Here is a 54708-nt window from a genome sequence, read left to right on the forward strand (position 1 = left end):
CCATCGGCATAGGTGGTCTTGACGTCCAGCTGGACCGCCATCTCCACGCCACCCACCAGAGCCTTGAGACCAGACCCGGCGGGCAATTCCCCCTGGGAAAAAACTTGGCCGAAGGTAGTCACGCCGCTTTCCAATGTAGCGGCGCCGGCATTCTCAAGAGAGAGCGTAATTTTCATATTTCTCACAATAACTACGCGAGATACAGAAGGTCCAAATCAACCTAGAGCACTGCATCTCGCTGTCTTCGACTCCATCCCGAAACAAAAGATTCCAGGACGACTCGGCTAATTCCCCTCTTTCACTCCACTTCGTGGGGGTTTCGATCCCACAGATCAAATAGAATTGCAAATCTAAGTTCGAACGACATGAGGTGTGAAGCCATTATTACCCGGGGCAAAAGCACAAGCTTCGCCATCGCATTGCAGCTTCGCAACAAAGCATCGCCTGCTCTGTTTGCCCCTCGATGAGACCGGCAGGAGGCATGCGGAATGCAGATGAAGGAGATCGTGGTCGTAGGGGGCGGCGCTGGCGGACTGCATCTGGCAACCAAGCTGGGGCGGCTGGTACGGCGCAGGGGCCTGGCCCGCATCACCCTCATCGACCGCTCTTACAGCCACGTCTGGAAGCCACTGCTGCACGAGGTCGCCGCCGGCACGCTGGACACGGGCGTGGAGCAGGTCGGATTCGTGCCGCAGGCCAGCCGCAACGGCTTCCGCTACTGGCCAGGCGACATGACCGGGCTGGACCGGGCCGCCAAACGCATCCGCCTCGCCCCGCTGCTGGACCGCCAGGGGCAGGAAATCCTGCCGGAGCGGGACGTGCCGTATGATATTTTGGTCATGGTTGTGGGCAGCACCGCCAATGACTTCGGCATCCCCGGCGTGCTGGAACATGCCCGCTTCATCGACAGCAGGGCGCAGGCCGAGGCTTTCAACGCGGCGTTGCGGGCCGAGGTGATCCGCTGCATTGCGGGGCCGGAGAACGCAACGCTGGACATCGCCATCGTCGGGGCCGGCGCCACGGGCGTGGAGCTTTCGGCCGAGTTGAACACGGCCCTGGACCTCGCCACCGGCTATGGCCTGCCGAACCTCCGCAAGCGCCTGCGGCTGACGCTGGTGGAAACCGCGCCGCGAATCCTGGGCGCCCTGCCGGAACGCGTCTCCGCCTCATCTCAGGCGGTGCTGGAGCGGGAGGGCGTGACGGTGCTGACCAATGCCCAGGTTTCCGCGGTGGAGGCGGACGCACTGGTGCTGAAGGATGGCCGCCGCATCCCAGCGGTGCTGAAGGTCTGGGCCGCCGGCATCAAGGCCCCCGCCTTCCTGCGGGAGCTGGATGGGCTGGAAGTGGCGCGCAACAACCAGCTCATCGTCCGCCCAACGCTGCAGACCACCCTGGACGATTCGATCTACGCCCTGGGCGACTGCGCCTCCATGACCCCGCCCGGCGCCGAGCGGCCGCTGCCCGCCACCGCCCAGGTGGCGCATCAGGAAGCGCCGCACCTGGCCAAGAGCCTCGCCGGGGTGCTGGAAGGGCGCGAGCCCCTGCCCTTCACCTACCGCGACCAGGGCGCCCTGGTGGCGCTGGGCCGCTACGACGCCTTTGGCAGCCTGGGCCGGCGCGGGCTGCTGGGGAAGCAGGGCGGGCTCTTCATCGAGGGCTGGTTCGCGCATCTCAGCTATGCCTCGCTCTACCGCCGCCACCAGTTGCGGCTGTTCGGCTTCTGGCGCTCGCTGCTCTACTGGATGGCGGACCTGCTGCGCCGGGCCAGCCGCCCCGGCGTGCGGCTGGAGTGACCCGCCGGCGGCTTCCACATTGGCACCAATCCGTCTAGCGTGACCGCCTCCCGCTGCGAGGCTCCGCCCCCATGCGCCTTCCCGCCCTGCTGCTCGCCGGCCTGCTGGCCAGCACCGCGCTGACATCCGCCCGCGCCCAGCCGCGCGAGGAAGCGCGGGTGGGGCTGCAGACCGAGACGTCCTCCATCGACCCGCATTTCGCGCTGGTCGGTGCCAACCAGACGGTGGCGCAACATCTCTTCGACCCCATGCTGGGCTCCGACCGCAACCTGCGCCCGGTGCCCGGCCTGACCAGCTTCACCAACCCCGAGCCGGATCTCTGGGAATTCCGGGTGCGGGAGGGCGCGCGCTTCCAGGACGGCACGCCCGTCACGGCGCGGGACATCCTCTTCTCCCTGCAACGCATGCCCAAGGTGCCGAACAGCCCGGCACCCTTCATCCGCATGGCCGGCGCGGTGGTGGAGATGCAGGTGGTGGACGACAGCACCATCCGGCTGCGCTCGCGTGGGCCGGACCCCTCCGTCATCCTGAATGCCATGACGGCCTATGTGGTGCCGGAGCATGTGGCGAAGGACGCCACCACCGCCGATTTCAACGCCGGCCGCGCCGCCATCGGCTCCGGCCCCTGGCGCTTCCGCGAATGGCAGCCGGGCAGCCGCATCGCCCTGGAGCGCAACGACGATTACTGGGGCGAGAAGCCGGCCTTCGCCCGCGCCAGCCTGCGCCCGGTGGCCAATGACGCCGCGCGGCTGGCGGCGCTGCTGGCCGGGGACCTGGACCTGATCGACGCGGTGCCGCCGGGCGAGATCGTGCGGCTGCGCGGCAACAAGGCGGTGGGCATCTCCTCCGCCTCCTCCTCCCGCATGATCTATCTGGCGCTGGACCAGTCCGGCGACAGCACGCCCTTTGTCACTGGCAAGGATGGCAAGCCACTGCCACAGAACCCGCTGCGCGACGCGCGGGTGCGCCGGGCGCTGTCCATGGGCATCAACCGGCAGGCGATCGTGGAGCGCGTGCTCTCCGGCGCTTCCCGCCCCGCCGGGCAATTGGCGGTGGAAGGGCAGATCGGCTATGCGCCGGACCTCGCCGCGCCCGCCTTTGATGCCGAGGCCGCGAAGCGCCTGCTGGCCGAGGCCGGCTATCCGGACGGATTCCGCATCACGCTGCACTCGCCCAACAACCGCTACATCGAGGATGACAAGACATCCCAGGCCGTGGCGCAGTTCTGGACGCGCATCGGCATCGAGACACGGGTGGAGGTGATGCCCTCAAACGTCTTCTTCACCCGTGCCGGCAAGCGGGAATTCTCCGCCTTTCTGATCGGCTTCGGCCATACCACGGGCGATTCCTGGCTTGGGCTGTCCCAGGTGCTGCACAGCTTCGATCAGGCGAAGGGCCTGGGTGGCCTCAATCGCGGCCGCTATTCCAGTCCGCGCTTCGACAGGATGATCGACGAGGCCCGCACCGTGGCAGACCTCGACCAGCGCGGCGCCCTGCTGCGGCAGGCGCAGGAGGTCGCCTTCCGGGAGGAAGCCGGCATCATCCCGCTGCACGTGCCCAACAACACCTGGGCGCATCGCGCCGGCCTGTCCTACGAGGCCGGGCTGGATGAGAACACGCTGACGCAGCATCTTCGCCTCGCGCCATGAGCGAGCCGGCGATCCGCCTGCTATCGCCTACCGATGCCGCCGAATTCCGCAGGATCCGCCTGGAGGCTTTGCTGCGGCACCCCGAGGCCTTCGGCGCCAGCCATGCTGAGATGGTGCAGCGCGACGAAGCCTGTTTCGCCGCCATGCTGGCTGACAACACCATCTTCGGCGCGGAACTGGACGGCCGGCTGGTCGGCACCGCCGCCTTCTCTCTCCAACAGGGGGAAAAGGCGCGGCACAAGGCCGTCATGTGGGCCGTCTATGTCGAGGAGAGCCAGCGCGGGCAGCACCTGGGAGAGCGCCTGGTACAGGCGGTGATCGACCATGCCCGCCGCCATGCGCGCGTGCTGCAATGCGCCGTGGCGACGGAGAACCATCATGCCCGCAACATCTATCTCAGCCTCGGCTTCCGCCACTACGGCATTGAACGCCGCGCGCTGCGGGTCGGCGGCCGCTTTCTGGATGAGGACCTGCTGGACATCATGATCGACGACGCCGAAACCACGAAGGCCGCGCCATGAACCGCACCGAATACATGGTCCCTTGCCGCGATGGCGTACGGCTGGCCACCGATGTCTATCTGCCGGAAGGCGAAGGCCCCTTCCCCGTCATCCTGGAACGCACGCCCTACGGCAAGCGGGAGGCCTCACGCTCCGAACGCACGGCCGCCGACCCGCAGCCGGCGAAGCGCGAGACCGTCGCGGCATACTTCACCGCGCATGGCTATGCCGTGGTCTATCAGGATTGCCGCGGCCGCTGGGGCAGCGAGGGCGAATTCGTGAAGTACCTCGCGGATGGCGAGGACGGCTACGACTGCTGCGCCTGGATCGTGGCGCAGCCCTGGTGCGACGGCGGCATCGGCACCATGGGGCTGAGCTATGCCGCGCATACCCAGGCCAGCCTGGGTTGCCTCAACCCGCCGGGCCTGAAGGCGCAGGTGCTGGATTCCGGCGGCTTTTCCGATGCCTGGCAGGGCGGTATCCGGCGCGGCGGCGCCTTCGAGCTGAAGCAGGCCACCTGGGCCTTCAACCAGGGCCGGCTGGCGCCGGAAACCGTGGCCGACCCCATCCGCGCCGCCGCCTTCGCGGGGGAGGACCTGCATGCCTGGTTCGCCCGCTGGCCCTGGAAGCCCGGCCATTCCCCCGTGCGCCACGCGCCGGATTACGAGGACTACCTGTTCGAGCAATGGACCGAGGGCGCCTTTGGACCCTTCTGGCAGAAGCTGGGGATCTACGCGAAGGGCTGGCACGACCGCTATGCCGATGTGCCGATGGTCCACATGTCCTCCTGGTACGATCCCTATCCGCGCACGGCGGTGGAGAATTACACCGGGCTGCGCGATGCCGGGCGCGGGCGGCCTTCGCTGATCCTCGGCCCCTGGACGCATGGCAACCGCAGCCAGACCGATTTCGGCGAAGTGGATTTCGGCCCGGATGCGACGGTGGATTCCTGGGCCGGCGACTGGCGCGCCTTCCGCCTGCGCTTCTTCGACCGCTGGCTGCGTGGGGTCGAGAACGGCGCCGAGGATGACCCACGCGTGCGCGTCTTCGTCATGGGCGGTGGCTCCGGCCGCCGCAATGCCGCCGGCAAGCTGGAACATGGTGGCCACTGGCGCACGGCACCGGATTGGCCACTGCCCGGCACCCGCTTCCAGGATTTCCACCTGCATGGCGACGGCGCGCTGCGGCAGGCCACGCCACCGGCCGATGCGGTGCCGATCTCCTGGCTCTCCGACCCCGCGCATCCGGTGCCGACGGTGGGTGGCGCTATCACCTCCATGGAACCGCTGATCTCCGGCGGCCCCTATGACCAGCGGGAGCGCGAAGGCATGTTCGCCCATGCCGCGCCCTATCTGCCCCTGGCTTCCCGTCCCGATGTGGTGGTCTTCCAGACCGAACCGCTGGCGGAGGATGTCACCGTCATCGGCCCGGTGGTGGCGCATCTCTGGGTGGCCAGTGACGCGCCGGATACCGACATCACCGCCAAGCTGGTGGATGTCTATCCGCCCAGCACGGATGACCCGCATGGCTTCGTGATGAATGTCACCGAAGGCATCCTGCGCCTGCGCTACCGCGACGACCCGTCGCGCCCGAAGCTGCTGGAACCCGGCGTGCCGGTGCGGGTGACGGTGGAGCTGTTCCCCACCGCCAACCTCTTCAAGGCCGGCCACCGCCTCCGGCTGGACATCGCTTCCTCCGAATTTCCGCATTACGACATCAACCCGCAGACCGGGGAGCCCGAGGGCGCCTGGCGGCGGATGCGGGTGGCGGAGAACACGGTCTTCGTGGATGCGGCGCGGCCTTCGCGGCTGGTGCTGCCGCTGGCCGGTTAAGGCGGTAAGACTTCGGTCCCACAGCATCGGAACAGCCAGACATGCCGGATTTCGCCTTTCAGCAGGTGGATGTCTTTTCCTCCCGCCCCCTCAAGGGCAATCCGGTCGCGGTGGTGATCGGCGCCGATGGGCTGTCGGACGCCCAGATGGCTGCCTTCGCCAACTGGACCAACCTGAGCGAAACCACCTTCCTGCTGCGGCCGACCTCGCCAGAGGCCGATTACCGCCTGCGCATCTTCACGCCACAGAGCGAGCTGCCCTTCGCCGGCCACCCGACGCTCGGCAGTTGCCACGCCTGGCTGGCAGCCGGCGGCACGCCGCGTAGCGAGGAAATCGTGCAGGAATGCGCCGTCGGGCTGGTGCGCCTGCGGCGGGATGGCAGCCGCCTCGCTTTCCAGGCACCGCCGCTGCGCCGCTCCGGCCCGGTGGAACCGGCCCTGGTGGCGCGCATCGCCAGCGGCATCGGCGTGGCGCCGGAGCGGATCACGGCCTCCAACTGGGTGGATAACGGGCCCGGCTGGGTGGCGGTGATGCTGGGCTCGCGCGCCGAGGTGCTGGCGCTGCGGCCGGACTACCCGGCGCTGTCCGGCCTTCAGCTTGGCGTGGTGGCACCCTGGAACGCGGCCCAGGATGGCACCGGCGCGCAGTTCGAGGTGCGCGCCTTCTGCCCCGAGCTGGGCGTGCCGGAAGATCCCGTGACCGGCAGCCTCAATGCCGGGCTGGCGCAGTGGATGATTGGCAGCGGCCTTGCGCCCGCCTCTTACGTCGCCAGCCAGGGCACCGCGCTGGGGCGGGAGGGCCGCGTCCATGTCGAGCAGCGCGGCGACGGGATCTGGGTGGGTGGCGAGGCCGTCACCTGCATCGCCGGCCGCGTCACCCTCTGAGGTTCAGAACACCACGGTCTTGTTGCCGTTCAGGATGACGCGGTCATCCAGGAACAGGCCGATGGCCCGCGCCAGCACGCGCCGCTCGATGTCGCGGCCCTTGCGGATCAGGTCGTCGGGCGTGTCGGCATGGGTGATGCGCTCCACGTCCTGCTCGATGATCGGGCCTTCATCGAGGTCGGCGGTGACGAAATGCGCCGTGGCGCCGATCAGCTTCACGCCGCGCGCATGCGCCTGGTGATAGGGACGCGCGCCCTTGAAGCCCGGCAGGAAGGAATGGTGGATGTTGATGCAGCGGCCCGGCAACTTGGCCGCCAGCCCATCTGACAGCACCTGCATGTAGCGCGCCAGCACCATCAGGTCGGCGCCGCTCTGCTGGAACAGGCGCCACATCTCGGCCTCCTGCTCCATCTTGGTGGCGCGCGTCACCGGCAGGTGGTGGAAGGGGATGTCGTCGAAATCGAGATGCGCGTAGGTCTCGCGCGGGTGGTTGGCGATGATGCCGGCGATCTCCATCGGCATCTCGCCGGTGCGCCAGCGATAGAGCAGGTCCGCCAGGCAATGGTCGAACTTGGAGACCAGCAGCATGACGCGCCGCTTCACCGCGCGGTCCCGCAGAGTCCAGCCCATGCCGAAGCGCTCCGCCACGGCGCCGATCGCCTCGCGCAGCGCCTCTTCCGTCGTGGCGGGCACCATGTCGAAGACCACGCGCATGAAGAAGCGGTTGGTCGCGGCATCGTCGAACTGCTGCGCCTCGCGGATATCGCCGCCGGCCTCGAACAGCGCGCCGGCCACGGCGGCGACGATGCCGGGGCGGTTGGCGCAGTTCAGGGTCAGGACATAGGAGGCGTGCAGGGCTTCGGTCATCTCGCGTCTCGGCTCACTTGGCCGCCGGGGGTAGGCCCTGGCGGCAGCCATGCCAAGGCGCCAAATTCCGTAATCTGGTATTCCGGGGCATAAGGAGCCGGTGCAAACCGAACCTTCCTTCGCCGCCGTGCTCGGCGCCGGCCCCGCCGGGCTGATGGCGGCCGAGACCATCGCCGCCGCCGGCCACCCCGTGCGCGTCTTCGACCGCATGCCCTCCCCCGCCCGCAAGTTCCTGATGGCCGGGCGCGGCGGGCTGAACCTGACGCATTCCGAGCCGCTGGACGCCTTCCTGGCGCGCTATGCCGAGGCAGCCCCCCGGCTCGCCCCCGCCATCCGCGCCTTTCCGCCCGAGGCGCTGATCGCCTGGGCGGAGGAACTGGGGCAGGAGATGTTCACCGGCTCCTCCGGCCGGGTGTTTCCCCGCGCGCTGAAGGCCTCGCCGCTGCTGCGCGCCTGGCTGGCGCGGCTGGCCACTCAGGGCGTGACACTGCTGCCCCAGCATGAATGGCGGGGCTTCACCCCGGATGGCGCGCTGCGCCTGGGCACGCCGGGTGGCGAGGTGGCGCTGCGCCCGGCGGCGACGGTGCTGGCGCTGGGCGGTGCCTCCTGGCCGCGCCTCGGCGCCGATGGAAGCTGGGCGGGATTTCTGCCGGGGGTCGCGGTGGCGCCCTTCCGCCCATCCAACATGGGCTTCCGCATCCACTGGTCGGCGGTGTTCCGGGAGAAGTTCGAGGGCACGCCTCTCAAGCGCATCGCCCTGTCCTTCGCGGGACGCACGGTGCGGGGGGAAGCGGTGGTGACGGCGCGTGGCATCGAGGGCGGCGCGGTCTATGCCCTCTCGGCGCCGTTGCGGGAGGCCATCGCGCGCGATGGTGCCGCCACGCTGCTGCTGGACCTGCGGCCGGACCTGGATGCCACGACCCTGGCGCGGAAGCTGGACGAGCCCCGGCGGGGGCAGTCGCTCTCCACCTTTCTGCGGAAGGCGGCGGCCCTGCCGCCGGTGGCCATCGGGCTGGTGCAGGAGGCGCTGCATGCCGGCGCCACCGCCCCGCTTTCCGAACTGGTCAAAGCCCTGCCCCTGCGGCTGGAGGCGCCGGAGGGGCTGGAGCGCGCCATCTCCTCCGCCGGCGGCATCCGGCTGGAGGAGGTGGACGAGCAGTTCATGCTGCGCGCCCACCCTGGCCTCTTCGCCGCCGGCGAGATGCTGGACTGGGAGGCCCCCACCGGCGGCTATCTGCTGCAGGCCTGCTTCGCCACCGGCCGCGCCGCCGGTCTGGGCGTGGCGCGGTGGCTCGCGGGGCGCTGATCAGGCGCCGATATCGGCCTCCATCTCCTTCAGCGCGGGCGGCGGCGGCAGCACCAGGGAGGGACGCGGCGGGGTCAGCGGGATGCCTTCCTGGTCGAAGCGCTGCTTCAGCCGCAGGTTGAAGGCACGGCCCACGCCCCACTGCTTCAGCGCCCGCGTCTTCAGCCCACCCATGATGGTGATGCCATCCGGGGTGAACTGGTCCACACCCCAGATCTCCAGGCCCGTCAGCATGTCGGAGGAGAACTGCGGGTCTTCGCGTAGGCTCTGGCCGACCTCCTTCATCACCTCCATCACCCGGTCCAGGTTGGCGTCGTAGCCCACCACGACCTTGACCGTGTAGACACCGAGCCCGCGCGAGCGGTTCTTCAGCGCCTTGATCTGGCTGAAGGGGATGGTGTGCAGCGCGCCGTCGCCGTCGCGGATGCGCACGGTACGGATGGTCAGGCTTTCGACCGTGCCGTTGCGGTCGCCGGTGTCGATGGTGTCACCGATGGCGATCGTATCCTCGAACAGCATGAACAGGCCGGTGATCACGTCCTGCACCAGTTGCTGTGAGCCAAAGCCGAGGGCGACACCGAAGATCGACACACCACCCAGCAGCAGCGCGACATTGACGCCGAGATTGCTGAGGATGGAGATGACCGTCAGCACCACCAGCACCACGAAGGCGAAGTTGCGCAGCAGCGGCAGCAGCGTGCGCACGCGGGTGGAATGGTCCCGCGCCCGGGTGGTGTTCTCGCGCGGCAGCAGGGCGAAATCGACCGCCGTATCCACCGTGGCCCAGACCAGCCAGGCCACCAGCAGCACGGCGGCGATGGAGAGTATCGGCCGGACGATGGCCAGCCCGATGCCGCCACTGACCCAGGCCACGGCATCGACGCCCCAGATGCGCAGCCCCACCACCATGATCAGCAGCGTGGCGAGCACGCGCACCGCCTGCCGCGCCAGCCCGAGGTAGCGCCAGACCAGCCGCCGGGGCAGGCCGCCCTTGCCGTTGTGCAGCACCCCCGCCAGCCGCGCCAAGCCGCCGGAAACGGCATAGGCAATGGCCGAGATGACGACGAGGGCCCCGACCGTCAGCATCGCCCGGCCGATAAAGGAACCGCCGCCCACGCCGATGAGGCGGGAGATCAGATGGCCACCGACGATCAACAGGCCCAGCAGGTGCCAGTTGGCGGCCAGCCGCTCCACGATCAGCTTGTGCAGCTTGGTCTTCTCTTCCGCGTGCGCGGTATGCCGGCGGCTCAGCAGCCGCTGCACGCCACGGCGGCGGTAGAGGATGAAGAGGACCGCCACGACGCCCAGCGTCAGGTCGATCAGGAAGGTCAGGACAGCCGCGACGTCCCAGCCCAGGGTCCAGCGCAGTTCCGGCGCCCGCAGCATGGTGCTGGTGACGGAGAGCGTGGCCAGGGCACCGATCCAGGGCATGATGCGCCGCTCGGCATAGGCCACCATGTGCCAGCCGCGCAGCGGGCCCAGCAGAAAGAGCAGCGGCCCGCCCAGGCGCAACACCAGGCTGCCCACCAGGAAGGGCACCGCCACCGCCAGGAAGAGCCGGGCGCTGTCGCCCGAGCGCGGCAGGATGGCAGGCCAGGCCAGCATCAGCACCGCGGCCGGCACCCAGGGTACGAGGCGGCGGGCGGCATCCAGCCCGGCATTGCGCCAGAGCCGCTGCCGCCGGTCCGCCCGGAAGCGGGCCCCCTGCGGCAGCGGCCGCAGCCAGGGCAGCATGCGCAGGCCATAGAGCAGCACCAGACCCAGGCCCCAGCCCGTGCTGGCCCAGAGCAGGAAGCCCAGGGCATTGCCGGAGGTGAAAGCATTGCTCAGCCGCGTCTCGGCCTGACCGGCGGCGGCGCTGATGCGTGCGGGGATCGAGCCATCGGTGACCTGCTCCCGCACGGTCTTGCCGACATCCGTCAGCCCGACCGCCACCGCGCCCAGCAGGCCGCCCTCGGGCGGCACTTCCTCGACCGGCTTGGCATCGGCATCGGCCTTGCCCGGGGTGGTGGTGGTGGTGGTGCCGGCGGTATCCGGCGGCGTGGCCGCGGGGGCGGTGCCGCCGCTGGCGGCTGCGCCGCGCGCCGCGAGGCTGGAGCGCAGTTTCTCCAGGTCAGCCACAAAGGCGGCACGGCTGGTATCGTTCCGCAGCGTCGCCAGGATGCCGTCCAGTGCCGCTACCGGGTCCGGCGCGGCGGGTGGGGGCGTTGTCTCAGGCGCCGGGGCGGCCGCACCGGCTGGTGCCGTCTGCGCCAGGGCGGGCGCGGGGCTGACCAGTCCACCAGCCAGCGATAACAGCAGCAACCAGGACGCAATCAACAAGGAACGGGCGTGACCGGGCACGAGGCCTCCTTCTGCAATGCCGGAGCGGCTTTTATCACATCCTGCGGCAGGCATGGATAAGCGAGGCCCAACCCTCCCCCGCGCCTGGGTGGCAGCTCAGAGGACCCTTTCGGCCGCACCGGCGCGCCGCAACTCCATTCCCTCGCCGGGCCGGCTGTCCAGCTGGCTGTCGATCTCGGCGCGGCCGCGCGGCAGGGCCCAAGGGTATTCGGCCTGCAGGAAGGCGATCATCTTCTCCCGCACCTCGCAGCGAAGGTCGAAGGTGCGGCCGGCATTGCTGGCGCTGACCAGCATGCGGATCTCCATGGTGTCCGGGCGCAGGTTCGTCACCTGCATATTGACCACCCGGCGGTCCCAGAGGGGCGAGGCGCGCGCGATCTCCTCCAGCTTCGCCCGCATGGCGGTGACGGGGGCGGTGTAGTCCACATAGATCAGCGCGGTGCCGATCAGGCTGGCGCCCTCGCGCGTCCAGTTCTGGAAGGGCTTCTCGATGAAGTAGCTGAGCGGCAGCACCATGCGGCGCCAGTCCCACAGCCGCACCACCACATAGGTGGAGGTGATCTCCTCCACATTGCCCCACTCGCCTTCCACAATCACCGCATCTTCCAGCCTAATGGGCTGAGTGACGGCGAGCTGCACGCCGGCGACGAGGTTCTTCAGCACCGGCTGCAAGGCAAGGCCGAGCACGATACCGGCGGCGCCGGCCGAGGCCAGCAGCGAGACGCCGTATTGCCGCACCCCATCGAAGGTCATCAAAGCGGCGGAAGCGGTGATCAGCACGATCAGGATGCCAGCCACCCGCTGCAGGATGCGCGACTGCGTGGTGTGCTTGCGGGCGAGGAGGTTGTCCTCGGAATCCAGCTTGAAGCGGCGCAGGTAGATGGTGGTCCAGATATGCAGCACCGTCAGCGCCACCCAGCCCACCAGGGCGATGAAGCAGACCTGCAGCACGTGACGGATCACCTCCGCCTGGCCCAACGTGAGCGGCGAGATGGCGGCGCCGAAGCCCAGGCAGACAATGATCAGCGCCAGCCGGATCGGCCCTTCCGTGCGCTGCACCAGGGAGCGCCAGAAGAGGTCGCGGCTGCTGACCACGCGCGTGGCCAGGCGGAACAGGAAACGATGGGCCATGATGGCCACGCCGATGGCGGCCGCCACTACCAGCAGGCTGACCACCCAGTCCGGCAGCCAGTAGAGCGATGTGACCGCCCGGCGCGCGGCAATGGCAATATTGTCCATGGCTTTTCCCCCTCTGTTTGCCTGGCACCTCCCGTTGCGGGGGTTAATGCGTCAGGCATGGGGATGTTGCACGGCAAGATGCCAGTTATCTTGAAGAAATATTCACGACAAGCCTAGCGGTTCAGCAATAACTCTCTCGTGTAAGATTTAATTATCTTTGCTTCGTGGGGACAGGATTGAGACCAAAGAAAAACATCGGCCTGATACACTATCTTACAATAAACGAATTCTCTGTCTCATCTATGGGTGCATTTACGTGGGCTGCTCCAGCAACGGCAGAACCGGCCTCATGGCCCCTGTTCGCAGCCATCCCCATGAGAAAGGCCTTCTCCCGGCGCTTCAGCCAGTACCGCCATGGCACCAGTGGAAACGGCCAGGAAGATCCTGGAGAACGCTGCCGCATCAGCACTCCCTTGCTACCGGCCACGGCTGCGAGCAGCAAACCGCCTCCGGTAAGCAGCCACGCTTCGCGGGGTGGCGCGGGAGGCATGGCGAGTGGCCTTCGGCATCCGTGGCCTGCCCCAGCAGCGGCAACCGTGGGTCGCCGCATCGCATTGGGTCAGGAAGACATTCATGGAGGCCTGCCGTGCTGAATCCCCTCGCCCAGATGCCGATCCCGCCTGATCGCCCGCCGGAGCCGATGCCCCCGATCCCGCCGGCGCCGCCGGGTCCCGACCTGCCTGATATCCCGGTGGACGACCCGCCGGGTCCGCTCGGGCCCAACCCGGACGAGAACGACACCCCGCCCATCGGCGAGCCGCCGGCGGAGCCCCCGATGCGGATGTAACGGGCTACGAGGGCGGCCTGGCCGCCCGTACGCAATTTGTTCTTGTTCGTCCTTTGTTCATGTCTGTATAAACGGCGGGTCATGTCATCCGCCGTCCTCGCCTTGCCCTGGGAGAGCCTGCTGGAGACCAGCCTGTCCAGGCTCCTGGGACGAGGCGTGGCCGCGCGCTGCCAGGATCTCTCCTGCTCCCCCCGCCGGCTCATCCCGGCGCAGGCGATCCTTCTGGTGCAGGGCGATGTGCCGCTGGCGCGCAGCTTTCCCCGGCTGCGCGGCTCTGCCTGCGGCGACATGGCGGGCAAGACAGTGCCGCAACACGCCCCGCCGGGCGGCACTGTCTTGCGCCTGCCCACCCGACCATCCCTTCCCCCGGTCTTCCCCCAGGATTTGCCATGAACGAGAGCATGACCCTCCGGCCCGTGCTCGGCCGGCCCATCATGGTTGATGCGAGCCAGGCCGCCCTGGCCCGCATCGCGGAACTGATCGGCGGCGGCGGCTCGCCGGAGCGTGTGGCGCGCGAGGTCGAGACCATCATCACCGCCTGGCGAATGGAAGCGATCCGCGCGCCGGAGGAGGTGCGGGAGCGGCTGGCCGCCTGCTGCGACCACCTTGGCGCCGGAGTGGCCTCGGCCCGCCGGCAGGTGGAGAGCAGCGACGCCCATGATGGCGCCGCGCTGCGCCACCAGGCACGCTCCCTCGCGGCTATGATCGCGGCGCGGGACACCATGAGCAGCGCCTACGACGTCATCTGACGCGGCACCGCCACCAGGGCTTTCGTTCATTCAGTCTGCGCCACGGCCACGAGTGGAAGGTTACCGAAGGCAATCCTGTGTCGCGCAGCGGAACCACATCCCCGGCCTCGTGTTGTTCAGGTGCAGCACGGAAAGGAAGCAGGATGGACGATCAGAAGAACACGCCCGACAAGGGCGAGAAGAACCAGCCGGCGGAGAAGCCCGTCGACCAGAAGACGCAAGAGGAAGCCGCGAAGGAGCGGAAGGAGACAGGCGGGTACCAATAGCCGGCAGCGAAACGGCCGGGCCGCACCATGGCGGCCCGGCCAACTGGCCTGCGGATCAAGACCGATGTGCCGGCCCTTGGTTCAGGCTTTGCCCATGGCAGGAGGCAGCGGCTTCTCAGCCGCCGGAAGTGCCCCCGGCCTGTCCGCTGGAATTGCCGCTGCCCTGCGCGCCGGCGGCGCCGCCGCCCTGACCGCCGGAGCCGCCCGTTCCCTGCCCGCCGGAACCAGATCCACCCTGCCCTGTCTGCCCGCCCCGGCCTTCGCCGCTGCCCTGGGTCCGGCCCGGAGAGGCAGGAGCGGCGTTGCTGTAGTTCGGGCTGTTGGAGGGCGAAGAAATGCTCGGCGTCGGTGAGGACGCCGACATCGACGTTCCATCGGCGCAAGCCGAAAGCGCCAGCGCCGACAGAATGGCGGTCGCGTAAATGCCCTTCATGGTGCCGTTATTCCTTCCGTGGATGTGGTAGCCCTTGGCTAACATCCCGAAACAGAGCGGAGTTGCCGTACACGGCAACAAACAGCCTGGACAAGGCTTCGACATCAGAAGCCCATCCTCGCCGGCACGGCTTGGCATGCCGTGCGGGCCAATGTCACCGGTAGCATAGGTGGTCTAATCCCTCGTCATAGCGCCCGTGATTTCCGTGCATATCCGGTACTGTCCAGGCCGTTGAAAGCAGGCACATCAGAACGTAAGAAGAACATTGACTCTTTAAGACACAGTGCGTGACTTGACGGGCACCGCCCCGAATATGCCATATTCGCCGCTCACTAATTTGCGAGTTAGTTCATGGACGTGGAATTCTGGGTCCGTATGTGGCGTGGTCAGGCTGCCAGCCTTCTGCATTACGAAGGTGAGACGGCGATCGTGTATGTGGCAGGAGAGGAACTTACTCTCCCGAAGGACACCTGGATGTCTCTGCCGCTCTACGAGAACAACTGGGCCGCAGCGGCGTAACGGCCGAACAAGACATTCCTCGCCGGCGATAGTAAGCACTTCCGGAGCCTTCCAGGAGCCCGGGGATGACGAATTGGTTGCCTGCTCATCCCTGCGTGGTGTTGTTGAATAAGCCATGGGCGCGCCGAGGCTTTAAAGCAAACGGCGTGACCCAGGGATAGGACGCAGCCGGCCAGCACTCATCGCCCTGAAAGCGCGCCGATTACGCGGTGCAGTCTTCCTATTCCCATCCTCGCCGCCTTGTTCATAGCCCTGCGCCACTCGCATTCGGCAGGACGCTCAAATTCATCACGCTGCCAGCGGGGGCTCATCCCTCTCTGCTCCCGCTGACAGCGACCATGGCCAACCTCCGAACATACTCATAAGCAAGCCTCTAAAGGCAGTGGCGCTTACAGACAGCGGCCTTGCTACGCGCTGCTCCGCGCCTATGACTCCGGTTCAGCGCAGATTCAGCATCATGGAAAAGGCTTTGTGCGTCACGAGAAGGTCGCCGTGGCTGACTTGATTGTTCGCCATCAAAGTCCAATCGGATGAAGCGCACTAACGAAGTCAATTCAGAAGCTGCTCGAAGGAGCACCCGCAATATCATCCTGGGTTCGCTCAACGCTGTTACCGCTCAACACAGCACCACATGACGATGAAGGCCGGCATCGATCTGCTGTCGGGTAAGCATAGCCATCTAAGTGTTTCACTCGCTCCTCGCGTAAAAGTTTCTTCCTGCACGGTCGCGGTACACGTCAAAGTTGCGAAGTCGCAACAGATGCTTATCATCAGTCATGCAAAACGTAGATCTTGATGCAGTACAGAAGCTGCTGACCGGCCGAACGTCGCGAGAGATCGCGATGATCATGACGACCTTCGAAGCGGACGTGATCAGGCTGGTTCGGGAGATGGCATACGCCACCACGGCAAAGGATGAACTCCGCTATCGCAGAGCCGCCCGTGCTTTGACTGCCGTCGCGGGCAACCTGGGCGCCACGCATCTGGAGATGCTGATCCAGCACTCCGAGGATATTCCCTATGGCGAAATCATGGGTCGGATAAGAGCTGTCGCACAGATCACGATCAGCGAACTCAAGCTGTTCTCGGGCGGCGCGCTGGCGAGATACTGAGCCGGAACCTGATGCAGAGGTGGGAGCAGAGCGCATCAGAACGACTGGCGACCACTGCCCAGCTATGAGCGGCGATCCAGCAACAAAACCGGCAGAATAAGTGCTTCTGGGAGACTACCAGGCCGGCGTTGCCGAACCCAATCAAGGCTCGACAACCGACCATCCGGCCTGCTCAACGACCTTCCCTCCGGAAGGTGGCATCCCCAACGGGATTCGAACCCGTGTTACCAACGTGAAAGGCTGGTGTCCTAGGCCTCTAGACGATGGGGACAAGGCCGGTGCCCACTCTTGCGTGGGCGGCGGGTTACTAACCTGCCGAGCCGCCTTCGTCTAGCCCCTGCGTAGCCAGTTTTTCATGCCGCTCGCGCGGCATCCTGCACATGCAGGCTTGCTGAGACGTCGCCGTTCCAGCGCTCGGCCCGCAGGGCACCACAGAGATGCACGGGGGCGCCGCCGCTGTTCAGCAACAGCTCCGCCAGCGGTCCTTCCTTGGCGCGGAAGCAGATGGCCTTCATGCGCCCGCCGCCCTCGCCTTGGACAAAGGCGCGCACGGTGCCACCTTCCCGCCCCACCCGGTCCGCGCGCGAGATCCGCACGCGCGGGAAGACGAAAGCGGGTTCCTCGTTGCCAGGGCCGAAGGGGCCGAGGCGCCCCACCTGCTCGGCCAGATCCGGCGTCGCGGCGGCCACCATCAAGGTGGCGTCCAGCACCAGGTCGGCGGCGCCGGGCAATGCGGAAGCATGGGACAGGCGCTCGGCCAGGAAGGCCTGCACCTCGGCCTGCCGCTCGATGCGGAAGGAGAAGCCGGCGGCCATGGCATGTCCACCGCCGGTCTCCAGCAGCCCGGACTGACGCGCGGCGATCACGGCGCTGCCCAGGTCCACCCCAGGCACCGAACGGCCGGAGCCCTTGGCCAAGCCATCCGCCACGCCCGCGACGCAGGCGGGGCGGTTGAAGCGTTCCTTGACGCGCCCCGCCACGATGCCCACCACGCCAGGGTGCCAGCCCTCGCCCGCGATCAGCAGCACCGGGTGGCCCTCCGCATGCTGCCGCTCGGCCTCGGCGAAGGCAGAGGCCAGGACCTCGCTTTCCACCTCCTGGCGGCGGCGGTTCACGGCATCCAGGCGCTCGGCCATCTCGCGCGCCTCGATCGGGTCGTCGCAGGTCAGCAGGCGGACGCCCAGGTCCGGCTCGCCAATGCGGCCGGAAGCATTGATGCGCGGCCCCAGCAGGAAGCCCAGCGTATAGGCGGAAGGCGCGTCCTTGGCCTGCGCCACTTCCAGCAGGGCGGCGATGCCGGCACGGTCGCCCCGCGCCATGATCTTCAGCCCCTGCGCCACGAAGGCGCGGTTGAGCCCGGTCAGCGGCATCACGTCGCAGACGGTGGCCAGCGCCACCAGGTCCAGCAGCTCCCTCAGGTCGGGCTCCTTGCTGGCGGCGAAATGGCCGGATTTGCGCAGGGTGCGCAGCGTGGCCACGGCGGCCATGAAGGCCACGGCGGCGGCGCAGAGATGCCGCAGGCCGGAGCCGCAATCGAGCCGATTGGGATTCACGGCGGCGGCCACCACCGGCACCGCGCCCTCGGCCTTGTGGTGGTCCAGCACCACCACGTCGGCGCGGCCCTGGGCGGCTTCCAGCGCCGCATGGGCGGCGATGCCGCAATCGACGCAGACGATCAGCGTCGCGCCCTCGGCGCAAAGCGCCGCGATGGCGGTGGGGTTGGGGCCGTAGCCTTCCTTCAGGCGGTCCGGCACATAGGCCCGCACCTTGCAGCCCAGCCCACGCAGGAAGCGCAGCATCAGGGCGGCGGAACAGGCGCCATCCACGTCATAGTCGCCGAAGACCGCCACCTGCTCCCCGGTGCGGATGGCATGGGCCAGCCGGTCGGCGGCGGCGTCCATGTCCACCAGGGTGGAGGGGTCGGGCATCAGCGCCCGCAGGGTGGGTTCCAGGAAGTCCTGCGCCTGCTCGATACCGACGCCGCGCGCGGAAAGGAGCTGCCCCAGCAGTTCCGGCAAGGCCAGGCGCTGGGCAATGGCCAAGCCGACGCGCTGGTCCGCCTGCCGCCAGACCCAGCGCCGCCCGGTGACGCTGCGGTCGACGCCGAGAACCGGCGCCGCCGCATCGGGCGTGAGGAAATCAGCCGACAAAGGCGCTCGGCTTCAGGGCGAAGTTGTGGTGCGCCTCGATGTAGCGCACCGTCCCGGTCTTGCTGCGCATGATGATGGAATGGGTATAGGCCGCCTGGGCGGTGCGGCGAACACCCTTCAGCATCGGGCCGGTGGTGACGCCGGTGGCGGCGAACATCACGTCGCCCCTGGCCATGTCCTCCACCGAGAAGATCTTGTTGGGGTCGGTGATGCCCATCTCGCGCGCGCGGGCGATCTGGCTGTCATCCTCATACATCAGCCGGCCCTGCATCTGGCCGCCGATGCAGCGCAGCGCGGCGGCCGCCAGCACGCCTTCCGGCGCACCGCCGGAGCCAAGGTAAAGATCCACGCCCGCTTCCGGCTGCGACACAGCGATGACGCCGGCCACGTCGCCATCCGGGATCAGCATGATGCGGGCGCCGGCGGCGCGGCAGGCCTCGATGATCTGCTTGTGGCGGTCGCGGCCCAGGGTGCAGACCACCAGGTCGTTGATCTCGCACTTCTTGGCCCGCGCCAGTTCCCGCAGGTTCTCGGCCGGGCTGGCATCCAGGTGCACCAGGCCCGCCGGCAGGCCGGGGCCCACCGCGATCTTGTCCATGTAGATGTCGGGCGCGTGCAGGAAGCCGCCATGCTCGGCCACCGCCAGCGTTGCGATGCTGTTCGGCCCGCCGGTGGCGCAGATATTGGTGCCTTCCAGCGGGTCCACGGCGATATCGACCTTGGGGCCGCCGAGGCCGATCTTCTCGCCGATATAGAGCATCGGCGCCTCGTCCATCTCGCCCTCGCCGATCACCACCGTGCCTTCGATGTCGATGGTGTCGAAAGCCTTGCGCATGGCATCCACGGCGGCGCCGTCGGCGGCATTCTTGTCCCCGCGCCCGATCCAGCGGCTGGCGGCCAGGGCCGCGGCCTCCGTCACGCGCACGAGTTCGAGGGCAAGGTTGCGGTCGACGGGGACGGGATCACGCATGGAAAGGCTCCTGTTCAGGCTTGAGCGTGGCTAACGGTGGTCAGAGCGATTCGATGCGAATCAGCGCCGGAGGTTCCAGCACCGAATCGAGCGCCGCGATGCGCGCCAGCGCACCACGCATCGAAGCCTCCTGGCAATCATGGGTCGTCAGCACGATCGGCACTGCCTCGCCCGGCGAACGGCCGCGCTGGATCATGGATTCCAGACTGATGCTGTGGTCGCGCAGCACGCCGGTGATCTCGGCCACCACGCCCGGGCGGTCCAGCACCATCAGGCGCAGGTAATAGGCGCCGGTATGCTGGTCCATCGGCACGGCGGGGGTGTTGGACAGCGCGGCGGCGCTGGCGCCCCAGACCGGCGTGGCGCGGTTGCGCGCGATGTCGATCAGGTCCGCCACTACGGCGCTGGCGGTGGGGCCGGCGCCGGCGCCGCGCCCTTCCAGCACCACGCGGCCGACGAAATCGCCTTCCGCCACCACAGCGTTGTAGACGCCATCCACCACCGCGATGGGATGGCTCACCGGCACCATACAGGGATGCACGCGGGTGGAGATGCCGCCATCCACCGCCTGGGCGATGCCCAGCAGCTTGATGCGGTAGCCCAGTTCCTCGGCCAGCTTGATGTCGAGCGCGGTGACGTTGCGGATGCCCTCCACATGCACGGCGGAGAAATCCACTGGCCGGCCGAAGGCGAGCGCCGCCAGGATGGCCAGCTTATGCGCGGCATCGACGCCGTCGATGTCGAAGGAAGGGTCGGCCTCGGCGTAGCCCAGCTTCTGGGCCTCGGCCAGCACATCGGCGAATTCGCGGCCCTGGTCCCGCATGCAGGTCAGGATGTAGTTGCAGGTGCCGTTCAGGATGCCGGTGACGCGGGCGATGTTGTTGGCCGCCAGCCCTTCCCGCAGCCCCTTGATGGCGGGGATGCCGCCGGCCACGGCGGCCTCGAAGGCCAGGGTGACGCCAGCGGTATCGGCCTTCTCGGCCAGGGCGCCGCCATGCAGCGCCAGCAGCGCCTTGTTGGCGGTGACCACCGGCTTGCCAGCGGCCAGCGCCGCTTCCACCAGCCCCTTGGCGGGGCCGTCGGAACCGCCGATCAGTTCCACCACCACATCGACCTTGTCGTCACCGGCCAGGGCGACGGGGTCCTCGTACCAGCGCAGCCCGTCCAGCGGCACGCCACGGTCGCGGGAGCGGTCGCGCGCCGCCACCGCCGTCACGGCGATGGGGCGGCCCGCGCGGGCGGCGATGATCCCGGCATTGTCACGCAGCAGCTTCAACACGCCCGCGCCGACCGTACCCAGGCCGGCAACACCAATAGCAAGCGGACGCGTCATGCTTTCACTCCCTCGGCGGCCTCGATGGCGGGGCCGGCATTGTCACCTTGCAGAAAACCACGGATGCCGCGCAGCGCCTGGCGGATGCGCTGCGTGTTCTCCACCATGGCGATGCGCACATGCGTGTCGCCGTGCTCGCCGAAGCCAAGGCCCGGCGCCACCGCCACCTTGGCGCGCGCCAGCAGCAGCTTGGAGAATTCGACGCTGCCGAGGCCCCGGAAGCGCTCCGGGATCTCGGCCCAGACGAACATGCCGGCTTCCGGCACCGGCACGTCCCAGCCGGCCTGCTTCAGGCCCTTGACCAGCACGTCGCGGCGCTCGCGGTACAGCTTGCGCATCTCCTCGATGCAGTCCTGCGGCCCGTTCAGCGCGGCGACGGAGGCCACCTGGATCGGCGTGAAGGCGCCGTAGTCCAGGTAGGACTTCACCCGCGTCAGCGCCGCGATCAGCTTCGGGTTGCCGGCAGCGAAGCCCATGCGCCAGCCCGCCATGTTGTAGGTCTTGGACATGGAGGTGAATTCCACCGCCACGTCCTTGGCCCCCGGTACCTGCAGGATCGAGGGCGGCACGCGGTCGCCGTAATACAACTCGGCATAAGCGAGGTCGGAGAGGATGTAGATCTCGTGCTTCTTCGCGAAGGCGACCAGCTCGCGGTAGAAGTCGAGGTCGGCCATCAGGCCCGTCGGGTTGGACGGGAAGTTCACGATCAGCGCGGTGGGCTTGGGCACCGAATGGCGCACGGCGCGGTCCAGCGCCTCCAGCATCGCCTCATCCGGCGTATGCGGGATGGAACGCACCGAAGCGCCCGCGATGATGAAGCCGAACTGGTGGATGGGGTAGCTGGGGTTCGGCACCAGGATGGTGTCGCCCGGCGAGGAAATGGCCGAGGCCAGATTGGCCAGCCCTTCCTTGGAGCCGAGGGTGGCGACCACCTCATTCTCCGGGTTCAGCTCTACGCCGAAACGACGCTGGTAATAGCCCGCCAGCGCCCGCCGGAGCCCGGGAATGCCCTTGGAGGCGGAATAGCCATGGGTATCCGGGTTCTGCACCGCCTCGATCAGCTTGGCCACGATATGCGGCGGCGTCGGGCTGTCCGGGTTGCCCATGCCGAGGTCCACGATGTCCTCGGCAGCCGCCCGCGCCTTGGCCTTGGCCTGGTTCACCTCCGCGAAGACGTAAGGCGGCAGGCGGCGGATGCGGTGGAATTCCTCAGTCATGGCACGGCGGTCCAGAGATCTCGTTATGCAAAGGGGCGTAGAGCAGATCGCGGCGCGAGGAAACCGGCGCTTTGGCCGGAGTCCCGCGCTTCTTGCGCCCCAGCTTTACGCCCTGGCGGCTAGAGGCTCGGCGCCGGGGGCGGCGGGGCCAGCATTTCCGCCGGTGGCGGCGCCGGGGCCTGGCCGGGGTCGGCCGGCACGGCATTGGGCGCAGCGGGCTCGCCCGGAGTCTCGCGCCCCGGGGCCGGCAGCGGCAGCTCGGTGCCCGGGGCAATGCGCGGCGCGGCGGCCAGGCGCGGCGGCGGCGGCGGATTGGCCGGGACGGAACTGTCGGCGCCGGCGGGCAGCGGCGGCACCGGGGCGCCGGGCGTCGCCGGCGTCTCGGACTGCTCGCGCAGGTCGGCCAGGGCGCGGGTCAGTTCCTCGCGCGCCGAGGCGGCGCCGCGTGCCGGGGCCGGCGGCACCGTGGCGAGATTGGGATAGCCATCGGAATCCAGCCCCGGCGGCCGGGTCCGGCCTTCCAGCGGATCGTTGGTGATGGCGCTGAAGAATTCGAGCGGCCCCTCGCCCGAGCCGATGCAGCCGGAGAGCGGCAGGACAAGCGATCCTGCCATGAGCAGGCGCAGGGCGGCTTGATACCCCCTGCCCCGGCCACTACCGTTCAATCCGCTGTTGTCCCGTCCCGCGTACCGGCCCATGGACCACCTCTCCCGACCTGAGGCAGAGGGTTACCCCGAAATCCGGTCCGGGCGAAAGACCGGCAGCACGGCCAGGGGGCATCCCCTGCCGCGACCAAGACAGGGAAGAGCGTCCGCGGCCCCTGGCCTGCGGCCGAATGAGACAGCGCGGCACGCGCGGAAGGCAGGAGAACCATGGCCAAGGACGCGAAGACGCCGCAGAAGCCCGGCAGCCCCGAGGCCTTCCGCCTGCCGGACCCGGAGGTGGTGTCCCGCACCATGGCCGATGTGGCGGAGCGTGGGCACCGCATCGTCACCGAATTCCTGAACCGCCAGACCCTTTCGGCCAGCCAGGATGGCGCGCCGGGGCCGGACCCGCTGCACCTGGGCTCCGCCTTCCTGGACATGACGGCGCGGCTGATGGCCAACCCGGCGCGGCTGATGCAGGCGCAGCTCGGTTTCTGGCAGGACTACCTGACGCTGTGGCAGAACACCGCCCGGCGGATGTGGGGCGAGGAGGTGCAGCCCGTCATCGCCGAGGACAGCAAGGACCGCCGCTTCAAGGACGAGGCCTGGCGGGACAACGAGGTCTTCGACTTCATCAAGCAGTCCTACCTGCTCTCCGCCCGCTACTTCACCAATGTCGTCCATGCGGCGGAGGACCTGGAGCCCAAGACAGCGCAGAAGGTGGATTTCTATACGCGCCAGTTCGTGGACGCGATGAGCCCGTCGAACTTCCTGATGACCAATCCGGAAGTGCTGCGCAAGACCGCCGAGACGGGTGGCGAGAACCTGCTGCGCGGCTTGCAGAACCTGCTGTCGGACCTGGAGCGCGGCAAGGGCAAGCTGAAGATCCGCATGACGGACGACAGCAAGTTCACCATCGGGGAGAATATCGCCGTCTCCCCCGGCAAGGTGGTGTTCCAGAACGACCTGATGCAGCTGATCCAGTACAGCCCGGCGACGGAGCAGGTTCTGAAGCGGCCGCTGCTGATCGTCCCGCCCTGGATCAACAAGTTCTACATCCTGGACCTGCGCCCCAAGAACAGCTTCGTCCGCTGGGCGGTGGCGCAGGGGCACACGGTCTTCATGATCTCCTGGGTCAATCCGGACGAGGCGCTGGCCGAGAAGTCCTTCGAGGACTACATGCTCGAAGGCCCCTATGCCGCCCTGGAGGCGATCGAGAAGGCGACGGGCGAGAAATCCGTCAATGCCATCGGCTATTGCCTCGGCGGCACGCTGCTCGCGGCCACGCTGGCGCGGATGGCGGCAAGGCGCGAGAACCGCATCAAATCCGCCACCTTCTTCACCACCATGGTGGATTTCGAGGAAGCCGGCGAGCTCAGCGTCTTCATCGACGAGGAGCAGCTGCGTGCCCTGGAAGGTCGCATGAGCAAGCGCGGCTTCCTGGAAGGCCGCGAGATGGCCACCACCTTCAACATGCTGCGGGCCAATGACCTGATCTGGTCCTTCGTGGTGCAGAACTACCTGCTGGGGCAGGAAGCCTTCCCCTTCGACCTGCTCTACTGGAACGACGACAGCACCCGCATGCCGGCGGCCATGCACAGCTTCTACCTGCGCCGCATGTACCAGCAGAACGACCTGGTGAAGCCCGGCGCCATCGAGCTGGGCGGCACGGCCCTGGACCTGCGCAAGATCAAGGTGCCGACCTACATCCTCTCGACGCGCGAGGATCACATCGCGCCCTGGAAGAGCACCTACCGCGCCACGCAGATCTATGGCGGCCCCATCCGCTTCGTGCTGGCGGCCTCCGGCCATATCGCGGGGGTGGCGAACCCGCCGGAATCCGGCAAGTACAGCCACTGGGTCGCGGAAAGCCTGCCGCCCTCCCCCGAGGAGTGGTTTGCCAGCGCCACGGAACTCGCCGGCTCCTGGTGGCCGGACTGGCACCGCTGGGTCTCGGCGCTGGACAAGGCCAAGGTGCCGGCGCGCGAGCCCGGCGCGGGTGGGCTGCCGGCCATCGAGGACGCGCCGGGCAGCTACGTGAAGGTCATGGCCAGCGACTAAGGCCGCTACCCACCCCAGGCGTGCTGCGGCATGCTTCCCTGGCAAACAACAAGAATCGCCGGAGGAAAAGCCATGATCCGACGCCGTGGGCTGCTGGGCGGCCTGCTCGCCCTGCCATCTGCTGCCGCCCTTGCCCAGGGCAGCGGCTGGCCGGACCGGCCGGTCCGCCTGATCGTCCCCTTCCCGCCCGCCGGCTCCACCGACGTGCTCAGCCGCATCCTGGCGGAAGGGCTGCAACGCAGGCTGGGCCAGCCGATCGTGGTGGAGAACCGGCCGGGCGCCGGGGGCAATATCGGCATGGATGCCGTCGCCAAGGCCGCGCCGGATGGCTACACCTTCGGCTCCGCCACCATCGGCCAGTTCTCCATCAACCAGTTCCTCTACAGCAGCATGCCCTGGGAGATGGACCGGGACTTCGCGCCGGTGTCCCTGACCTGGGACCTGCCGAATGCCGTGGTGATACCGGCGCAACTGCCGGTGCGGGACCTCGCCGGCTTCATCGCCTGGGCCAAGGCCAAGCGGGGCGGCATCTCCTTCGGCTCCCCCGGCGTCGGCACCACGCCGCATCTCTCGGGCGAGATCTTCCGCAGCCGCCTGGGGCTGGAAGCGCAGCACGTGCCCTTCCGCGGCGCGGCCCAGACCATCCCGGCCATGCTGTCGGGGGATGTGGACGTGGCCATCGACAACCTGCCTTCCTACGCCTCCATCATCCAGGCGGGGCAGTTGCGGGCGCTGGCGGTGACCAGCGCCACCCGCTGGCCCACCATGCCCGACGTGCCGACCATGGCCGAGGCGGGGGTGCCGGATTTCGTCATCACCTCCTGGGGCGGCTTTGTCGCGCCGAAGGGGACGCCACGGGCGGCGGTGGAGGGCATGAATGCCGCGCTGCGGGCGGTGACGCAGGATGAGGCGGTGCAGCAGCGCTTCCTGCAAGCCGGCGCCAAGGCCCTGTGGTCCACGCCCGAGGCGCTGACGGAGCGCAGCCACAAGGAACGCCCGATGTGGCAGGAGGCCGTGCGGATCTCCGGCGCCCGGGCCGACTGAGCCGGCCATGAAAAAAGGCCGGGGATCGCTCCCCGGCCTTTCCTGCGTTCAGCTTGCGCCGGGCTCAGCGCCCGTCGCGGAAGTCGCTCTCGCGCCAGGCGCGGTCCTTGCGCTGGCCCTCGGCACCGCCACGGGCGGCACGCGGCGGAGCGCCACGGCCGGCGCCATTGCCGCCACGCGGGGCGCCCTGGCGGGGCGCACCCTGGCCACCGCCACCCGGGCGGCCACCACGGCCGCGCTGCGGCTGCGGCTTCGGCTGGGCGGCGGCGGCCTCGGCGCGGCCGGCATCGCTGCGGCGGTCCTCGGACGGGATCTTCATGGCGATCAGCTTCTCGACCGCCTTCAGCTTCACCACCTCGTCCGGCGCGCAGAAGGTCACGGCCTCGCCGCTGGCGCCCGCACGCGCGGTACGGCCGATACGGTGGACATAAGCCTCGGGCGTGTCCGGCAGGTCGAACTGGAAGACATGCGTCACGCCATCGACATCGATGCCGCGGCTGGCGATATCGGTCGCCACCAGGATCGAGGCGCGGCCGGAGCGGAAGTCGGCCAGCGCGCGCTCACGCTGCCCCTGGCTGCGGTCGCCGTGGATGGCATGGGCATTGATGCCGTCGGCATTCAGGTTCTTGGCCACGCGGTCGGCGCCATGCTTGGTGCGGGCGAAGACCAGCGCGCGGCCGACACCCTGCTCACGCAGCATCTCGGACAGCACGACGCGCTTCATGCTGGCGTCGAGGTGGATCAGCTTCTGCTCCACCCGCTCGGCCGTGGAGGACACGGGCGTGACGGAGACCTTGGCCGGGTCCTTCAGCATCTCGCCGGCGATCTTGGCGATCTCGGTGGGCATGGTGGCGGAGAAGAACAGCGTCTGGCGGTTCTTGCTCATCACCGAGGAGAGGCGCTTCACCGCCGGCCAGAAGCCGCGGTCCAGCATCTGGTCGGCCTCGTCCAGCACCAGCACCTCGGTGCCCTGCAGCTTGGCGGCGCCGGTCTGCACATGGTCCTGCAGGCGGCCCGGGGTCGCCACCAGGATATCCACGCCACGGCGCAGCGCGTCAACCTGCGGACGGGCGCCCACGCCGCCGAAGATCACGGCGGTGCTGAGGCCGAGGAAGCGGCCATAGGACTTGATGTTGTCGTGGATCTGCGAAGCCAGCTCACGCGTCGGCGACAGGATCAGCACGCGGCAGCCGCCGCGCGGCGCCGGGGCCTTGCGGTCCGCCAGGTGGTGCAGGAGCGGCAGCGCGAAGGCGGCGGTCTTGCCAGTGCCCGTCTGGGCGATGCCCAGCAGGTCGCGGCCCGCCAGCACATGCGGGATGGCCTGGGCCTGAATCGGGGTCGGGGTGGTGTAACCCTCCTGCGTCAGGGCGCGGAGGATAGGCTCGGCGAGGCCGAGGGAAGCGAAATCGGTCATGCATCATCCAGGGCCGATGCGCGCCATGACGGCCGCACCGGAGGGTAGCGGGTCAGGACGCCCCGCGTGGATGGGTCGTACCGGGAAAAAGGAAGTCCGGGCGTCTGTGACATGCCCGAAGGTCCTGGCCATGGCTGCCGCAGCTGCGGCACCTTTCACGCGACCAGGACGCGGCCGGATCGTCCGGCTGGGCGTCATATGGGCGCGGCGGCTCCATAACGCAAGTGCGAAGAAGCCTCCGCCCCTTGCGGCACCCAGCCAGGAGCGGGAAGCTGCCCCGTCCCCACCGCAAAGGAGAGCCGGATGAGCCTGCGCCAGCACCTGGAAGCCCTGACCCCCGAGATGACTGCCTGGCGCCGCGATTTCCACGCGCATCCGGAACTGGGCTACGAGGAGCACCGCACCAGCGCCATCGTGGCCGAGAAGCTGCGGGAATGGGGCATCGAGGTGCATACCGGCCTGGGCGGCACCGGCGTGGTGGGCGTGCTGCGCGGCAAGCGCGGTGGCAACCGGGCCATCGGGTTGCGGGCGGACATGGATGCGCTGCCGATGACGGAAGCCACCGGCCTGCCCCATGCCAGCACCACGCCGGGCCGCATGCATGCCTGCGGCCATGACGGGCATACCTCCATGCTGCTGGGCGCCGCCAAGTATCTGGCCGAGACGCGCGACTTCTCCGGCACCGTGCACCTGATCTTCCAGCCCGCCGAGGAATCCCTGGCCGGCGCCAAGGCCATGATCGACGACGGGCTGTTCGAGCGCTTCCCCTGCGATGCCGTCTATGGCCTGCACAACGAGCCCGGCCTGCCGCTGGGCAAGGTTTCCGTCCATGCCGGCACCATGCTGGCGGCGATCGACTATTTCTCCGTGACCGTGCGCGGCAAGGCGACGCATGGCGCGCGGCCGCATCTGGGCGTGGATGCGGTGGTGGCGGCGTCACAGGTGGTGGGCGCCTTGCAGACGGTGGTGTCCCGCAACATCGACCCGCTGGAGACGGCGGTGATCTCCATCGGCCAGATCCATGGCGGAACCTCCGACATCGTCATCCCGGATGCGGTGGAGCTGCGCGGCTCCGTCCGCACCCTGAAGCCGGAGATCCGGGACGCGATGGAGCCCGCCTTCCGCCGCGTGGTGGAGAACACCGTCGCCGCCTTCGGCGCCACCGCCGATATCGAATACCGCCGCGCCTATCCGCCCACCATCAACACGCCGCTGGAGACGGAACGCGCCGCGCTCGCCGCCGCCACGCTGCTGGGCCAGGATGCGGTGCTGCCGGACGAGCCGCCGATCACCGCCGGCGAGGACTTCGCCTTCATGCTGGAGAAGTGCCCGGGCGCCTATGTGATGTTCGGGCAGAACGGCGGCGACAAGGGCGGTACGCCGGTCCACAACATCCATTACGACTTCAACGACGACCTGCTGCCGCTGGGCGCCGGCTACCTCGCCCAGCTGGTGGAGCAGGAGCTGAAGTAACTAGCCCGGCAGGCGGCAGATCTCGCTGCCATCGAAGGCGCGGGAGCGGGTGAGGAAACGCCGCTCCGTGCCATTGTCCAGCGAGAACATGCCGCCGCGCCCCGGCACCACGTCGATGATCAGCTGCGTGTGGCGCCAGACTTCATACTGCGCGCCGCCGATATAGACCGGCGCGCCGCCGATCTCGCCCAGCTTCACGTCCCGGTCGCCGATAATGAAATCCCCCTGCGGGTAGCACATGGGAGATGACCCGTCGCAGCAGCCGCCGGACTGGTGGAACAGCACGGGGCCGTGCCGCTGCTGGATTTCCGCCAGCAGCGCCAGGGCGGCGGAGGTGGCCGTGACGCGCTCCGGCATGCTCTCCCCGGTCACCGCCGCCTCCATCAGAAGAAGCCCAGCTTCTTGGGCGCGTAGCTGACCAGCATGTTCTTGGTCTGCTGGTAGTGGTCCAGCATCATCCGGTGGTTCTCCCGCCCGATGCCGGACTGCTTGTAGCCGCCGAAGGCCGCATGGGCCGGATAGGCATGGTAGCAGTTGGTCCAGACGCGCCCGGCCTGGATGGCGCGGCCGAAGCGGTAGGCGCGCGTGCCGTCACGGGTCCAGATGCCGGCGCCCAGGCCATAGAGCGTGTCATTGGCGATGGAGAGCGCCTCCTCATCGTCCTTGAAGGTGGTCACCGAGACAACCGGCCCGAAGATCTCCTCCTGGAAGATGCGCATGCGGTTATGGCCGCGGAAGACCGTGGGCTTGACGTAATAGCCGCCCGCCAGCTCTCCCGGCAGCATGTTGCGCGCGCCGCCGGTCAGCACCTCCGCACCTTCCTGCTTGCCGATGTCGATATAGGACAGGATCTTCTCGAGCTGCTCGCTGGAGGCCTGGGCGCCGATCATCGTGGCCGGGTCCAGCGGGTCGCCCTGCACGATGGCCTCGACGCGCCTCAGCGCCTTTTCCATGAAGCGGTCGTAGATGCTCTCATGGATCAGCGCGCGGGAGGGGCAGGTGCAGACCTCGCCCTGGTTCAGCGCGAACATCACGAAGCCCTCGATGGCCTTGTCGAGGAAATCGTCATCCTCCGCCGCCACGTCCTTGAAGAAGATGTTCGGCGACTTGCCGCCCAGCTCCAGCGTGACCGGGATCAGGTTCTGGCTGGCATACTGCATGATCAGCCGGCCGGTCGTCGTCTCGCCAGTGAAGGCGATCTTGGCGATGCGGTTGGAGGATGCCAGCGGCTTGCCGGCCTCCAGCCCGAAGCCGTTGACGATGTTCACCACACCCGGCGGCAGGATATCCGCCATCAGCTCCGCCAGCACCAGGATGGAGGCGGGCGTCTGCTCCGCCGGCTTGATGACGACGCAATTGCCGGCGGCCAGGGCGGGCGCCAGCTTCCACACCGCCATCAGGATCGGGAAGTTCCAGGGAATGATCTGGCCAACCACGCCCAGCGGCTCATGGAAGTGGTAGGCGACGGTGTCGTGGTCGATCTCGCTGATCGTGCCTTCCTGGGCGCGCACCGCCCCGGCGAAATAGCGGAAATGGTCGATGGCCAGCGGCAGGTCGGCGGCGGTGGTCTCGCGGATCGGCTTGCCGTTGTCCCAGGTCTCGGCGCGGGCCAGACGGTCGAGATTGTCCTCCATGGCCTGGGCCAGCCGGTTCAGCAGCAGCGCACGCTCGGCCACATTGGTGCGGCCCCAGGATTCCTTGGCGGCATGGGCGGCATCCAGCGCCAGCTCGATATCCTGCGCATCGGACCGCGCGACCTCGCAAAGCTTCTGGCCCGTCACGGGGGAGGTATTCTCGAAATAGCGGCCGCCCACCGGCTCCACCCACTGGCCGCCGATGAAGTTGCCGTAGCGCTGCTTGAAGATGGTGGCGGGGCTGCCCAGGAATTCTGGTTTGTTCATGGTCGTGCTTCCTCCTCCGCGTGCCGTGGAACCGGCATCGTGATGGGAGAGCATGGAGCACGGCCCCCGCGCCTGTCAGCGCCGGTTGCTTCATGCGGGGCCGGTACTGTCGCAGATGTGAGGCCATCCGTGCCGTGGCGCCCGGTCACGCGGGACCGAGGAGTGGCTGGCCTGCCTGGCATCGCGTCCTTCGTCTTCGCCACCCAGCCCGGCAGGCGCCCGGCGATGGTCCAGGCCGGCGGAAGATGAAGTCAGCCGGAGCGGTTTCCGTCTCGCACGCTCAACAAGAGAAGCGACAGCAACGCCGCCAGGGCCAGGGCGACAATGGCGGCTGTCGAGAGCACCCCCCAGGCCGCCAGCAGCATGCCGAAGCCCACTGGCGTTCCCGCCTGCAGGATAAGCCCGGGCGCCGCGATCAACCCCTGCCGCCCGCCGTAGCCGGCGGGTCCGAAGACGGCCAGCGGCAGCGTGCCCTTGGCGATGGTCTGCAAGCCATTGCCGGCGCCGCAGAGCAGCACGAAGCCAATGGCCGCGGGCGCCCCGAAGACCAGCAGCGCCAGCCCGCCACAGAGCTGCGCCAGGCAGGCCAGCCGCGCCAGTACCAGCGGATGCAGCCCGCCCAGCGGCCCGAATTGCAGCAGCCGCGCCGCCACCTGCGCCGGCCCCATCAGCGAGGCCGCCAGCAGCGCCTGCTCCGCCGTCGCGCCGGAGGCGAGCACCAGCGCCGGCAGATGCGCGCCGATGGCGGCGGCCAGTACCGTCACGGCGGCGGAGAAGAAGATCAGCACCGCCATGGCATGCCGGAGGGCCGGCTGCTCCGCCTCCACGGTCGCCACAGACTTGGCGGCGGGCAGCGGCGCGGCGGGCACCAGCCAGCGTTGCAGCGGCAGGCCCAGCAGCAGGTGCAGCAGCGCCCAGACCGCGCAGGCACCACGCCAGCCCCATTCCGCCTCCATCCAGGTGGAAAGCGGCCAGCCCAGCGTGGAAGCGAAGCCGGCGATCAGCGTGATGCCGGTGATTGGCCCCTTGGCCGCCTTGCCAAACAGCCCGGCCAGGGTGGCGAAGGCGGTCTCATACAGGCCGCAGGCCATGCCGACGCCTACCAGCGCCCAGGCCAAGCCCAGCACCAGCGGCCCCTGCGCCAGGGCCATGCAGCCCAGCCCCGCCGCGAAGATCAGGTTGGAGGCCAGCAGCACGCCGCGCCCGCCATGCCGGTCCACCAGCCGGCCGAACCAGGGCCCCAGCACGGCGGAGAGCAGCAGCGCGGCCGAGAAGAAGCCATAGAGCGTGGCGCTGGAGAGGCCCAGCGAGGCCGCCATGGGCCGGGCCAGGATCGCCGGCAGGTAGTAGGAGGAAGCCCAGGCCAGGGTCTGCGCGGTGCCCAGGGCCAGGACCACGCGGGTGGTGGGCGGAATCGGCATGATGCCCGGCAGTTTCCGCAGCGCGGCGGCCCGCACAAGCGGGGGCGGCACAAAAAACGGCCGGGGCGTTGTCACCCCGGCCGCTTTCAGTTCAGGCCAACCGTGTCGGTCAGGCCGCCAGCGCCTGCTGGCCGTTGCTGTTGCCCTCGATCACCGGGCGCTCGGCCGGCTGGCCGCTGCCGATGGCGATGCGACGGGGCTTCAGGGCCTCCGGCACCTCACGCTTCAGGGACACATGCAGCAGGCCGTTCGCCAGATCGGCGCCCTGCACCTGGATGTGGTCCGCCAGCACGAAGCGGCGCTCGAAGGCACGGCCGGCGATGCCACGGTGCAGGAAGCGGCGCTCCTGCTCAGGGGCGGTCGGCGCAGCCTTGCCGGAGACGGTCAGGACATTGTCCTGCGCGGTGATCTCCAGGTCCTCGGCGGCGAAGCCGGCCACGGCCATGGTCAGCACATAGGCGTCGTCGCCCGTCTTCTCGATGTTGTACGGCGGATAGGCCGAACCCTCGGAAGCAGCGCGCGCGCTGTCCACGAGACGGGACAGGCGATCGAAGCCAATGGCGGAACGGAACAGCGGAGACGGATCAAAAGCGGTCATCATCGAACTCTCCTCAAGGAGCAAAAGTCCGTTGCTGGGGCGGCCGGGATTCCGATTCGGGCCCCCATCCGGGCGACCCATGGTGCATCCGACCGCGCCGGCGACCCCTCAACAGGGCATCGCTGGCACTGGCCGATATGGAAAACGCCGCCCCTTGCATCAAGAGGCGGCGTTCCAGGTTTTCGCGAAAAAATCGGGGGAAGGTTCAGACCTTCTTGCGGGCCCCGATGCCGGCGAACTTCTTGTTGAACTTGGCGATCTGGCCGCCCGTATCCATCACGCGCTGCACGCCGGTCCAGGCCGGGTGGGACTTCGGATCGATATCCAGACGGAGGGTGTCACCCGCCGCGCCCATGCAGGAGCGCGTCTTGTAGGTGGAACCATCGGTCATGATGATGTTGATCTCGTGGTAGTCGGGGTGGATATCGGGCTTCATGCCGGGAACTTTCCAATAGATATGGAGCAGCCGATGCCGACCGGCCGCACGAAGCGGCGCTTCTAGCCCGGCCCGGCACCCAGGCGCAACAACCGAGGCCGGATTTCCGCCCGATTGACCCCCTGGCGACACGATCCTAGACCTTCCGCGGCCGTATCCGAGGAAGGCACCGCGCATGAACATCCTGTCCATCCAGTCCTGGGTCTCCTACGGGCATGTCGGCAATGCTTCCGCCGTCTTCCCGCTCCAGCGGCTGGGGGCCGAGGTCTGGGCGGTGAACACCGTGCAGTTCTCCAACCACACAGGCTACGGCACCTGGCGCGGCCAGGTCTTCGGCGCCGAATTGGTGCGGGACCTGGTGCAGGGGATCGAGGACCGTGGCGCCCTGCCCCGCTGCGATGCCGTGCTCTCCGGCTACATGGGCGATGCCGCGATTGGCGAGGCGGTGCTGGACGCGGTGAGCCGCGCCAAGGCCGCCAATCCCCACGCGCTCTATTGCTGCGACCCGGTGATCGGCGATGTAGGGCGCGGCGTCTTCGTGCGCCCCGGCATCCCGGAATTCATGCGCGACCGCGCGGTGCCGGCGGCCGACCTGATCACCCCCAACCAGTTCGAGCTGGAGCACCTGACAGGCCTGCCGGTGACCACCCTGGCCGAGGCCAAGGCGGCCGTCACGGCGCTGCAGGAGACCGGGCCCCGTGCCGTGCTGGTGACATCTTTGCAGGTGGCGGAAACGCCGGAAGACCAGATCGAGCTGCTGGCGGCCGAGGGCGGTGAGTTCCACCGCATCCGCACCCCCATGCTGCCGATCTCGGTGAACGGGGCGGGCGACGCCATCGCGGCGCTGTTCCTGTTCCACCGGATCAAGACCGGCTCGGCGGCCGCGGCCGCCGCGGCGGCGGCTTCCTCGATCTACGGGCTGTTGCGCCGCACCTCGGAAGCCGGGTCGCGTGAGATCCTGACCGTCGCGGCCCAGGAGGAATTCGTGGCGCCGAGCCGCGTCTTCCTGCCTGAGGCCTGCTGAGCCTCAGATCAGCGGCGTCGCCACGCGGCGCAGCTGGCTTTCGCGCACGACGCGCTCATGACCGTCGCGGTCGTGCTTGATGCGGTATTCACGGTCGCCATCGTCGTTCGGAAGCAGGCGGACGATGGTGTAGGTGCCGCTCGGCGCACTCGGGTTCAGCCGGCCAAGAACCAGCTCCAGCCGCTGCCCGATGATGAAGTTGTGCTGCTGTGGCATGTGCAATCCTCGCGCGGGTATGGCGGGGCGACGACGGGGCCGCCCGCGCGACCCTCTCGCCGAGGGCTTAGCCGAGCACGTCCAGCACGATCCGGCGGATCTCCTCGACCGTCAGGCCAGCAGGCTCGGCCGGGTGCCAATTGGCGGGCTGTGCCACCGGGCCACGCGGCAAGGCGGGCTGGGCGTGAGTGGATACTTGTGTGGAAAGATAATTCATGATGTTTTTTTCTTTCGTTGATTGGCGCCCATCCAGATCTGTTGTCCGGCATCGGGCGCGGGTCGTAGCCGGTCAGCGGAGAGCTTCCGCTCACACCGGCTTCGGCGCCTGTCGGGCGAGCGCTTGGGCGCTGCTTCCCGGCATGGTCGCCAATGGGCGGCGCGAGGCCGCCCATCCGGTCTTTAGGCCTGCTTCAGCGCAGTGGCAGAAACCTTGCCCTGCTGGCCCTGCTGCAGCTCATAGGTGAGCTTGTCGCCTTCCTGCGGGGCGTCGAGGCCGGCGCGCTGGACATCGGAGATGTGCAGGAACACGTCCTTGGAGCCGTCATCCGGCTGGATGAAGCCGAAGCCCTTGGTCGTGTTGAACCACTTAACAGTGCCTTTGGCCATGATGATGTTCCGTTCATGACAGGTGTGCCGCACTACGACATCGTGGCGCGGATCAACTTCGAGAAGACGGACACCAAGCTCGCAGCCCATAACGAGCGAAGAGAACAGGCCGGACCAAACGAGACTGACAACACCAAGATGGTCGATCCAGCCCGAAATACAACCCAAAAAAGCGTGCCGGATTATTTTATCCGATAAAATGCCGGAATTGCCTGTTCCGAAATGAAGCGGAAATTTCTCATCGCCGCTGCGGCGGGCTGCAATAAAGCTGAAATATCCTGGCTTGAGCTTTGCCTTTAGAGGTCTCGGCAGCTTTGGCGGAAGCCAGCGGGGGAAACGGCCACCGGGTGCGGGGCACCCGGCGGCCCGTAGCTCAGCCTCGCTTCACGTTGAGCGGCAGGGGAATGCCGCGGCGGATATTCACCAGACCCTTGCGATAGGCGCTGTCCACGAAATACTGCCCCAGCGGCACATAGGGCACATCCTGGAAGAACTGCGCCTGGATCTGCCGGCCGATAACCTTCTGCGCCGCCATGTCGGGCGCATCGAACCAGGCGTCCCGCAGCGATTCCAGCTTTTCCGAGTTGGGCCAGCCGAACCAAGCATTGTCGCCATTGGTACGCAGCAACAGGTGGCCCGAGGGGTTGTTGAACTCCATGCCGCTGAACAGCGCGACCAGGGCGCTCCAGCCGCCCTGGCTCGGCGGGTTCTTGTTCTGGCGGCGCTGCAGCAGCGTGCCCCAGTCGGAGGTCGCGTCCTCCACGTCGAAGCCGACCTTCTGGAGCATGTCGACGCCGACGGCCATCAGCGCGTTCTGGTTCGCCACATCGGTCGCATGCAGGGCCACGACCTTGGCGCCGCCCTTGCCGGCCGCCGCGATCTCGGCCTTGGCGCCGTTGATGTCGCGCGGCGAGGTGAGTGCCGCGATCCCCTCATCGGAGGCCAGCGGGCTGGCGACGGGGAAGCAGCCGACGCCGGCGCGCCAGTTCTTCTCCTCACCGGCGACGGAGGCCATGAAATCCTCCTGCGCCACCGCCTTCAGCAGCGCGCGGCGCACCACCGGGTCGTTGAAGGGCGGGTGCAGGTGGTTCAGGCGCAGGCTGGCATAGGTGCCGCTGGCATCGATGCGGTCCAGCACCACGTCCCGCGCGCGGGCGACGAGGTCATTGAGGTCGGAGGGCACGACCTCCCACCAATCCACCTCGCCGGCCTGGACGGCGCCGGCGGAGGTGGCGGGGTCGGGGATGACCTTCCATTCCACCCGCTCGAATTCCGCCAGCTTCGGGCCGGCCACCATGCTGGGCTTGCCCACCGGCGTCGGCACATACTTGTCGAACTTCTGGTAGACGAGCTGCGCGCCCGAAACCCGCTCCCCCGCCACGAAGCGGTAGGGGCCGGAGCCCACGACCTCGGTGAAGGGCTTGGTCGGGTCCTGGTTGGCGAAACGCTCCGGATAGATGAAGCAGGGATAGGACGAAGCCTTGCCCAGCGCGTCCAGCATCAGGCCGAAGGGGCGCTTCAGGCGGATCTCAAAGCGGCGGTCATCCAGCACGCGGAACTCGTCCACGCGCGCTGCGAGCGTCTGGCCCATGGTGTCGCGCGCCATCCAGCGCTTGATGGAGGCGACGGCATCCTGCGCGCGCACCTTCTCCCCATCATGGAAGGTCGGGCCCTCCCGCAGCGTGAAGGTCCAGCGCTTGCCGTCATCCTCGACCGTATGGCCTTCCGCCAGCTGCGGCTGCGGCACGAAATTCTCGTCGATGCCGTAAAGCGTGTCCCAGCACATATGGCCGTGGTTGCGCGTGGGATAGGCGGTGGTGGCCAGCGGGTCCAGGATCGTCACATCGGCCTGGGGAATGAAGCGCAGCACATGCGCCGCATTGCCCTGGGCCAGCGCCGGGCGAGACAGCGACGCGCCACCCAGCATGGGCAGGGCGGCGGCGCCAGCAAGAAAATGGCGTCGTTTCATGGTCACGGCTCCATACGATTCGTCGGGCGTCAACCTGCCCGACAAAGGGTGGCCAGCGCCAGAGCCGGGGACCACTTCACCACCCCATCAGGCACTCCGCAGGTTGGAGAGCAGCCCCTTCAGTTCGCTGCGCAGGGCGCCACCCTGGCGCGACAGCTCGTTGCCCAATTCATGCAGCCCCGCCGCCGCCGCCGCAGCCTCTCCGGTGGCGTGGCTGACGGCCTGCACCTCGCTGGTCACGCGGTCGGTGCCGCTGGCGGCTTCCTGCACGTTGCGGGCGATCTCGCGTGTTGCGGCCCCCTGCTCTTCCACGGCGGCGGCGATGCTGCCGGCGATATGGTCCATCTCCGCGATCACACCGGCGATGGCGCCGATCGCCTCTGCCGCACCCTGCGCCGCCCCCTGCATGGTGGCGATCTGGCTGCCGATCTCCTCCGTCGCCTTGGCGGTCTGCGCCGCCAGGGACTTCACCTCGCTGGCCACCACGGCGAAGCCCTTGCCGGCCTCGCCCGCCCGCGCCGCCTCGATGGTCGCGTTCAGCGCCAGCAGGTTGGTCTGGCCCGCGATATCGCCGATCAGCCGCACCACATCGCCGATGCGCTGGGAACTGTCGGACAGGCCCTGCACCGTGGCATCCGCCGCCTGGCTGCGCTCCAGCGCGCGGCGGGCGACGCTGGCGGCATCGGCCACCTGGCGCGTGATCTCGGCGATAGCGGTGGAAAGCTCCTCGGCCGCCGCCGCCACGGTCTGCACATTGCCGGCGGCGGCATGGGCGCCGCGCGCGGCCCCTTCCCCACGCTCTCCGGCCAGGCTGATATTGCCGGCCAGGCCCTGCGCCCGCTGCTGCAGCATCGCGGCGCTCTGGGCCAGCTCCTCGCCCACCTTGCCGATGGAGCGCTCGACCTGCCCGGCCAGGGCCAGCGTCGCCTCCCGCCGCTCCCGCTCCCCGGCGGCGCGGCTCTCGGCCTGGGCGGCGCGCAGGGCCTCGGCTTCCTCGGTGCCCTGGCGCAGCACTTCCATGGCCTGCGCCACCTCGCCGATCTCGTCCCGGCGCTCCCGCCCCGGCACCGCGATGCCGGTCCTGCCGGCGGCCAGGGCCTGGGCCGCACCGGCCAGGGCCTGCAAGGGCCTGGCGAGGCGGGAGGCCATGGGCCAGCCGGCCAGCAGGGCCAGCACCGCCGCCGCCAGCGTCGCCAGCAGCGCGTCGCGGTCATCCTCGTCGGCGCCAGCCAGGCGCGCTTCCATGTCGATGCCCAGTTCCACGATGCCCAGCACCTGCCCGTCCAGGCCCAGCAGCGGCTCGGCGGCCGCCACGCGGCGGCGGTTGTCCAGCACCGCCTGCGCCTGCACCGGGGCGGAAAGGGCGCCGGTCAGCACCGCCGGCGGCAGCAGCGCCCGGCCGCCCAGGGTGGAGCCGATCGCGGCGAAGCCATCGCCGCGCTTCTGGAAGAAGGTGATGTCAGCACCCGTGGCCTGCTTCACCCGCGCCGCCAGATTGTCCCCGATGGCCATGCCGAGATCGACCACGGCGCCGACCTTGCCGTCCGGCCCCAGCACCGGCGCATCGGCGAAGACGCTGATATTGTCCCGCCCCGGCTCCAGCCCCTCGACAGGGTGGGCGGTGCGGTAGGTCTCGCGCACCGTGGTGCGGCGGCTGGCATATTCATCACCATGCGCGGCGGGGTCATGCGCCCGGTGCAGCACGACGCCCGGCGCGCGGGAGAAGGTCAGGATGACGCGGCCAAAGCGCTGCACCAGCAGGGCCTGCACCGGCTTCACCTGCGCTTCCAGCGCGGCGCGGTCCCCGGCCAGGAGGGCGGCGGCCACCTGCGGCGTGCTGGCCAGCGCACCGGCCAGGGCGGCGGCGAGGCGCTTCTCCTCCTCCATCGCGGTGCGCAGGGCGGCGCGGCGCAGCTCGACCGCCTGCGCCATCTCGTCCCGCGCCGACTCCGCCCGCTGCATGGCGTTCAGGCCGAACAGCAGGGCCGAGGCACCGAGGCTCGCCGCCAGGATGGCCAGGCCGATGCGGGTCCTGACCGAGTTGCGCCACAAGCCCATTGTCCGCTCCTCCTTTGTTCATGGAGGCACAGGATGCGGCGGCCGGATTACCGCAGGGTTAAGCGGCGGTCAGAAGGAGGACTGGCCTGTGGTGGGCTTCCAGCCGCCCTGGCGGTCCGCCGCCGCGATGGCCTCGGCGGCCTGGCCGGTGGCGATGCCGGCCTGCGGGAAAGGTCCCGGCGCCTGTAGCCGCTGCAGGCTCCGCTCCGGCCCGGCGGGGAAGACCGAGGCCGGGAAGCTCGGCGTGGCGCCAGCATCTATCGCACGCGCGATCTCGGTCAGCACGGCGGTGGCCTGGGCCGGGGGCGTATCCGCCACCATGCCCAGGTTGGCCCGCGCCTCGGCCGCGCCGGCGCGCAGCGACATGGCCACGCCTTCCGGCAGGGCGCTGTAGCGCGGGTCGGTGGAGAGCGTGGCCGTCAGCCATTCCAGCCGGCCGACGGCGCGCGCCGTCTCGGCGGGGCGGCCCTGCAAGCGGCTACCCTGGTCGGCGAAATCGGCGGCGGCCATGCGGGCGGCCGCGCGCAGCGGCTCCACATTCGGCGGCAGCAGCGCGGTGGGCAGCGGCTGGCTGGGGCGCGGCGCCCGCAGTTCCGCGCAGCCCGACAGCAACAGGACCGAGGTGGCCAGGGCGGCGGCGAGCGAGGCGGGCTTGGTCTGGCGCATGCGGGCGAAGGCTCCGGACAGGCTAAAGGTCGTCATCGCCCCAGCATGGCCCGGCTCGCGCCGCCCGTCACCGGATGTCCACGTCCGGCAGGCCGAATTCCAGTTCCTGGCGCGCGGCGGCCGTGGCGGCATTGGCCTGCGGCAGGCGCGGCATGTGGGACAGCCGGCGCAGCGTTTCCTCTGGCCCGGCGGTGAAGATGGCCCGGTCCGAGAGGTTCAGCGGATTGGCCGTCAGGGCATCGATCACCGCCTGCGGCGGCGCCGATTGCGAGATGCCAAGCCAGGAGCGCACCTCATAGCGCGCCGCCTGCAGGGACGGGGCGACGATGCCGGAGAAATTCAGGCTGCGACGTGGCATCATCATCTCCGTCGCCAGATATTCCAGCTGCGCCACGGCGATGGCGGCCTCGCGCGGCCGGTTGGCCAGCGTCTCCGGGTAAGCGAAGGCATCCGCCGCGCCACGGATGGCGGCGCGAAACGGATCGTAACCCGTCTGCGTCGCCACGGGCGGCAGCGTGACCTGGGGCGCCGCCGTGCAGCCCGCCAGGGCCAGCAAGGCCAGCGCCGCCGCTGCCACGCCCCGGCGCATCAGGCGGGCTGGGTCAGCGAGGCGCGGTGGCGTTTGCCCAGTTCGGCGTAGTGCACGGCGTTGCGGTCCCATCCGGCTCGTTCCTCGGCGCTCATGACCCTGACGAAGCGGGCGGGGGCGCCAAGCCACAGCTCGTTCGGCCCGATCCGCTTGCCCGGCGCCAGCAGCCCACCGGCCCCCAGCATGCCGCCTTCCTCGATCACCGCGCCATCCAGCACCGTCGCACCCATGCCGACGAAGGCACGGTTCTTCAACGTGCAGGCATGAATGATGCAGGCATGGCCGATGGTCACGTCATCCCCGATCACCGCCGGCAGGGTTCCGGCGGCCACATGCACGATGGTGCCGTCCTGGATGTTGCTGCGGGCGCCCACGCGGATCGGATGCGTGTCCCCCCGCAGCACGCAGTGGTACCAAACGCTGGAGTCCGGGCCGAGTTCCACATCCCCGATCACCGCCGCCGTGGGGGCCACGAAGGCGGTGGGGTCGATGGCCGGCAGGCGCCCCTCGAAGGGGAAGATCGGGCCGTTCATCAGGCGGCCACCGTCTGGCGGGCGGAAACATCCACGCCCAGCATCAGGCCGATATTCTGCACGGCCGCGCCGGAGGCACCCTTGCCCAGGTTGTCCAGCCGCGCCACCAGCACCGCCTGCCCGCGCGCAGCATTGCCATAGACGCGCAGTTCCAGCGTGTTGGTGTCGTTCAGCGCCTCGGGTTCCAGCTTGCTGTCGCCGGTCGGGGGCAGCACCTTCACCCATTCGGAACCGGCGTAGTAAGCCTCCAGCGCCTCATGCAGCGCCTGCGGCGAAGGCTTGCCGTTCAGCAGGTCCAGGTGCAGCGGGATCGAAACCAGCATGCCCTGGCGGTAATCACCGACGCTGGGCACGAAGATCGGCCGGCGGGTCAGCTTTGAATAGGTCTGCAGCTCCGGCACATGCTTGTGCTCCAGCCCCAGGCCGTAAAGCTCGAAGGCCGGGTGCTCGCCTTCCTCGAACTGCTCAATCATCGCCTTGCCGCCGCCGGAATAGCCGGAGACCGCATTGACCGTGACCGGGTAGTCGGCGGGCAGCAGCCCGGCCTCCACCAGCGGCCGCAGCAGCAGGATGCCGCCCGTGGGGTAGCAGCCGGGATTGGCCACGCGCGCCGCGCCGGCGATCTTCTCCGCCTGCCCCGGCGCGAGTTCCGGCACGCCATAGACCCAGTCCGGGTTGACGCGGTGCGCGGTGGAGGCATCCAGCAGCTTCGGCGCCGCCGAGCCCAGGCTCGCCGCCATGGCGGCGCTTTCCTTGGAAGCGGCATCCGGCAGGCAGAGCACCACCAGATCCACCTCGGCCATCAGGGCACGCTTGGCCTCGGGGTCCTTGCGGCGGTCAGGATCGATGGAGCGCACCGCGATGCCGGGGATATCCGCCAGCCGCTCGCGGATGCCGAGGCCGGTGGTGCCGGCCTCGCCGTCGATGAAGATCGTGGGAATCGCGCCCTTGGCCATCTGGTGTCTCCTGTTGGGGACGAGTTTAGCAGAAATCGCAAAACAGAAAGGGCGGGTCCCTGCGGACCCGCCCTTTCCGATAAACAGCCTGTTGGCAACAGGCCGGCGCGTACGCCGGCCCGCCCAGCGTCAGCGCTTGCTGAACTGGAAGGAGCGTCGCGCCTTCGCCTTGCCGTACTTCTTGCGCTCGACCACGCGGGGGTCACGCGTCAGGAAGCCGGCCTTCTTCAGGATGCCGCGCAGCCCGGGCTCGAAGTTCACCAGGGCGCGGGACAGGCCGTGGCGCACCGCGCCGGCCTGGCCGGAGAGGCCACCACCGGTGACCGTGCAGTACACGTCGAACTGCTGGTAGCGGTCGGCCACCAGGAAGGGCTGGGCGATCAGCATCCGCAGCACGGGGCGGGCGAAGTACTGGCCCTGCTTCTTGCCGTTGATGAGGATCTCGCCCTTGCCCGGCTTCACCCAGACGCGGGCAACGGCGTTCTTGCGGCGGCCCGTGCCGTAGGAGCGGCCGAACTGGTCCTTCTTCGGCTCGCGCGCAACGGCGGGCTCGCCAGCGGCCGGGGTGCCGGCAACCAGGTTCTTCAGTTCGGACAGGGAGGTGGCGGTCGTCTGCTCGCTCATGGCCTCAGCCCACCTTGTTCTTGCGGTTGAGGGCGGCGACGTCCAGCGAGGACGGCTGCGCGCCGGCATGCGGGTGCTCGGCACCAGCATAGACGTGCAGGTTCTTCATCTGGCGGCGGCCGAGCGGGCCGCGCGTGATCATGCGCTCCACGGCCTTCTCGATGACGCGCTCGGGGAAGCGGCCTTCCAGCCGCTCACGCATCGTGCGCTCCTTGATGCCGCCGGGGTAGCCGGTGTGCCAGTAGAAGACCGACTGCTCGGTCTTGTTGCCGGTGACCTTGACCTTCTCGGCGTTGACGATGACGACATGGTCGCCGCAGTCAACGTGCGGGGTGAACTGCGGCTTGTGCTTGCCGCGGAGGCGAGTGGCCACGAGCGCCGCGAGACGGCCGAGCACGAGGCCCTCCGCGTCGATCAGCACCCAGTCCTTCTTGACCTCCGCCGGCTTCAGCGAGCGGGTCTGTGTGGAGAGCATGTTAATCCAATGACGTAATCTACGACTGGCGCGGGGTATCGCCGTAGCGGCGCACGGAGTCAAGAAAAAGGTTGTGGTATCATGATACCACATAGCTTGAGCCGCCCCGTTTGCCCTGCCGCGAGCCCGCTGGCATAGGCACCACCGCGCCGAGGATATGGAGAATTGAGCCGCGTGCAGCACGACCCTCTCGCCCTTCCCGTGGCGGTGCTCGGGGCCTCCGGCCGTTCCGGCGCCGCGCTGTGCCGGGTGCTGGCGCGGGATGGCACGCCCTTCATCCCCGTGGTGCGGGATGCCGCGCGCTGGGCCGTCACCGGCCTGCCGGGCACGCCGCGCATCGCGGACCTCCAGGATGCCGCCGCGCTGCGCCGGGCGCTGGAGGGCGCGGGCCGCGTCGTCTCCTGCGCCCATGCGCGCCATGCGCCCGCCATCCTGGAGGCCGCGCCGCCGGAGGCACGGATCGTGCTGATGGGCAGCACCCGCCGCTATTCCCGCTGGGCCGATGACCATGGCAATGGCGTCAGCGCCGGGGAGGCCGCCCTGCTGGCCAGCGGCCGCCACGGTGTGATCCTGCACCCCACCATGATCTATGGCGCCGAGGGCGAGGATAATGTGCAGCGCCTGGCCGCCCTGATGCGCCGCCTGCCGCTGGCGCCGCTGCCGGGCGGCGGCCGTTCCCTGGTGCAGCCGATCCACCAGGACGATGTCACCGCCTGCCTGCGCGCTGCCCTGGCGCGGGACTGGGAAAAGCCGCAGGCCATCGTCATCGCCGGGCCGGCGCCGCTGCACTATGCCGATTTCATCGCCGCCGTCTGCCGCGCGGCGGGGGTGCGGGTGCCGCCGGTGCTGCCGGTGCCGCTGGCGCCGCTGCTGCTGCTCTCCCCCCTCACCCGCCTGTTGCCGCGCCTGCCTACCGTGCGCGCTGCCGAGCTGCGCCGCCTGACGGAGGACAAGGCCTTCGGCATCGGCGCCATGCTGACGGAACTGGGCGTGACACCCATGCCGCTGGAGGCCGGGCTAGCGCGCACCTTCGGCAAGGGTTGATTCAGCCGGGCTGCCGCTGGCGCTGCCGCGTGGACAGCAGGCCCGGCAGCGCCAGGGCCAGCAGCAGCGCCGCGCCCGCCAGCAGCAGCCAGCCGCCCATCCGCTGGTAGCCCAGCACGCCGATGATGCCGCCGCCCAGGAAGCACAGCACCGTCTCGCTGTGCAGGCGCAGCTTCTCGCGGTTGTAGTCGGAGACCTCCAGCCGGCCGCGGCGCCAGGCATTGTCCAGCAGGTTGCCCAGCTCGATGCCGATATCGGTCACCATGCCGGTCACATGCGTGGTGCGGACCCGGGCATTGGAAAGCCGCGTGACTACCGCGTTCTGCAGCCCCATCAGGAAGCTGAGGCCGAAGACCAGCAGCGGCCCCCGCCCCGGCCCCATCAGCCAGAGGTCGACGGCGCCCAGCGCGGCCAGCAGCACCGATTCGGTCATGATGCTGAAGGCATAGATGCCGGCTAGCCGGCGCCGGCGCCCGGCATTGATCAGCAGCGCCGAGACGGCGGCCCCGACGATGAAGGTCAGCACGATGGCCAGATAGACCAGCCCGGCGCCGAAGTCCCCAAGCGCCACATGGTCCGCCAGAGCCGAGACATTGCCGGTCATGTTCGAGGAATACAGCCCCACGGCATAGAAGCCCGCCGCATTCAGCCCGCCCGCAATGGCCGCCAGGCTCCAGGCCAGGCGGCGGTCCACCAGCAGGCTCCGATCCTCACCCTCGCGCACCAGCATCGGCATCCCTCCATGGCACAGGATAACGGCCGCGTGTCAGGTCGTCAGCAGCGTCTGGCCGAAGCGGGGCAGAGGGGCGTAGGCTTCCCGCAAGAAATAACTGGAAGCGAGGACGTCGCAGGCATGAGCAGCCTTCCGGAAAGCGCGGATTATGTGGTGGTGGGCGCCGGCTCGGCCGGCTGCGCCCTGGCGGCGCGGCTGTCGGAGGACCCGGGCGTGCGCGTGGTGCTGCTGGAGGCCGGGGGCCGCGCCACCAATCCCTGGCTGCATGTGCCGATCGGCTATGCCAAGACCATGTACCACCCGGTCCTGTCCTGGAACCTGCAGACGGAGCCGGAGCCGGAGCTGGAAGGCCGCCGCATCAACTGGCCGCGCTGGCGGGTGCTCGGCGGCTCCTCGGCCATCAACGGGCTGCTCTATGTGCGCGGGCAACATGAGGATTTCGACCATTGGCGGCAGTTGGGCTGCACCGGCTGGTCGGCCGCCGATGTGCTTCCCTTCTTCCGCAAGGCGGAGGACCAGCAGCGCGGCGCCGACGAATGGCACGGCACCGGCGGCCCGCTGGCGGTCTCTGACCTCGTGCCGCGCAGCCCGCTGACGGAAGCCTTCATCGCCGCCGGGCAGGAAATCGGCCTGCCGCGCAACGACGACTTCAACGGTGCCAGCCAGGAAGGTGTCGGTCCCTTCCAGGTGACGGCGCGCGCCGGCTGGCGGTGCAGCGCCGCCACCGCCTACCTGCGCCCGGCGCGCGGGCGGCGGAACCTGGTCGTGGTCACCGGCGCGGCGGCGGAGCGCATCCTGCTGGAAGGGCGGCGGGCCACCGGCATCCAGTTCCGCCACGGCGGCGCGCTGCGCAGCATCCGCGCGGCACGCGAGGTTATCCTTTGCGGCGGTGCCATCGCCTCCCCGCGTCTGATGCTGCTCTCCGGCATCGGGCCGGCGGCGGAGCTGAAGGAGGCAGGCATCGAACCGGCGCACGACCTGCCGGATGTGGGGCGCAACCTGCAGGACCATTTCCAGGCCCGCATGGTCTTCCGCTGTTCCCGCCCCGGCACGCTGAACGCGCAGATGGCGACGCTGCTGGGGCGCATCGGCATCGGCGCGCAATTCGCCTTCAACCGCACCGGGCCGCTGACCATCAGCGCGGGCGTGGCGGGGCTCTTCGCCCGCGTGCTGCCGGAAAGCGCCTCTCCGGACACGCAGTTCCACTTCATCCCCTTCTCGGCCGACAAGCCCGGCGGGGGGCTGCATCCCTTCTCCGGCTTCACCATCAGCACCTGCCAGTTGCGGCCGGAAAGCCGGGGCAACATCACCCTGCGGGGCGCCGACCCCACCCTGCCCGCCGTGATCCGCGCTAATTACCTGAGCGCCGAGCTGGACCGCCGCTGCACCGTGGAAGGGCTGAAGCTGATCCGCCGCGTAGCGGAAACCAAGGCCATGCGGGAATGGATCGAGGCGGAATACTTCCCCGGCCCCGATTGGCAGGGCGACGATGGCCTGCTGGCGCATGCCCGCCGCGCCGGCACCACCATCTTCCACCCCACCAGCACCTGCCGCATGGGCGGCGACCCCGGCGCCGTGGTGGACCCGGAGCTGCGGGTGAATGGCATCGCGGGGCTGCGGGTGGCGGATGCCTCCATCATGCCCACCGTCGTTTCCGGCAACACCAATGCCGCCTGCATCATGATCGGCGAAAAGGCGGCGGCCATGATCCGCGCCTCCGCCCAGGCCCGCCAGGCCGCCTGAACCGCATCGCAAGGACCACTCCCCACATGATCCATGTCATCGCCGTCATCACCGCCAAGCCCGGCCAGCGGGAGGCGCTGCTGGCGCTGTTCCGCGCCAACATGCCCGCCGTGCTGGCCGAGGAAGGCTGCATCGAATACGGCCCGGTCGTGGATGCGCCCGGCAGCCGGGCGCCCTATGGCCCCGACACCTTCGTGGTGGTGGAGAAATGGGCCAGCCCGGAGGCGCTGAAGGCCCATGCCGCCTCCTCCCATATGGTGACCTATGGCAATGCCTCGGCCCATCTGGTGGCGGACCGTGTCATCCATGTGCTGATCCCGGCATGAGCAGCCAGGAGGCCGCCGCCCGCGTGGCGGCGCTGCTGGCCGCGCGCGGGGAGAAGCTGGCAGTGGCGGAATCCTCCGCCGGGGGGCTGGTCTCGGCCCGGCTGCTGGCGGTGCCGGGAGCCTCGGCCTTCTTCCTCGGCGGCGCCGTGATCTATACCGGCACGGCGCGGCAGGCCCTGCTGGGCATCGGGCCTGAAGACATGGAAGGCCTGCGCCCTTCCACTGAGCCCTATGCCGCCCTGCTGGCCCGGCAGGTGCGGCAGAAGCTCAGTGCCGACTGGGGGCTGGCCGAGACCGGCGCCACCGGCCCTGCCGGCAACCGCTATGGCGATGCCGCCGGCCATGCCTGCCTGGCCGTCAGCGGACCGCGCGGGCTGAGCCGGACGCTGGAAACCGCCTCCCCGGACCGCGTCGCCAATATGGAAGCCTTCGCCACCGCCGCGCTGGAACTGCTGGAGGAAGCGCTGCGGGCCTAGCTGCAACGCTGCCAGCGGCCGGCTTCCATGTGGAAGTGGTCGCGATGCGCCGCGTTGTAGTCCGGCCCCAGCACGGCGCCGAAGAAACGGCAGGCGCCGTCCCGCACGTCGCGCAGGAAGGCGGCGGGGGGGCTGTCCGCCGCCTCGCCCCAGTCCCGTGGCAGCCGCACCTCCCGCCCATTGGCCAGGGTGAAGCCGGCGATGTCGATGGCATTGGCCGTGGCATGCTGGCTGCGGCGTCCGGCGGCGCGGCCATAGACATTGCGGCAGGCATAGCTGCCCAGGTGCCGCACGCCGGTGACGCGGCTGTTGAAATGCACCTCGGCCGCCGGTTGCAGCGCGTGCCGCTCGAACATCAGCCAGGCGGCGGCCACCGGGCAGGTCACCACCGGCCGCGCCGGGCTCAGCACCGCGCTTTCGCCTTCCAGGCGCATGGTGTTCACCAGGGCGCAGCCATTCTCCTCCGGCCGGTCCGGCAGCCGCTGCGGCGTGATGCCGGAAGCCTCGAACGCCGCGAGGCAGGCGCTGGGCTGCAACCCGATGCGCGCCATCTTCCAGGGCGTCATCAGGTTGGGCTCGGCGCGGAAGTCCAGAGGCGCGCGCGGGTCCCATTCCGGCGGGATGCGCAGCAGGCCGGAGAACACGGCACCCAACAGGGCCAGCGGCGCCAGCAGCAGCAGGGTCAGCAGGATGCGGCGGATCATCACCCTGGCAGATGGCCCCGCCTCCGCCGGGCGGAAGCGCCCGCATACAGTTTGTCACGGGTGCCCCTTGCCAGCCCCGGCGCCCCGCTCTCACCATGGGCCATCTCGATCCGCAGGATGATCACCCATGCCCGTCTTGAACCGCATCGCCGATTTCCACCAGGAAATGACCGGCTGGCGCCATGACTTCCACCAGCACCCGGAACTGGCCTTCGAGGAAGTGCGCACCAGCGGCATCGTGGCCGACAAGCTGCGCGAATTCGGCGTGGACGAGGTGATCACCGGCATCGCCAAGACCGGCGTGGTCGGCGTCATCCGCGGCAGCGCGCCCGGCCCCGCCATCGGCCTGCGCGCCGACATGGATGCGCTGCCGATCCTGGAGGAAACCGGCGTCCCCTATGCCAGCAAGACGCCCGGCAAGATGCATGCCTGCGGCCATGACGGCCATACCACCATGCTGCTGGGCGCCGCCAAGTACCTGGCCGAGACCCGCAACTTCGCCGGCACCGTCTATCTGCTGTTCCAGCCGGCCGAGGAGAATTTCGGCGGCGGCCGCGTGATGGTGGAGGAAGGCGTCTTCACCCGCTTCCCGATGGAGCGCGTCTTCGGCATCCACAACTGGCCGGGCCACAAGGCGGGCGAGTTCCTGTGGCGCGTCGGGCCCGTGATGGCGGCGGTGGGCAATATCGACATCACCATCACCGGCAAGGGCGCGCATGGCGCCATGCCGAACAACGGCAATGACCCGATCGTTATCGCCTCCCAGATCGTCTCGGCCTTCCAGAGCATCGTGGCGCGGAATGTGGAGCCGCTGGAATCCGGCGTCGTCACCATCGGCCATATCCGGGGCGGCCATACCCACAACGTCATTCCGGAGACGGTGCTGCTGCAGGGCACGGCGCGCTGGTTCAAGCCCGAGGTCGGCGACCTGCTGGAGCAGAAGGTGCGCGACCTCGCCACCGGCATCGCCACCGCCTATGGCGCCAAGGCCGAGGTGCAGTTCACCCGCCTGTATCCGGCGACGGTGAACGAGGAAGCCTCCACCGAGCTGGCGAAGCAGGCCGCCGCCGCCGTGGTGGGCGAGAACCGCGTCGTCTTCATGGAAAAGCCCACCATGGGCGGGGAGGACTTCTCCTTCATGCTGAACGAGAAGCCGGGTTCCTACCTGATGCTGGGCGGCCAGCGCGCGCCCACCGATGCGAACGTGCATCACCCGAAATACGACTTCAACGACGAGATCCTGCCCATCGGCGCCAGCTACTTCGCCACGCTGGCCGAGCAGCTTCTGCCGCGCTGAGGAAGGCGGCGGCGGGGCGGCCCTGCCCCGCCGCCTCAACCCTTTGGCGCTGACGCCGTTGTCCAGGGCAACCTTGCCGGCAGCCGGGAACTGACATCATGTGCGGCCGTTTCTTTTTGCAGCGCGACCCGGCAGGGCTGGCGCAATACATGGAAGTGACGGGCGTGCCGCCCAACTTCCCGCCCTCCTGGAACGTGGCGCCGACGCAGGATTCGCCTGTGGTGCGCTACAACGCCAAGGATGGCGCGCGCCACATGGACCTGCTGCGCTGGGGGCTGGTGCCGCGCTGGGCCAAGGACACCTCCGGTGCCGCCAAGCTGATGAACGCGCGGGCCGACGGCATCGCCGAGAAGCCCTCCTTCCGCGATGCCTTCGCCAAGCGGCGCTGCATCGTGCCGGCCGATGGCTTCTACGAATGGCGGCAGGAAGGCGCGCGCAAGCAGCCCTATGCCGTGGCCCTGGCCTCGGGCGAGCCGATGGCGCTGGCGGGCCTCTGGGAAGGCTGGCAGCAGCCGGACGGGTCCTGGCTGCGCACCTTTTCCATCGTCACCACCGATGCCAATGAAAAGCAGGCGCTGGTGCATCACCGCATGCCGGTGATCCTGCCGCCTGAACTCTGGCCCGCCTGGCTGGGGGAAGAGGAAGCCTCGCCCGAGGAATTGCAGGATTTCCTGCACCCCAGCCCGGCGGAGGAACTGGCCTGCTGGCCGGTGCCCGCCCGTGTCGGCAAGTTCTCGGAAAACGATGCCGGGCTGATCGCCCGCGACCCCACGGCGCAGCCGCCGCCGGAACTGAACGACCCCTCGCCCTACGAGCCACGATAGGTGGAATAGGACCAGGGCGAGCAGAGCAGCGGCACATGGTAATGCCCCCGCCCTGCCTCCAGCCCCACATTCAGCGCCACCACATCCAGGAAGCCCGCCGCCTGCCCCCGCGCGCGGAAGTAGTCGCCCACCGCGAAGCGCAGTTCGTAGCGGCCGGGGCGGAAGCTGGCGGCGTCCATCAGCGGTGCATCGGTGCGGCCATCGGCATTGGTGGTGGCGCGCGTGACCAGCGTGGCGTCCTCCATGCGCCAGAGCTCCACCGCCACGCCGGCGGCGGGGATACCTGCAGCGGTGTCCAGCACATGCGTGGTCAGGGCGGAGGGCTTCATTGCGCGGCTTCCTCGGCCAGTTCCTCGGGGATCAGGGAGGTCAGTTCGCGCAGGTCATAGGCTTGCAGGGCGGCGAGGTGCTTCTCCGCGTCCTCTCGCCACAGCGCGCGGCAGAGGCCATCGGCCAGACGTGGCACACCGTATTTCATGCCACTGATGCTGGCGCCGGACAGGCCCATCGAGAGTGTCGCCGCATAGGTGATGCAGTGGATGCGCGTCAGGAAAGGCGCTGTGCCCGGCTGCTTCTCCTGAAAGGAGAAGTCGTCCGACAGATAGGGCGAGACGGCGCAGAGCGCGCTTTCCTCTCCCGGCGGCGGTGTGAAGGCATCGCGCCACAGGCGGATATGCTGCGCGAAGAGCGCCAGTTCCGGCCGCAGGTCAAGATCGAAGGTGCTGCCGGTGCCCAGGATCACGGCATCGGCGCGGAAGCTGCCGCGTGGGGTGTCCAGTTCCACCTCCTGCCCCACCATGCGGGCGGCGGTGACCGGCGCGCCCATGGTGATGGAGAAGCGCGGGTCACTGGCCACCCGGTCCCAGCTTTCCTGTGGCGGCGGCTGGTTCAGTTCGAAGATGTGGCGGATGAAGCGCCACTTCAGCAGGTCCGGCAGCGCGTGGTGCTGGCCGAGGAAGCCCGCCTGCTCCATCCAGCGGAAAGGATTGACGCGGGGCATGCGCGGGCGGCGCACCAGCATCCGCGCCTCGGCCGCACCGGCTTCCAGCGCGGTCGCCAGATTATCGAAGGCCGAGGCACCGGCACCGACCACCAGCAGACGCTTGCCGGCGAGGCCAGCGAAATCGATCTCCTGCGCCGTATGCAGCACCTTCTCCGGTGGCAACCGGTCGAAAGGCGCGGGCGTGACCCAGGCGCCGCAACCATCCATGCCGGTGGCCAGCACCAACCGGCGGGCGCGCAGTACCATTTCGCCGCCCGGGGTGGCGAAGCGCAGGCGCAGCAGCGCACCCTCCGGCTCCACCTGCGTTAGGGCGTGTTCGTGCTGCACCGGCAGGTCCAGCACGCGGACGTACCAGTCCAGGTAGCGCTGCCAGTCCTCGCGGCCGATCTTGTGCAGGCTCTGCCAGGCCGCCGCGCCATCCCGCGCCTCGAAGAAGGCGCGCGGCGTCAGGGCAGGGATGCCGAGGTCGGGGCCGGTGACATGCTTCGGCGTGCGCAGGGTGCGCATGCGCGCGAAGGTGGTCCAGACCCCGGTGCCGCCCGGCGGCGCGCGGTCGAAGATGGCCGTGTTGCCCACCTTCTGCCGCCGCAGGGCGAAAGCCGTGGTCAGCCCGGTCTGGCCGCCACCGATGATGGCAACATCCAGCACGCCATCGCCGGCCGGCGGCACCCAGTCATGGGCAGGGTAGTCGAGGTATTCCAGTTGCTGACGAAGGCTGCGTTCCAACGCGGCGAGAGCATCAGGCATGATGGAGACCTCAAGGGCGGGTGCGGTGCAGCATGGCGCTCCGCCCCGCCCTCAGGCAAGCCGGCTTATTGCGGCGCGGCGGCGTCCAGCGCGGCCATGGCATCGGCATCCAGCTTCAACTGCACGGCGGCCAGCAGTTCCTCCAGTTGCTCCACCTTGGTGGCGCTGGCGATCGGCGCCACCACGGCGGGACGCGCGGCCAGCCAGGCCACCGCGACCTGGGACGGCTTCACGCCCAGGCGCTTCGCCACGGCCTCCATGGCGTCCAGCAGCTTCAGCCCCTGCGGGTTGAGGTAGTTGGTGCCGATCTTGCCGCCACGGGCGCTCTGCGAGAGGTCGGCCTCGCTGCGGTACTTGCCGGTCAGGAAGCCGCTGGCCAGCGTGTAATAGGGCGCGACGGCCACGCCTTCCTTCACGCAGAGGTCTTGCAAGGCGCCTTCGAAATCCTTGCGGTCGTAGAGGTTGTAGAGCGGCTGCAGCACCGTGTAGCGCGGCAGGCCCTTGGCATCGGCGGTGGCAAGCGCCTCGCCCAGCCGTTCGGCGGTGAAGTTGGAAGCGCCAATGGCGCGCACCTTGCCAGCCTTGATCAGCCGGTCATAGGTTTCCAGCACCTCCTCCATCGGGGTGTTCGCATCGTCCCGATGGGAATAGTAGAGGTCGACGTAATCGGTGTTGAGGCGCTTGAGCGAGGCCTCGATCTGCTTCTCCACCCGCGCGCGGGCCAGGCCCTTGTCGGTGGGGGTCATCTCGGCGCCGGTCTTGGTGGCGATCACCACCTTGTCGCGCCCGCCGCGCGCCTTCAGCCACTTGCCGATGATGGTCTCGGACTCGCCGCCCTGGTGGCCGGGAACCCAGCGCGAATACACATCGGCGGTGTCGATGAAATTGCCGCCGCCGGCGACGAAGGCATCGAGGATCTTGAAGGACTGCGCCTCGTCCGCCGTCCAGCCGAAGACATTGCCACCAAGGCAAAGTGGCGCGACCGAAAAGCCGGCCTTACCCAATGCGCGCTGTTCCATCCGGATGTTTTTCCTGCCTGTTGCCGGGCGGCGAAAGGCAGCCCGGGTTAACCAGCCAGATGCGGCCGTCTCAGCCAACGCGCAAGGAGGCCATCGACTGGCCCCGCCACCAGCGAGACCACCCAGGCGCCCCCCGCCACCAGCACGATGGCCGGCCCACTGGGCAGATCGAGGTGATAGGAGAGCAGCAGCCCCGCCGCGCTGGAGAAGATGGCGATGGCGACGGAGGCATAGGCCATGCCGCCCACGTTGCGCGCCCAGTGCCGGGCGGCGACGGCGGGCAGCATCATCAGCCCCACCGCCATCAGCGTGCCCAGCGCCTGGAAGGCCGCCAGCACGTTCAGCACCACCAGCCCCAGGAACATCATGTGCCAGGCCCCGCCCCGCATTCGCGCCGCGGCGGCGAAGGAGGGGTCGAAGCATTCCACCACCAGCGGCCGCCAGGCGAAGGCCAGGGCCACCAGCGTCAGGCTGGAAACGCCCGCCATCATGAACAGCGCCGGGTCATCCACCCCCAGCACGCTGCCGAACAGCAGGTGGGAGAGTTCCACGGAGCCCGCACGGGTGGAGATCAGCGTCACGCCCAGCGCCAGGGCGACGAGGTAGAGCGCGGCCAGGGCCGCATCCTCCCGCCCGCCGGTGGCGCGGGAAATGGCGCCGGCGCCCAGCGCCACCACCAGCCCCGCCAGCAAGCCGCCGATGGACATGGCGGTGACAGACAGCCCCGCCACCAGGAAGCCGGCGGCGATGCCGGGCAGGATGCCATGCGCCAGCACATCGGCCGTCAGGCTCATCCGCCGCAGCATCAGGAAGACGCCCAGCGGCGGCGCGGCCAGCGACAGCGCGAGGCAGCCCACCATGGCGCGGCGCAGGAAGCCGAACTCGGCGAAGGGGCCCCAGATCAGGTCCAGCAAAGCCATGGGTTCAGGCCGCGTCGCGCGCGCAGGCCCCGGCGTCGTCCAACCAGCCTTCGGCCATCATGCGGGCGCGCAGGCGGTTCTCGGGGCGCAGCACTTCCTCGGTCGGGCCCCAGGCAATGGCCTCGCGCGCCAGCAGCAGCGTTTGCGGGAACTCACGCTGCACCAAGTCCAGGTCGTGCAGCACGGCCACCACCGTGCGGCCTTCCCCATGCCAGCGGCGCACCAGGGCCAGCAGGTCCGTCACGGTGCGGGTGTCGAGGGCGTTGAAAGGCTCGTCCAGCAGGATGACGGGCGCGTCCTGCACCAGCAGCCGGGCAAAGAGCACGCGCTGGAACTGCCCCACGGAAAGGCTGCCCACCGGGCGGCGGCCGAATCCCTCCAGCCCCACGGCGGCCAGGGCTTCCAGCGAACGGGCGCGCTCTGCCGGACGGATGGCGCGGAAGGCGCCGGCACGGGACCAATGGCCTAGTTGCACCACATCCAGGCAGGAGATCGGGAAGGCACGGTCCACCGCCGCCACCTGCGGCAGCAGTGCGATGGAATCGCGCGGCGCCACCAGCCGTCCGCCATCCGGCCGGTGTAGCCCGGCGATGGCCCGCAGCAAGGTGGACTTGCCGGCGCCATTGGGGCCGATGATCGCGGTCAGGCTGCCTGGCGCGAACTGGCCGGTGACGTGATGCACCGCCGGCCGACGCCCATGGCTCAGGGTCAGGTTTTCGAGCTGGATCATGCCCACAGCGCCCACAGCACCCCACTCCAGAGCAGCACCAGCAGCACCGCTGCCAGCAGCAGGCGCGCGCCGGTGCCGGCAGCCAGGGCCAATGGGTCGGTTAGCAAAGGGATTCGGGGCGCGGTCATCTCTGTTATGTCATAACATCACATAGGCCAGGGAGGAAGCGGATCACGATGCATCCCTGCCCTCCGGCAACGGGAGACCGGGCCGCGTGGTTTCGAGGACATGCGATCTCCGATACCCTCCGCTCCGATGGACGCTTCTCCTCCGCCCCCCTTCCCCACCAATCCGCAGGACCCGGAGGTGGCGCTGCGGCGCAACCTAGCCCGCTACCGCGCCTTCGCCAGCGGCCTGCTGGTGCTGATGGCGGCGCTGATGCTCGGCGCCTACTGGATGCCGCCGGGCTATGCCACCGACCTGTTGCAGGCCGCCGCCAAAGCCGGGCTGGTGGGCGGGTTGGCGGACTGGTTCGCGGTGACGGC

At 69.1% G+C, this 54708-nt stretch carries 57 protein-coding genes and 1 tRNA gene (1 of these 58 only partly in view); 23 read left to right on the plus strand and 35 right to left on the minus strand.

Annotated features, from left to right (window positions below):
* Nucleotides 1-488 precede the first annotated feature (488 nt).
* The 5 genes from EBE87_RS19975 to EBE87_RS19995 all read left to right on the plus strand — a co-directional run bounded on the left by EBE87_RS19975 (nt 489) and on the right by EBE87_RS19995 (nt 6658).
* The gene (locus EBE87_RS19975; protein WP_233553255.1) at nt 489-1793 is read left to right on the plus strand and encodes an NAD(P)/FAD-dependent oxidoreductase; all 1305 of its coding nucleotides are present in this window, start codon (nt 489-491) and stop codon (nt 1791-1793) included.
* Between the two features lie 71 nt (nt 1794-1864).
* The gene (locus EBE87_RS19980; RefSeq protein ID WP_120638763.1) at nt 1865-3442 is read left to right on the plus strand and encodes an ABC transporter substrate-binding protein; all 1578 of its coding nucleotides are present in this window, start codon (nt 1865-1867) and stop codon (nt 3440-3442) included.
* Nucleotides 3439-3963: a GNAT family N-acetyltransferase gene (locus tag EBE87_RS19985; RefSeq protein ID WP_120638764.1), complete on the plus strand. Its 525-nt coding sequence runs from the start codon at nt 3439-3441 to the stop codon at nt 3961-3963. The genes EBE87_RS19980 and EBE87_RS19985 overlap by 4 nt, the downstream gene beginning before the upstream one ends.
* Entirely contained in the window at nt 3960-5774 is a 1815-nt protein-coding gene (locus tag EBE87_RS19990) for a CocE/NonD family hydrolase (RefSeq protein ID WP_120638765.1), read from the plus strand. Before EBE87_RS19985 ends, EBE87_RS19990 begins: the two co-directional genes overlap by 4 nt.
* A gap of 41 nt (nt 5775-5815) precedes the next feature.
* Nucleotides 5816-6658: a PhzF family phenazine biosynthesis protein gene (locus EBE87_RS19995; RefSeq protein ID WP_120638766.1), complete on the plus strand. Its 843-nt coding sequence runs from the start codon at nt 5816-5818 to the stop codon at nt 6656-6658.
* Nucleotides 6659-6661: 3 nt separating this feature from the next.
* Here the strand turns inward: EBE87_RS19995 and purU are convergent, their stop codons facing one another.
* Nucleotides 6662-7525 carry a formyltetrahydrofolate deformylase gene (gene purU / locus EBE87_RS20000; protein ID WP_120638767.1) on the minus strand — a complete coding sequence of 288 codons (864 nt, stop codon included), beginning with the start codon at nt 7523-7525 and terminating at the stop codon, nt 6662-6664.
* A 100-nt stretch (nt 7526-7625) separates the two neighbouring features.
* Here purU and EBE87_RS20005 point away from each other — a divergent pair, with 100 nt between their 5' ends.
* Nucleotides 7626-8831 carry a BaiN/RdsA family NAD(P)/FAD-dependent oxidoreductase gene (locus EBE87_RS20005; RefSeq protein ID WP_120638768.1) on the plus strand — a complete coding sequence of 402 codons (1206 nt, stop codon included), beginning with the start codon at nt 7626-7628 and terminating at the stop codon, nt 8829-8831.
* On the opposite strand, the gene EBE87_RS20010 is transcribed toward EBE87_RS20005, so the two are convergent.
* Nucleotides 8832-11135 (minus strand): mechanosensitive ion channel family protein, encoded by a 2304-nt coding sequence (locus tag EBE87_RS20010; protein ID WP_120638769.1) that lies wholly within the window; start codon nt 11133-11135, stop codon nt 8832-8834. It lies immediately after the preceding gene.
* Nucleotides 11136-11270: 135 nt separating this feature from the next.
* The gene (locus EBE87_RS20015; protein WP_120638770.1) at nt 11271-12413 is read right to left on the minus strand and encodes a mechanosensitive ion channel family protein; all 1143 of its coding nucleotides are present in this window, start codon (nt 12411-12413) and stop codon (nt 11271-11273) included.
* Between the two features lie 586 nt (nt 12414-12999).
* On the opposite strand from EBE87_RS20015, the gene EBE87_RS20020 reads away from it, so the two are divergent.
* From EBE87_RS20020 to EBE87_RS30350, 4 genes are all read left to right on the plus strand, one after another.
* Entirely contained in the window at nt 13000-13200 is a 201-nt protein-coding gene (locus EBE87_RS20020) for a hypothetical protein (protein WP_120638771.1), read from the plus strand.
* A gap of 81 nt (nt 13201-13281) precedes the next feature.
* Nucleotides 13282-13593 (plus strand): hypothetical protein, encoded by a 312-nt coding sequence (locus EBE87_RS20025; protein WP_120638772.1) that lies wholly within the window; start codon nt 13282-13284, stop codon nt 13591-13593.
* Nucleotides 13590-13949, plus strand: coding sequence for a hypothetical protein (locus tag EBE87_RS20030; protein WP_120638773.1), 360 nt, complete (start codon nt 13590-13592; stop codon nt 13947-13949). Before EBE87_RS20025 ends, EBE87_RS20030 begins: the two co-directional genes overlap by 4 nt.
* 143 nt (nt 13950-14092) lie before the next feature.
* Nucleotides 14093-14215: a hypothetical protein gene (locus tag EBE87_RS30350; protein WP_267898267.1), complete on the plus strand. Its 123-nt coding sequence runs from the start codon at nt 14093-14095 to the stop codon at nt 14213-14215.
* A gap of 115 nt (nt 14216-14330) precedes the next feature.
* On the opposite strand, the gene EBE87_RS28700 is transcribed toward EBE87_RS30350, so the two are convergent.
* On the minus strand, nt 14331-14693 hold the full coding sequence (locus tag EBE87_RS28700; RefSeq protein WP_147426082.1) for a hypothetical protein: 363 nt from the start codon (nt 14691-14693) through the stop codon (nt 14331-14333).
* Nucleotides 14694-15943: 1250 nt separating this feature from the next.
* On the opposite strand from EBE87_RS28700, the gene EBE87_RS20035 reads away from it, so the two are divergent.
* Nucleotides 15944-16279 carry a hypothetical protein gene (locus tag EBE87_RS20035; RefSeq protein WP_120638774.1) on the plus strand — a complete coding sequence of 112 codons (336 nt, stop codon included), beginning with the start codon at nt 15944-15946 and terminating at the stop codon, nt 16277-16279.
* Nucleotides 16280-16474: 195 nt separating this feature from the next.
* Here the strand turns inward: EBE87_RS20035 and EBE87_RS20040 are convergent.
* From EBE87_RS20040 to EBE87_RS20065, 6 genes are all read right to left on the minus strand, one after another.
* A tRNA-Glu gene (locus EBE87_RS20040) sits at nt 16475-16550 on the minus strand.
* An 82-nt stretch (nt 16551-16632) separates the two neighbouring features.
* Complete coding sequence (gene recJ / locus EBE87_RS20045) at nt 16633-18429, minus strand: single-stranded-DNA-specific exonuclease RecJ (RefSeq protein ID WP_120638775.1); 1797 nt, start codon at nt 18427-18429, stop codon at nt 16633-16635.
* The gene (gene glpX / locus EBE87_RS20050) at nt 18419-19399 is read right to left on the minus strand and encodes a class II fructose-bisphosphatase (protein WP_120638776.1); all 981 of its coding nucleotides are present in this window, start codon (nt 19397-19399) and stop codon (nt 18419-18421) included. Before glpX ends, recJ begins: the two co-directional genes overlap by 11 nt.
* A 40-nt stretch (nt 19400-19439) precedes the next feature.
* Nucleotides 19440-20732: a homoserine dehydrogenase gene (locus tag EBE87_RS20055; RefSeq protein WP_120638777.1), complete on the minus strand. Its 1293-nt coding sequence runs from the start codon at nt 20730-20732 to the stop codon at nt 19440-19442.
* A complete protein-coding gene (locus tag EBE87_RS20060; RefSeq protein WP_120638778.1) occupies nt 20729-21949 on the minus strand; it encodes an LL-diaminopimelate aminotransferase in 1221 nt (406 codons plus the stop codon). Before EBE87_RS20060 ends, EBE87_RS20055 begins: the two co-directional genes overlap by 4 nt.
* 119 nt (nt 21950-22068) lie before the next feature.
* Nucleotides 22069-22563, minus strand: coding sequence for a hypothetical protein (locus EBE87_RS20065; protein ID WP_122140108.1), 495 nt, complete (start codon nt 22561-22563; stop codon nt 22069-22071).
* A gap of 258 nt (nt 22564-22821) precedes the next feature.
* Between EBE87_RS20065 and EBE87_RS20070 the strand changes: the two genes are divergently transcribed.
* Both EBE87_RS20070 and EBE87_RS20075 read left to right on the plus strand, forming a co-directional pair.
* Nucleotides 22822-24654, plus strand: a complete 1833-nt coding sequence (locus EBE87_RS20070; protein WP_120641092.1) for a PHA/PHB synthase family protein — start codon at nt 22822-22824, stop codon at nt 24652-24654.
* Nucleotides 24655-24726: 72 nt separating this feature from the next.
* A complete protein-coding gene (locus tag EBE87_RS20075; RefSeq protein WP_120641093.1) occupies nt 24727-25698 on the plus strand; it encodes a Bug family tripartite tricarboxylate transporter substrate binding protein in 972 nt (323 codons plus the stop codon).
* A gap of 64 nt (nt 25699-25762) precedes the next feature.
* Here EBE87_RS20075 and EBE87_RS20080 read toward each other — a convergent pair whose 3' ends face one another.
* A complete protein-coding gene (locus EBE87_RS20080; RefSeq protein ID WP_122140109.1) occupies nt 25763-27112 on the minus strand; it encodes a DEAD/DEAH box helicase in 1350 nt (449 codons plus the stop codon).
* A 303-nt stretch (nt 27113-27415) separates the two neighbouring features.
* Here EBE87_RS20080 and EBE87_RS20085 point away from each other — a divergent pair, with 303 nt between their 5' ends.
* Entirely contained in the window at nt 27416-28585 is a 1170-nt protein-coding gene (locus EBE87_RS20085) for a M20 aminoacylase family protein (RefSeq protein ID WP_120640070.1), read from the plus strand.
* On the opposite strand, the gene EBE87_RS20090 is transcribed toward EBE87_RS20085, so the two are convergent.
* The 5 genes from EBE87_RS20090 to rpmE form a co-directional block, all read right to left on the minus strand.
* Nucleotides 28586-28957: a DUF779 domain-containing protein gene (locus EBE87_RS20090; protein ID WP_408887744.1), complete on the minus strand. Its 372-nt coding sequence runs from the start codon at nt 28955-28957 to the stop codon at nt 28586-28588.
* Nucleotides 28958-28968: 11 nt separating this feature from the next.
* Complete coding sequence (adh, locus tag EBE87_RS20095) at nt 28969-30486, minus strand: aldehyde dehydrogenase (protein WP_120640072.1); 1518 nt, start codon at nt 30484-30486, stop codon at nt 28969-28971.
* 251 nt (nt 30487-30737) lie between these two features.
* A complete protein-coding gene (locus EBE87_RS20100) occupies nt 30738-31907 on the minus strand; it encodes an MFS transporter (RefSeq protein ID WP_120640078.1) in 1170 nt (389 codons plus the stop codon).
* A gap of 109 nt (nt 31908-32016) precedes the next feature.
* A complete protein-coding gene (locus tag EBE87_RS20105; protein WP_120640079.1) occupies nt 32017-32505 on the minus strand; it encodes an Hsp20 family protein in 489 nt (162 codons plus the stop codon).
* Between the two features lie 205 nt (nt 32506-32710).
* Nucleotides 32711-32941 (minus strand): 50S ribosomal protein L31, encoded by a 231-nt coding sequence (gene rpmE, locus EBE87_RS20110; RefSeq protein WP_120640073.1) that lies wholly within the window; start codon nt 32939-32941, stop codon nt 32711-32713.
* A 175-nt stretch (nt 32942-33116) separates the two neighbouring features.
* Between rpmE and pdxY the strand changes: the two genes are divergently transcribed.
* A complete protein-coding gene (gene pdxY / locus EBE87_RS20115; protein ID WP_120640074.1) occupies nt 33117-33965 on the plus strand; it encodes a pyridoxal kinase PdxY in 849 nt (282 codons plus the stop codon).
* A gap of 3 nt (nt 33966-33968) precedes the next feature.
* On the opposite strand, the gene EBE87_RS20120 is transcribed toward pdxY, so the two are convergent.
* From EBE87_RS20120 to EBE87_RS20125, 3 genes are all read right to left on the minus strand, one after another.
* Entirely contained in the window at nt 33969-34181 is a 213-nt protein-coding gene (locus EBE87_RS20120; RefSeq protein ID WP_120640075.1) for a hypothetical protein, read from the minus strand.
* A gap of 67 nt (nt 34182-34248) precedes the next feature.
* The gene (locus EBE87_RS29090; RefSeq protein ID WP_158600996.1) at nt 34249-34398 is read right to left on the minus strand and encodes a hypothetical protein; all 150 of its coding nucleotides are present in this window, start codon (nt 34396-34398) and stop codon (nt 34249-34251) included.
* Between the two features lie 182 nt (nt 34399-34580).
* On the minus strand, nt 34581-34787 hold the full coding sequence (locus tag EBE87_RS20125) for a cold-shock protein (protein WP_120640076.1): 207 nt from the start codon (nt 34785-34787) through the stop codon (nt 34581-34583).
* A 15-nt stretch (nt 34788-34802) separates the two neighbouring features.
* On the opposite strand from EBE87_RS20125, the gene EBE87_RS28705 reads away from it, so the two are divergent.
* A complete protein-coding gene (locus EBE87_RS28705) occupies nt 34803-34985 on the plus strand; it encodes a hypothetical protein (protein ID WP_147426159.1) in 183 nt (60 codons plus the stop codon).
* A 175-nt stretch (nt 34986-35160) separates the two neighbouring features.
* On the opposite strand, the gene EBE87_RS20130 is transcribed toward EBE87_RS28705, so the two are convergent.
* The 8 genes from EBE87_RS20130 to rplM form a co-directional block, all read right to left on the minus strand.
* Complete coding sequence (locus tag EBE87_RS20130; protein ID WP_120640077.1) at nt 35161-36756, minus strand: ABC transporter substrate-binding protein; 1596 nt, start codon at nt 36754-36756, stop codon at nt 35161-35163.
* 87 nt (nt 36757-36843) lie between these two features.
* Nucleotides 36844-38814 carry a methyl-accepting chemotaxis protein gene (locus EBE87_RS30355; RefSeq protein WP_122140110.1) on the minus strand — a complete coding sequence of 657 codons (1971 nt, stop codon included), beginning with the start codon at nt 38812-38814 and terminating at the stop codon, nt 36844-36846.
* A gap of 69 nt (nt 38815-38883) precedes the next feature.
* On the minus strand, nt 38884-39480 hold the full coding sequence (locus EBE87_RS20140) for a hypothetical protein (RefSeq protein WP_147426009.1): 597 nt from the start codon (nt 39478-39480) through the stop codon (nt 38884-38886).
* A gap of 67 nt (nt 39481-39547) precedes the next feature.
* Nucleotides 39548-40069: a hypothetical protein gene (locus tag EBE87_RS20145; protein ID WP_120637692.1), complete on the minus strand. Its 522-nt coding sequence runs from the start codon at nt 40067-40069 to the stop codon at nt 39548-39550.
* Complete coding sequence (locus EBE87_RS20150) at nt 40069-40602, minus strand: gamma carbonic anhydrase family protein (RefSeq protein WP_120637693.1); 534 nt, start codon at nt 40600-40602, stop codon at nt 40069-40071. The genes EBE87_RS20145 and EBE87_RS20150 overlap by 1 nt, the downstream gene beginning before the upstream one ends.
* Nucleotides 40602-41558, minus strand: coding sequence for an N-acetyl-gamma-glutamyl-phosphate reductase (gene argC, locus EBE87_RS20155; RefSeq protein ID WP_120637694.1), 957 nt, complete (start codon nt 41556-41558; stop codon nt 40602-40604). The genes EBE87_RS20150 and argC overlap by 1 nt, the downstream gene beginning before the upstream one ends.
* Nucleotides 41559-41687: 129 nt before the next feature.
* Nucleotides 41688-42182: a 30S ribosomal protein S9 gene (gene rpsI / locus EBE87_RS20160; protein WP_120637695.1), complete on the minus strand. Its 495-nt coding sequence runs from the start codon at nt 42180-42182 to the stop codon at nt 41688-41690.
* Nucleotides 42183-42186: 4 nt separating this feature from the next.
* Nucleotides 42187-42657 carry a 50S ribosomal protein L13 gene (rplM, locus tag EBE87_RS20165; protein ID WP_120637696.1) on the minus strand — a complete coding sequence of 157 codons (471 nt, stop codon included), beginning with the start codon at nt 42655-42657 and terminating at the stop codon, nt 42187-42189.
* 174 nt (nt 42658-42831) lie between these two features.
* On the opposite strand from rplM, the gene EBE87_RS20170 reads away from it, so the two are divergent.
* Entirely contained in the window at nt 42832-43701 is an 870-nt protein-coding gene (locus tag EBE87_RS20170; protein WP_120637729.1) for an SDR family oxidoreductase, read from the plus strand.
* A gap of 1 nt (nt 43702) precedes the next feature.
* Here EBE87_RS20170 and EBE87_RS20175 read toward each other — a convergent pair whose 3' ends face one another.
* On the minus strand, nt 43703-44431 hold the full coding sequence (locus tag EBE87_RS20175) for a YoaK family protein (protein WP_120637697.1): 729 nt from the start codon (nt 44429-44431) through the stop codon (nt 43703-43705).
* Nucleotides 44432-44554: 123 nt separating this feature from the next.
* Between EBE87_RS20175 and EBE87_RS20180 the strand changes: the two genes are divergently transcribed.
* Genes EBE87_RS20180 through EBE87_RS20190 form a run of 3 tightly spaced genes read left to right on the plus strand, consistent with a single transcriptional unit; the run spans nt 44555 to nt 46979 of the window.
* Nucleotides 44555-46177, plus strand: a complete 1623-nt coding sequence (locus tag EBE87_RS20180) for a GMC family oxidoreductase (protein ID WP_120637698.1) — start codon at nt 44555-44557, stop codon at nt 46175-46177.
* Nucleotides 46178-46203: 26 nt separating this feature from the next.
* A complete protein-coding gene (locus EBE87_RS20185) occupies nt 46204-46503 on the plus strand; it encodes a putative quinol monooxygenase (protein WP_120637699.1) in 300 nt (99 codons plus the stop codon).
* Nucleotides 46500-46979, plus strand: a complete 480-nt coding sequence (locus EBE87_RS20190; protein ID WP_120637700.1) for a CinA family protein — start codon at nt 46500-46502, stop codon at nt 46977-46979. The genes EBE87_RS20185 and EBE87_RS20190 overlap by 4 nt, the downstream gene beginning before the upstream one ends.
* On the opposite strand, the gene EBE87_RS20195 is transcribed toward EBE87_RS20190, so the two are convergent.
* Nucleotides 46976-47683, minus strand: coding sequence for an extensin-like domain-containing protein (locus tag EBE87_RS20195; RefSeq protein ID WP_120637701.1), 708 nt, complete (start codon nt 47681-47683; stop codon nt 46976-46978). The two genes, EBE87_RS20190 and EBE87_RS20195, sit on opposite strands and share 4 nt — an antisense overlap.
* 127 nt (nt 47684-47810) lie before the next feature.
* Between EBE87_RS20195 and EBE87_RS20200 the strand changes: the two genes are divergently transcribed.
* Together EBE87_RS20200 and EBE87_RS20205 are read left to right on the plus strand one after the other, a co-directional pair.
* Nucleotides 47811-48980 carry a M20 aminoacylase family protein gene (locus EBE87_RS20200; protein WP_120637702.1) on the plus strand — a complete coding sequence of 390 codons (1170 nt, stop codon included), beginning with the start codon at nt 47811-47813 and terminating at the stop codon, nt 48978-48980.
* A gap of 98 nt (nt 48981-49078) precedes the next feature.
* Complete coding sequence (locus EBE87_RS20205) at nt 49079-49804, plus strand: SOS response-associated peptidase (protein ID WP_120637703.1); 726 nt, start codon at nt 49079-49081, stop codon at nt 49802-49804.
* Here the strand turns inward: EBE87_RS20205 and uraH are convergent.
* From uraH to EBE87_RS30360, 6 genes are all read right to left on the minus strand, one after another.
* On the minus strand, nt 49789-50133 hold the full coding sequence (uraH, locus tag EBE87_RS20210; protein WP_120637704.1) for a hydroxyisourate hydrolase: 345 nt from the start codon (nt 50131-50133) through the stop codon (nt 49789-49791). The genes EBE87_RS20205 and uraH overlap by 16 nt on opposite strands.
* Nucleotides 50130-51554 (minus strand): NAD(P)-binding domain-containing protein, encoded by a 1425-nt coding sequence (locus EBE87_RS20215; protein WP_120637705.1) that lies wholly within the window; start codon nt 51552-51554, stop codon nt 50130-50132. Before EBE87_RS20215 ends, uraH begins: the two co-directional genes overlap by 4 nt.
* A gap of 65 nt (nt 51555-51619) precedes the next feature.
* Entirely contained in the window at nt 51620-52573 is a 954-nt protein-coding gene (locus EBE87_RS20220; protein WP_120637706.1) for an aldo/keto reductase, read from the minus strand.
* A gap of 47 nt (nt 52574-52620) precedes the next feature.
* A complete protein-coding gene (locus EBE87_RS20225) occupies nt 52621-53493 on the minus strand; it encodes a metal ABC transporter permease (protein WP_120637707.1) in 873 nt (290 codons plus the stop codon).
* Between the two features lie 4 nt (nt 53494-53497).
* Nucleotides 53498-54223, minus strand: coding sequence for a metal ABC transporter ATP-binding protein (locus EBE87_RS20230; RefSeq protein WP_120637730.1), 726 nt, complete (start codon nt 54221-54223; stop codon nt 53498-53500).
* Nucleotides 54220-54351 (minus strand): hypothetical protein, encoded by a 132-nt coding sequence (locus EBE87_RS30360; RefSeq protein ID WP_267898268.1) that lies wholly within the window; start codon nt 54349-54351, stop codon nt 54220-54222. Before EBE87_RS30360 ends, EBE87_RS20230 begins: the two co-directional genes overlap by 4 nt.
* Nucleotides 54352-54478: 127 nt before the next feature.
* Between EBE87_RS30360 and EBE87_RS20235 the strand changes: the two genes are divergently transcribed.
* Nucleotides 54479-54708 carry the 5' end (the start) of a DUF445 domain-containing protein gene (locus EBE87_RS20235; protein ID WP_120637708.1) on the plus strand. The gene runs 1072 nt beyond the window's last position, so only the first 230 of its 1302 coding nucleotides appear in the window; its start codon is at nt 54479-54481; its stop codon lies beyond the right edge, outside the window.

It is taken from the genome of Teichococcus wenyumeiae (assembly GCF_003696345.1).
Taxonomy (GTDB): Bacteria; Pseudomonadota; Alphaproteobacteria; order Acetobacterales; family Acetobacteraceae; genus Pseudoroseomonas; species Pseudoroseomonas wenyumeiae.

Excerpts from the sequence above, each read along its gene's own strand:
- EBE87_RS20100 (WP_120640078.1), bottom strand. The coding sequence starts at position 31,907 with ATGCCGATTCCGCCCACCACCCGCGTGGTCCTGGCCCTGGGCACCGCG.
- EBE87_RS20055 (WP_120638777.1), bottom strand. The coding sequence starts at position 20,732 with ATGACGCGTCCGCTTGCTATTGGTGTTGCCGGCCTGGGTACGGTCGGC.
- EBE87_RS19975 (WP_233553255.1), top strand. The coding sequence starts at position 489 with ATGCAGATGAAGGAGATCGTGGTCGTAGGGGGCGGCGCTGGCGGACTG.
- EBE87_RS20030 (WP_120638773.1), top strand. The coding sequence starts at position 13,590 with ATGAACGAGAGCATGACCCTCCGGCCCGTGCTCGGCCGGCCCATCATG.
- EBE87_RS20025 (WP_120638772.1), top strand. The coding sequence starts at position 13,282 with ATGTCATCCGCCGTCCTCGCCTTGCCCTGGGAGAGCCTGCTGGAGACC.
- EBE87_RS20215 (WP_120637705.1), bottom strand. The coding sequence starts at position 51,554 with ATGCCTGATGCTCTCGCCGCGTTGGAACGCAGCCTTCGTCAGCAACTG.
- EBE87_RS20230 (WP_120637730.1), bottom strand. The coding sequence starts at position 54,223 with ATGATCCAGCTCGAAAACCTGACCCTGAGCCATGGGCGTCGGCCGGCG.
- EBE87_RS20035 (WP_120638774.1), top strand. The coding sequence starts at position 15,944 with ATGCAAAACGTAGATCTTGATGCAGTACAGAAGCTGCTGACCGGCCGA.
- EBE87_RS20205 (WP_120637703.1), top strand. The coding sequence starts at position 49,079 with ATGTGCGGCCGTTTCTTTTTGCAGCGCGACCCGGCAGGGCTGGCGCAA.
- EBE87_RS20105 (WP_120640079.1), bottom strand. The coding sequence starts at position 32,505 with ATGACCGCTTTTGATCCGTCTCCGCTGTTCCGTTCCGCCATTGGCTTC.
- EBE87_RS20140 (WP_147426009.1), bottom strand. The coding sequence starts at position 39,480 with ATGCGCCAGACCAAGCCCGCCTCGCTCGCCGCCGCCCTGGCCACCTCG.
- EBE87_RS20190 (WP_120637700.1), top strand. The coding sequence starts at position 46,500 with ATGAGCAGCCAGGAGGCCGCCGCCCGCGTGGCGGCGCTGCTGGCCGCG.
- EBE87_RS19980 (WP_120638763.1), top strand. The coding sequence starts at position 1,865 with ATGCGCCTTCCCGCCCTGCTGCTCGCCGGCCTGCTGGCCAGCACCGCG.
- EBE87_RS20180 (WP_120637698.1), top strand. The coding sequence starts at position 44,555 with ATGAGCAGCCTTCCGGAAAGCGCGGATTATGTGGTGGTGGGCGCCGGC.
- EBE87_RS20065 (WP_122140108.1), bottom strand. The coding sequence starts at position 22,563 with ATGGCAGGATCGCTTGTCCTGCCGCTCTCCGGCTGCATCGGCTCGGGC.
- uraH (WP_120637704.1), bottom strand. The coding sequence starts at position 50,133 with ATGAAGCCCTCCGCCCTGACCACGCATGTGCTGGACACCGCTGCAGGT.
- EBE87_RS20080 (WP_122140109.1), bottom strand. The coding sequence starts at position 27,112 with ATGACCGATTTCGCTTCCCTCGGCCTCGCCGAGCCTATCCTCCGCGCC.
- EBE87_RS20060 (WP_120638778.1), bottom strand. The coding sequence starts at position 21,949 with ATGACTGAGGAATTCCACCGCATCCGCCGCCTGCCGCCTTACGTCTTC.
- rplM (WP_120637696.1), bottom strand. The coding sequence starts at position 42,657 with ATGCTCTCCACACAGACCCGCTCGCTGAAGCCGGCGGAGGTCAAGAAG.
- EBE87_RS19990 (WP_120638765.1), top strand. The coding sequence starts at position 3,960 with ATGAACCGCACCGAATACATGGTCCCTTGCCGCGATGGCGTACGGCTG.
- rpsI (WP_120637695.1), bottom strand. The coding sequence starts at position 42,182 with ATGAGCGAGCAGACGACCGCCACCTCCCTGTCCGAACTGAAGAACCTG.
- EBE87_RS20200 (WP_120637702.1), top strand. The coding sequence starts at position 47,811 with ATGCCCGTCTTGAACCGCATCGCCGATTTCCACCAGGAAATGACCGGC.
- EBE87_RS20070 (WP_120641092.1), top strand. The coding sequence starts at position 22,822 with ATGGCCAAGGACGCGAAGACGCCGCAGAAGCCCGGCAGCCCCGAGGCC.
- EBE87_RS20225 (WP_120637707.1), bottom strand. The coding sequence starts at position 53,493 with ATGGCTTTGCTGGACCTGATCTGGGGCCCCTTCGCCGAGTTCGGCTTC.
- EBE87_RS20125 (WP_120640076.1), bottom strand. The coding sequence starts at position 34,787 with ATGGCCAAAGGCACTGTTAAGTGGTTCAACACGACCAAGGGCTTCGGC.
- rpmE (WP_120640073.1), bottom strand. The coding sequence starts at position 32,941 with ATGAAGCCCGATATCCACCCCGACTACCACGAGATCAACATCATCATG.
- EBE87_RS20015 (WP_120638770.1), bottom strand. The coding sequence starts at position 12,413 with ATGGACAATATTGCCATTGCCGCGCGCCGGGCGGTCACATCGCTCTAC.
- purU (WP_120638767.1), bottom strand. The coding sequence starts at position 7,525 with ATGACCGAAGCCCTGCACGCCTCCTATGTCCTGACCCTGAACTGCGCC.
- EBE87_RS20150 (WP_120637693.1), bottom strand. The coding sequence starts at position 40,602 with ATGAACGGCCCGATCTTCCCCTTCGAGGGGCGCCTGCCGGCCATCGAC.
- EBE87_RS20130 (WP_120640077.1), bottom strand. The coding sequence starts at position 36,756 with ATGAAACGACGCCATTTTCTTGCTGGCGCCGCCGCCCTGCCCATGCTG.
- EBE87_RS20220 (WP_120637706.1), bottom strand. The coding sequence starts at position 52,573 with ATGGAACAGCGCGCATTGGGTAAGGCCGGCTTTTCGGTCGCGCCACTT.
- EBE87_RS20145 (WP_120637692.1), bottom strand. The coding sequence starts at position 40,069 with ATGCGCCGGGGCGTGGCAGCGGCGGCGCTGGCCTTGCTGGCCCTGGCG.
- adh (WP_120640072.1), bottom strand. The coding sequence starts at position 30,486 with ATGAACAAACCAGAATTCCTGGGCAGCCCCGCCACCATCTTCAAGCAG.
- EBE87_RS28700 (WP_147426082.1), bottom strand. The coding sequence starts at position 14,693 with ATGTTAGCCAAGGGCTACCACATCCACGGAAGGAATAACGGCACCATG.
- EBE87_RS30360 (WP_267898268.1), bottom strand. The coding sequence starts at position 54,351 with ATGACCGCGCCCCGAATCCCTTTGCTAACCGACCCATTGGCCCTGGCT.
- EBE87_RS19985 (WP_120638764.1), top strand. The coding sequence starts at position 3,439 with ATGAGCGAGCCGGCGATCCGCCTGCTATCGCCTACCGATGCCGCCGAA.
- pdxY (WP_120640074.1), top strand. The coding sequence starts at position 33,117 with ATGAACATCCTGTCCATCCAGTCCTGGGTCTCCTACGGGCATGTCGGC.
- EBE87_RS20185 (WP_120637699.1), top strand. The coding sequence starts at position 46,204 with ATGATCCATGTCATCGCCGTCATCACCGCCAAGCCCGGCCAGCGGGAG.
- EBE87_RS20085 (WP_120640070.1), top strand. The coding sequence starts at position 27,416 with ATGAGCCTGCGCCAGCACCTGGAAGCCCTGACCCCCGAGATGACTGCC.
- EBE87_RS20175 (WP_120637697.1), bottom strand. The coding sequence starts at position 44,431 with ATGCTGGTGCGCGAGGGTGAGGATCGGAGCCTGCTGGTGGACCGCCGC.
- EBE87_RS20195 (WP_120637701.1), bottom strand. The coding sequence starts at position 47,683 with ATGATCCGCCGCATCCTGCTGACCCTGCTGCTGCTGGCGCCGCTGGCC.
- argC (WP_120637694.1), bottom strand. The coding sequence starts at position 41,558 with ATGGCCAAGGGCGCGATTCCCACGATCTTCATCGACGGCGAGGCCGGC.
- EBE87_RS19995 (WP_120638766.1), top strand. The coding sequence starts at position 5,816 with ATGCCGGATTTCGCCTTTCAGCAGGTGGATGTCTTTTCCTCCCGCCCC.
- EBE87_RS20120 (WP_120640075.1), bottom strand. The coding sequence starts at position 34,181 with ATGCCACAGCAGCACAACTTCATCATCGGGCAGCGGCTGGAGCTGGTT.
- EBE87_RS30355 (WP_122140110.1), bottom strand. The coding sequence starts at position 38,814 with ATGGGCTTGTGGCGCAACTCGGTCAGGACCCGCATCGGCCTGGCCATC.
- EBE87_RS30350 (WP_267898267.1), top strand. The coding sequence starts at position 14,093 with ATGGACGATCAGAAGAACACGCCCGACAAGGGCGAGAAGAACCAGCCG.
- EBE87_RS28705 (WP_147426159.1), top strand. The coding sequence starts at position 34,803 with ATGACAGGTGTGCCGCACTACGACATCGTGGCGCGGATCAACTTCGAG.
- EBE87_RS20075 (WP_120641093.1), top strand. The coding sequence starts at position 24,727 with ATGATCCGACGCCGTGGGCTGCTGGGCGGCCTGCTCGCCCTGCCATCT.
- EBE87_RS29090 (WP_158600996.1), bottom strand. The coding sequence starts at position 34,398 with ATGAATTATCTTTCCACACAAGTATCCACTCACGCCCAGCCCGCCTTG.
- glpX (WP_120638776.1), bottom strand. The coding sequence starts at position 19,399 with ATGCGTGATCCCGTCCCCGTCGACCGCAACCTTGCCCTCGAACTCGTG.